This is a genomic window from Glutamicibacter sp. NPDC087583 (assembly GCF_044743685.1).
Taxonomy (GTDB): domain Bacteria; phylum Actinomycetota; class Actinomycetes; order Actinomycetales; family Micrococcaceae; genus Glutamicibacter.
Map to the genome: position 1 here is coordinate 398471 of NZ_JBIUWY010000002.1, position 57671 is coordinate 456141.

52 protein-coding genes and 1 tRNA gene (2 of these 53 running past the window's edge) are annotated in these 57671 nt (G+C 61.3%); 18 read left to right on the forward strand and 35 right to left on the reverse strand.

Annotated features, from left to right (window positions below):
* Positions 1-566 carry the 3' portion of a TIGR03089 family protein gene (locus ACIOU9_RS08010; protein WP_146112920.1) on the forward strand. Its footprint begins 163 nt before the window's first position, so the window shows 566 of its 729 coding nt (coding positions 164-729); its start codon lies beyond the left edge, outside the window; its stop codon occupies positions 564-566.
* Here the strand turns inward: ACIOU9_RS08010 and ACIOU9_RS08015 are convergent.
* Positions 563-1132, reverse strand: coding sequence for a GtrA family protein (locus ACIOU9_RS08015; protein ID WP_105657466.1), 570 nt, complete (start codon positions 1130-1132; stop codon positions 563-565). The two genes, ACIOU9_RS08010 and ACIOU9_RS08015, sit on opposite strands and share 4 nt — an antisense overlap.
* Positions 1133-1308: 176 nt before the next feature.
* Between ACIOU9_RS08015 and ACIOU9_RS08020 the strand changes: the two genes are divergently transcribed.
* From ACIOU9_RS08020 to manA, 4 genes are all read left to right on the forward strand, one after another.
* A complete protein-coding gene (locus ACIOU9_RS08020) occupies positions 1309-2469 on the forward strand; it encodes a 5-(carboxyamino)imidazole ribonucleotide synthase (RefSeq protein WP_105661717.1) in 1161 nt (386 codons plus the stop codon).
* Between the two features lie 74 nt (positions 2470-2543).
* Positions 2544-3074 (forward strand): 5-(carboxyamino)imidazole ribonucleotide mutase, encoded by a 531-nt coding sequence (gene purE / locus ACIOU9_RS08025; protein ID WP_105657464.1) that lies wholly within the window; start codon positions 2544-2546, stop codon positions 3072-3074.
* A gap of 17 nt (positions 3075-3091) precedes the next feature.
* Positions 3092-4717, forward strand: a complete 1626-nt coding sequence (locus ACIOU9_RS08030) for an LCP family protein (protein ID WP_402696483.1) — start codon at positions 3092-3094, stop codon at positions 4715-4717.
* 66 nt (positions 4718-4783) lie between these two features.
* Positions 4784-5992: a mannose-6-phosphate isomerase, class I gene (gene manA / locus ACIOU9_RS08035; RefSeq protein ID WP_402696484.1), complete on the forward strand. Its 1209-nt coding sequence runs from the start codon at positions 4784-4786 to the stop codon at positions 5990-5992.
* Positions 5993-6099: 107 nt separating this feature from the next.
* Here manA and glpX read toward each other — a convergent pair whose 3' ends face one another.
* A complete protein-coding gene (gene glpX, locus ACIOU9_RS08040) occupies positions 6100-7134 on the reverse strand; it encodes a class II fructose-bisphosphatase (protein ID WP_105657461.1) in 1035 nt (344 codons plus the stop codon).
* 156 nt (positions 7135-7290) lie between these two features.
* On the opposite strand from glpX, the gene ACIOU9_RS08045 reads away from it, so the two are divergent.
* The 4 genes from ACIOU9_RS08045 to ACIOU9_RS08060 all read left to right on the forward strand — a co-directional run bounded on the left by ACIOU9_RS08045 (position 7291) and on the right by ACIOU9_RS08060 (position 11515).
* Positions 7291-7965: a DUF4245 domain-containing protein gene (locus ACIOU9_RS08045; RefSeq protein ID WP_402696485.1), complete on the forward strand. Its 675-nt coding sequence runs from the start codon at positions 7291-7293 to the stop codon at positions 7963-7965.
* Positions 7966-8031: 66 nt separating this feature from the next.
* Complete coding sequence (locus tag ACIOU9_RS08050; RefSeq protein WP_105657459.1) at positions 8032-8661, forward strand: carbonic anhydrase; 630 nt, start codon at positions 8032-8034, stop codon at positions 8659-8661.
* A 129-nt stretch (positions 8662-8790) separates the two neighbouring features.
* Positions 8791-10203: a class II fumarate hydratase gene (locus tag ACIOU9_RS08055; protein WP_105657458.1), complete on the forward strand. Its 1413-nt coding sequence runs from the start codon at positions 8791-8793 to the stop codon at positions 10201-10203.
* A gap of 121 nt (positions 10204-10324) precedes the next feature.
* Positions 10325-11515, forward strand: a complete 1191-nt coding sequence (locus ACIOU9_RS08060; RefSeq protein WP_402696486.1) for a dipeptidase — start codon at positions 10325-10327, stop codon at positions 11513-11515.
* On the opposite strand, the gene ACIOU9_RS08065 is transcribed toward ACIOU9_RS08060, so the two are convergent.
* The 3 genes from ACIOU9_RS08065 to ACIOU9_RS08075 form a co-directional block, all read right to left on the reverse strand.
* Positions 11512-12081 carry a GNAT family N-acetyltransferase gene (locus ACIOU9_RS08065; RefSeq protein WP_332594728.1) on the reverse strand — a complete coding sequence of 190 codons (570 nt, stop codon included), beginning with the start codon at positions 12079-12081 and terminating at the stop codon, positions 11512-11514. The two genes, ACIOU9_RS08060 and ACIOU9_RS08065, sit on opposite strands and share 4 nt — an antisense overlap.
* A gap of 66 nt (positions 12082-12147) precedes the next feature.
* Positions 12148-12615 carry an NUDIX domain-containing protein gene (locus ACIOU9_RS08070; RefSeq protein ID WP_105657455.1) on the reverse strand — a complete coding sequence of 156 codons (468 nt, stop codon included), beginning with the start codon at positions 12613-12615 and terminating at the stop codon, positions 12148-12150.
* A gap of 4 nt (positions 12616-12619) precedes the next feature.
* The gene (locus tag ACIOU9_RS08075) at positions 12620-13123 is read right to left on the reverse strand and encodes an A24 family peptidase (protein ID WP_133833082.1); all 504 of its coding nucleotides are present in this window, start codon (positions 13121-13123) and stop codon (positions 12620-12622) included.
* An 83-nt stretch (positions 13124-13206) separates the two neighbouring features.
* On the opposite strand from ACIOU9_RS08075, the gene ACIOU9_RS08080 reads away from it, so the two are divergent.
* Complete coding sequence (locus tag ACIOU9_RS08080) at positions 13207-14025, forward strand: hypothetical protein (protein ID WP_133833083.1); 819 nt, start codon at positions 13207-13209, stop codon at positions 14023-14025.
* Here the strand turns inward: ACIOU9_RS08080 and ACIOU9_RS08085 are convergent.
* From ACIOU9_RS08085 to mca, 5 genes are all read right to left on the reverse strand, one after another.
* On the reverse strand, positions 14022-15338 hold the full coding sequence (locus tag ACIOU9_RS08085) for a PhoH family protein (protein WP_105657452.1): 1317 nt from the start codon (positions 15336-15338) through the stop codon (positions 14022-14024). The two genes, ACIOU9_RS08080 and ACIOU9_RS08085, sit on opposite strands and share 4 nt — an antisense overlap.
* 256 nt (positions 15339-15594) lie before the next feature.
* Positions 15595-16356, reverse strand: coding sequence for an isoprenyl transferase (locus ACIOU9_RS08090; protein ID WP_105661709.1), 762 nt, complete (start codon positions 16354-16356; stop codon positions 15595-15597).
* A gap of 119 nt (positions 16357-16475) precedes the next feature.
* Positions 16476-18590: a thioredoxin domain-containing protein gene (locus ACIOU9_RS08095; RefSeq protein WP_402696487.1), complete on the reverse strand. Its 2115-nt coding sequence runs from the start codon at positions 18588-18590 to the stop codon at positions 16476-16478.
* A 32-nt stretch (positions 18591-18622) separates the two neighbouring features.
* Positions 18623-18904 (reverse strand): hypothetical protein, encoded by a 282-nt coding sequence (locus ACIOU9_RS08100; protein WP_105657449.1) that lies wholly within the window; start codon positions 18902-18904, stop codon positions 18623-18625.
* A 43-nt stretch (positions 18905-18947) separates the two neighbouring features.
* The gene (gene mca / locus ACIOU9_RS08105) at positions 18948-19814 is read right to left on the reverse strand and encodes a mycothiol conjugate amidase Mca (RefSeq protein WP_105657493.1); all 867 of its coding nucleotides are present in this window, start codon (positions 19812-19814) and stop codon (positions 18948-18950) included.
* 239 nt (positions 19815-20053) lie between these two features.
* On the opposite strand from mca, the gene ACIOU9_RS08110 reads away from it, so the two are divergent.
* Both ACIOU9_RS08110 and greA read left to right on the forward strand, forming a co-directional pair.
* Complete coding sequence (locus ACIOU9_RS08110; RefSeq protein WP_105657448.1) at positions 20054-20473, forward strand: DUF4307 domain-containing protein; 420 nt, start codon at positions 20054-20056, stop codon at positions 20471-20473.
* Between the two features lie 289 nt (positions 20474-20762).
* Positions 20763-21257 (forward strand): transcription elongation factor GreA, encoded by a 495-nt coding sequence (gene greA / locus ACIOU9_RS08115; protein ID WP_105657447.1) that lies wholly within the window; start codon positions 20763-20765, stop codon positions 21255-21257.
* Between the two features lie 77 nt (positions 21258-21334).
* On the opposite strand, the gene ilvA is transcribed toward greA, so the two are convergent.
* The 12 genes from ilvA to ACIOU9_RS08175 form a co-directional block, all read right to left on the reverse strand.
* Positions 21335-22606 carry a threonine ammonia-lyase gene (ilvA, locus tag ACIOU9_RS08120; protein ID WP_105657446.1) on the reverse strand — a complete coding sequence of 424 codons (1272 nt, stop codon included), beginning with the start codon at positions 22604-22606 and terminating at the stop codon, positions 21335-21337.
* Positions 22607-22609: 3 nt separating this feature from the next.
* Positions 22610-23800: an AI-2E family transporter gene (locus tag ACIOU9_RS08125; RefSeq protein ID WP_402696488.1), complete on the reverse strand. Its 1191-nt coding sequence runs from the start codon at positions 23798-23800 to the stop codon at positions 22610-22612.
* Positions 23801-24139: 339 nt separating this feature from the next.
* Entirely contained in the window at positions 24140-25579 is a 1440-nt protein-coding gene (locus ACIOU9_RS08130; RefSeq protein ID WP_332594730.1) for an APC family permease, read from the reverse strand.
* Between the two features lie 213 nt (positions 25580-25792).
* Complete coding sequence (locus ACIOU9_RS08135) at positions 25793-26509, reverse strand: Bax inhibitor-1/YccA family protein (protein WP_286134179.1); 717 nt, start codon at positions 26507-26509, stop codon at positions 25793-25795.
* A 389-nt stretch (positions 26510-26898) separates the two neighbouring features.
* Positions 26899-26980 (reverse strand) — tRNA-Leu (locus ACIOU9_RS08140).
* 117 nt (positions 26981-27097) lie between these two features.
* Positions 27098-28465, reverse strand: coding sequence for an NAD(P)/FAD-dependent oxidoreductase (locus ACIOU9_RS08145; RefSeq protein WP_105657442.1), 1368 nt, complete (start codon positions 28463-28465; stop codon positions 27098-27100).
* A gap of 190 nt (positions 28466-28655) precedes the next feature.
* Positions 28656-30131, reverse strand: a complete 1476-nt coding sequence (locus ACIOU9_RS08150; RefSeq protein WP_402696661.1) for a S8 family serine peptidase — start codon at positions 30129-30131, stop codon at positions 28656-28658.
* Positions 30132-30195: 64 nt separating this feature from the next.
* Positions 30196-31122, reverse strand: a complete 927-nt coding sequence (locus tag ACIOU9_RS08155) for an exopolyphosphatase (RefSeq protein ID WP_402696489.1) — start codon at positions 31120-31122, stop codon at positions 30196-30198.
* A complete protein-coding gene (locus ACIOU9_RS08160; protein WP_332489194.1) occupies positions 31122-31823 on the reverse strand; it encodes a DUF501 domain-containing protein in 702 nt (233 codons plus the stop codon). The genes ACIOU9_RS08155 and ACIOU9_RS08160 overlap by 1 nt, the downstream gene beginning before the upstream one ends.
* 29 nt (positions 31824-31852) lie before the next feature.
* The gene (locus ACIOU9_RS08165; protein ID WP_402696490.1) at positions 31853-32692 is read right to left on the reverse strand and encodes a septum formation initiator family protein; all 840 of its coding nucleotides are present in this window, start codon (positions 32690-32692) and stop codon (positions 31853-31855) included.
* Positions 32693-32816: 124 nt separating this feature from the next.
* The gene (eno, locus tag ACIOU9_RS08170) at positions 32817-34097 is read right to left on the reverse strand and encodes a phosphopyruvate hydratase (protein ID WP_105657437.1); all 1281 of its coding nucleotides are present in this window, start codon (positions 34095-34097) and stop codon (positions 32817-32819) included.
* 92 nt (positions 34098-34189) lie between these two features.
* Positions 34190-34888 (reverse strand): MazG nucleotide pyrophosphohydrolase domain-containing protein, encoded by a 699-nt coding sequence (locus ACIOU9_RS08175; RefSeq protein WP_402696491.1) that lies wholly within the window; start codon positions 34886-34888, stop codon positions 34190-34192.
* Positions 34889-35008: 120 nt separating this feature from the next.
* Between ACIOU9_RS08175 and ACIOU9_RS08180 the strand changes: the two genes are divergently transcribed.
* On the forward strand, positions 35009-36499 hold the full coding sequence (locus ACIOU9_RS08180; protein ID WP_402696492.1) for an aldehyde dehydrogenase family protein: 1491 nt from the start codon (positions 35009-35011) through the stop codon (positions 36497-36499).
* A gap of 87 nt (positions 36500-36586) precedes the next feature.
* Here ACIOU9_RS08180 and ACIOU9_RS08185 read toward each other — a convergent pair whose 3' ends face one another.
* From ACIOU9_RS08185 to ACIOU9_RS08230, 10 genes are all read right to left on the reverse strand, one after another.
* Complete coding sequence (locus ACIOU9_RS08185) at positions 36587-37768, reverse strand: adenosine deaminase (protein WP_105661700.1); 1182 nt, start codon at positions 37766-37768, stop codon at positions 36587-36589.
* 103 nt (positions 37769-37871) lie between these two features.
* Entirely contained in the window at positions 37872-38546 is a 675-nt protein-coding gene (locus tag ACIOU9_RS08190) for a DedA family protein (protein WP_402696493.1), read from the reverse strand.
* A gap of 456 nt (positions 38547-39002) precedes the next feature.
* Positions 39003-40316, reverse strand: coding sequence for a thymidine phosphorylase (locus tag ACIOU9_RS08195; protein ID WP_105657433.1), 1314 nt, complete (start codon positions 40314-40316; stop codon positions 39003-39005).
* Between the two features lie 43 nt (positions 40317-40359).
* Positions 40360-40770, reverse strand: coding sequence for a cytidine deaminase (locus ACIOU9_RS08200; RefSeq protein ID WP_105657432.1), 411 nt, complete (start codon positions 40768-40770; stop codon positions 40360-40362).
* A gap of 9 nt (positions 40771-40779) precedes the next feature.
* On the reverse strand, positions 40780-42051 hold the full coding sequence (locus ACIOU9_RS08205; protein WP_105657431.1) for an ABC transporter permease: 1272 nt from the start codon (positions 42049-42051) through the stop codon (positions 40780-40782).
* The gene (locus tag ACIOU9_RS08210; protein WP_332489200.1) at positions 42048-43253 is read right to left on the reverse strand and encodes an ABC transporter permease; all 1206 of its coding nucleotides are present in this window, start codon (positions 43251-43253) and stop codon (positions 42048-42050) included. The genes ACIOU9_RS08205 and ACIOU9_RS08210 overlap by 4 nt, the downstream gene beginning before the upstream one ends.
* Positions 43250-44848: an ABC transporter ATP-binding protein gene (locus ACIOU9_RS08215; protein ID WP_105657429.1), complete on the reverse strand. Its 1599-nt coding sequence runs from the start codon at positions 44846-44848 to the stop codon at positions 43250-43252. Before ACIOU9_RS08215 ends, ACIOU9_RS08210 begins: the two co-directional genes overlap by 4 nt.
* A gap of 141 nt (positions 44849-44989) precedes the next feature.
* Positions 44990-46078 carry a BMP family protein gene (locus tag ACIOU9_RS08220; RefSeq protein WP_105657428.1) on the reverse strand — a complete coding sequence of 363 codons (1089 nt, stop codon included), beginning with the start codon at positions 46076-46078 and terminating at the stop codon, positions 44990-44992.
* Positions 46079-46365: 287 nt separating this feature from the next.
* Positions 46366-47562 (reverse strand): amidohydrolase, encoded by a 1197-nt coding sequence (locus ACIOU9_RS08225; protein WP_400342533.1) that lies wholly within the window; start codon positions 47560-47562, stop codon positions 46366-46368.
* Between the two features lie 146 nt (positions 47563-47708).
* On the reverse strand, positions 47709-48824 hold the full coding sequence (locus ACIOU9_RS08230) for a mannose-1-phosphate guanylyltransferase (RefSeq protein ID WP_105661696.1): 1116 nt from the start codon (positions 48822-48824) through the stop codon (positions 47709-47711).
* Between the two features lie 246 nt (positions 48825-49070).
* On the opposite strand from ACIOU9_RS08230, the gene sdhC reads away from it, so the two are divergent.
* From sdhC to ACIOU9_RS08255, 5 genes are all read left to right on the forward strand, one after another.
* Positions 49071-49484 carry a succinate dehydrogenase, cytochrome b556 subunit gene (sdhC, locus tag ACIOU9_RS08235; RefSeq protein ID WP_388025151.1) on the forward strand — a complete coding sequence of 138 codons (414 nt, stop codon included), beginning with the start codon at positions 49071-49073 and terminating at the stop codon, positions 49482-49484.
* A gap of 3 nt (positions 49485-49487) precedes the next feature.
* On the forward strand, positions 49488-49931 hold the full coding sequence (locus ACIOU9_RS08240; RefSeq protein WP_105661695.1) for a succinate dehydrogenase hydrophobic membrane anchor subunit: 444 nt from the start codon (positions 49488-49490) through the stop codon (positions 49929-49931).
* Positions 49932-49992: 61 nt separating this feature from the next.
* Complete coding sequence (gene sdhA, locus ACIOU9_RS08245) at positions 49993-51780, forward strand: succinate dehydrogenase flavoprotein subunit (RefSeq protein WP_402696494.1); 1788 nt, start codon at positions 49993-49995, stop codon at positions 51778-51780.
* Positions 51780-52562: a succinate dehydrogenase iron-sulfur subunit gene (locus tag ACIOU9_RS08250; RefSeq protein WP_402696496.1), complete on the forward strand. Its 783-nt coding sequence runs from the start codon at positions 51780-51782 to the stop codon at positions 52560-52562. The genes sdhA and ACIOU9_RS08250 overlap by 1 nt, the downstream gene beginning before the upstream one ends.
* 129 nt (positions 52563-52691) lie before the next feature.
* Positions 52692-54146, forward strand: coding sequence for a catalase (locus ACIOU9_RS08255; RefSeq protein ID WP_402696498.1), 1455 nt, complete (start codon positions 52692-52694; stop codon positions 54144-54146).
* 60 nt (positions 54147-54206) lie between these two features.
* Here the strand turns inward: ACIOU9_RS08255 and dctA are convergent, their stop codons facing one another.
* From dctA to ACIOU9_RS08270, 3 genes are all read right to left on the reverse strand, one after another.
* The gene (dctA, locus tag ACIOU9_RS08260; protein ID WP_402696499.1) at positions 54207-55628 is read right to left on the reverse strand and encodes a C4-dicarboxylate transporter DctA; all 1422 of its coding nucleotides are present in this window, start codon (positions 55626-55628) and stop codon (positions 54207-54209) included.
* A 138-nt stretch (positions 55629-55766) separates the two neighbouring features.
* Positions 55767-56864 (reverse strand): tartrate dehydrogenase, encoded by a 1098-nt coding sequence (locus ACIOU9_RS08265; protein ID WP_402696500.1) that lies wholly within the window; start codon positions 56862-56864, stop codon positions 55767-55769.
* 112 nt (positions 56865-56976) lie between these two features.
* Positions 56977-57671 carry the 3' portion of a LysR family transcriptional regulator gene (locus ACIOU9_RS08270; protein ID WP_402696502.1) on the reverse strand. The gene runs 232 nt beyond the window's last position, so only the last 695 of its 927 coding nucleotides appear in the window; its start codon lies off the right edge, out of view — the gene reads right to left on this strand; the stop codon is at positions 56977-56979.

A 57671-nucleotide genomic window follows, 5' to 3' on the forward strand; every position in this document is an offset into this window, starting at 1 on the left:
GCGAGGTTTTCGACCTCGATGAAGACTCGATCGTGGTGCTCGATTTGCCGGCGCATTGGAAGTCCCTGGTCGTAGCCCTGGCCGCGCTGCACCATGGCGCCACGCTGGTCGATGCTGGGCATGATGATGCACAGCAGGCATCGGTGTGGGTGACAGCCCAACCGGATGATGAGCGCATCCCCAGCAGCTCTGAAATCCTTGCCGTGAACCCGGCAGCTCTCGCGCTGTCCTTCGGCTCGGATCTCGGCCCTGTCGCAGAAGACTTCAATGCCTCCGTGCGTACCTACGGGGATCAGTTCTATCCCTCGCCAGTAACTGGTGATGCCTCAGCCATCGCAACCAATGGTGACACCCCGGTCAGCCTTGCTGCGTTATTCGATACCGAAGCTAAGGCGCAAGGAACAATTCTAGTGCGTGCTCAGCAACCCGTGCTCTCCTTGCTGCCCTTCGCCATTGGCCAGTGGGCAGCGGGTGACGGAATTGTGCTAGTAGAAGACGGGATGGAAGTGACCCAGCGCCTGCGCGACGGCGAACGCATTAACTTCGACTACCAACCAGCGGATTAGCGAGCCACCGTCGGTACCGTGCCGGTATCGGCCTGGCCAGCGGAGTGCGCTGCGTCAGCGCCGGTATCGGCCTTGTGATTGCCCAGAACTTCGTGGTCGTGGGCGAATTCTTCCTCCGCATCCATCGCGCTGCCGAAGACCCAGAAACGGTAGGCGAAGAAACGGAAGATGGTGCCGAGCACCAAGCCGACTACCGAACCGGCAATGAACACCGAGGTGGGATCGGTCAAGCCCAGCCAGTATTTGGTGACCCATACGCAGGCCGCGGCAATGCCCAAGCCGATGGCATTCATGATGATGAACATCACGAGCTCGCGCACCACATTGGCCTGGCGGCGGTGGCGGAAAGTCCAGTAGCGGTTGGCCACCCAAGAGAACATCGTCGCGACGACGCCAGCAATGATTTTCGCTTTAACCTGGGAATCGCTCATGGAACCGTGCAGGAGCCAGACGTAGATCCCCGAGTCGATGATGAACGCAACGCCACCGACGACGCCGAACTTCGCCACCTCGCGCCACAGCAACGAGATGAGTCCGGCTATTTTGAGTTTGATGCGCTCGAGCAATTGTCCTCCAGGGAATATTGTTCCCGTCTGGCTAGCAGTAACAAGGCGCGCTAAGCACTACGAGAAGCGCGCGATCTTGCTATTTTATCGGCACTTTCTGGAAATTGACCGAATTGTGAGAGTAATCAGACAACGCGCATGCGATTCTCAACGTCGCTTTCGATACCCTTGTAATCGTGAGCTTTCCAAAAATTGGTGTGATTGGTGGCGGGCAGCTAGCCCGAATGATGGCCCCCGAGGCCCTGAACCTAGGTTTCGAACTGCATGTTCTTGCCGAAGGTCCTGATGTTTCAGCTGCGCGAAGCGTTCCCGACGCTCCTGTAGGCGACTACAAAGACCTCGAAACCCTGCGTGAATTCGCCAAGGGCAAGGACGTTGTCACCTTTGACCACGAGCACGTGCCCAACGAATTCTTGACCACCCTGATCAATGAGGGCGTCAACATCCAGCCCCGTCCGGCTGCGCTGATCCATGCCCAGGACAAGCTGGTCATGCGCGAGGCCATCGAACGCCTCGGACTTCCGAACCCTGCGTGGGCCAAGGTTGACGATGTCGATGCCCTGATCGCTTTCGGTGAGCAGACCGGCTGGCCCATTGTGCTCAAGACCCCGCGCGGCGGCTACGACGGCAAGGGCGTGCGCATGCTGGACAATGCCCAAGACGCCAAGGATTCCGCCGACTGGTTCGCCCATGGCCCGCTGCTGGCCGAGGACAAGGTCGAGTTCTCCCGCGAACTTTCCGCGTTGGTAGCCCGCACCCCTTCAGGCGAGGCCAAGGCTTGGCCCGTGGTCCACACCATCCAGGTTGATGGAGTCTGCGATGAAGTGATCGCGCCTGCCCAGGATATTGACGAAGCCACCGCGGCCACCGCAGCCGATGCGGCCTTGCGCATCGCCGAAGAATTCGGCGTCACCGGAGTCATGGCCGCAGAGCTCTTTGAAACCCCAGGTTCAGGAGCCGGTTTCGTGATCAACGAATTGGCCATGCGCCCGCACAACACCGGCCACTGGACCATGAACGGTTCGGTCACCAGCCAATTCGAGCAGCACCTGCGTGCGGTTCTGGATCTGCCGCTGGGCGAAACCCGCGAGCTGGGCGTGACTGTGATGAAGAACTATCTCGGCGGCGCCAACCAGGACCTCTACTCGGCTTTCCAAGCCGCCTTGGCCGCCGCGCCAGAAGTCAAAGTCCATGCCTACGGCAAGTCCGTGCGCCCGGGCCGCAAGATCGGCCACGTCAACGTTGTGGCTAACGCCGGGCAAAGCGTAGATGAACTTCGTTCGCAGGCCAATAAGGTTGCCGCGCTCATCCGCGACGGCATCGAAGCCGCCGTCTAGACTTTATTTTGATCAAGAGCCGCTGCCGTGTACCGGGCAGCGGCTCTTACTAGAACACCGCAAGGAAATATCTCATGTCTGAAGCACCACTGGTCGGCCTCGTAATGGGTTCTGATTCCGATTGGCCGGTCATGCGCCTGGCCGCACAGGCACTGGCCGAATTCGGAATCCCTTTTGAAGCGGACGTCGTTTCGGCGCACCGCATGCCAGAAGAAATGATCGATTACGGCAAGAAAGCCCACGAACGCGGACTGCGCGCAATCATCGCCGGCGCAGGCGGTGCAGCGCATCTTCCGGGCATGCTTGCAGCTGTTACACCGCTGCCGGTGATCGGAGTTCCAGTTCCACTGGCTAAACTAGATGGAATGGACTCCCTGCTCTCCATCGTCCAGATGCCTGCAGGAGTCCCCGTAGCAACTGTTTCCATTGGCGGAGCACGCAATGCCGGCCTGCTGGCTGTGCGCATGCTCGCAGCGGGAACCGATGAGCTAGCCGAATCGTTACAGGTAAAGTTGCTTCAGTTTGCAGATTCACTGCGCGAGCAAGCCCATGCCAAGGGTTCGGCTTTGCGCGCTGAAGTTGCCAACGAGAATTTCGCTTCCTAGGGAAAGTCCAAAAGTACATGGGTTCTGCCAGTCACCGCGCACCAAGTCCGTTGCGCCAGCCGGAGACCATCAGCTCTCCGCAGCGCAGCAAGCGGGCTCTGATCCTGGTCCTGCTGACCATCTTCTTCCCCGGCGGCGCTCAGCTGGTCGCGGGAAATCGCAAGCTTGGACGGATCGCAGTGTCCATCACCATGGCCTGCTGGCTGGCCATTCTTGCGCTGGTTGCCCTGTACTTCATTGATCGTTCGATCATTCTCGGCTGGGTTGCCCACCCGAACTTCCAGCTGTTCTTGATCATCGTGCTCGGCACGCTGGCCCTGGGCTGGCTGATCATGTTCATCAACACCTTGGTGATTATCCGGCCTAAGCTGCTGGCCCCTGGCATGCGTGCCATCGTTACCATTTTCACCCTGGCAGCCGTGGTGGCCACCAGCGGTGTCTTCATCTACGGCGCCTCGCTGCTGAATACCGGACGCGAAACCATTGTGGCCGTATTCGATGAAGGACCCGCCTTCGAGCCAGTCGACGGGCGCTACAACATCGCAGTGTTCGGTGCCGACTCCGGTGCCAACCGCGAAGGCGTCCGCACCGACGTTGCGGCTCTGCTTTCTGTTGATGCCAAAACCGGCAAGAGCTTGCTGATCTCGGTGCCGCGCAACTTCCAGAGCGCACGCTTCGCCCCGGGCTCGCCCATGGAGAAGATCTGGCCCGAAGGCTACAACTGCGGCGACGAATGCATCTTCAACGCCATCTACCGCAATGCCGAAACCGAGCACGCGGATGCTTTCCCCGAGACCGTGAAGAACGTCGGCGCGCAAGCTGCCATGGACGCGCTGGAAGGCACCACGGGGCTCCCTGTCCAGGGCTACGTCATGATCAACATGGCCGGGTTCGAGCAGTTTGTCGACGCATTGGGCGGGGTCACCATCGACTCCGGCGGATGGGTTCCCTACAACGGGAAATACCACGAAAACAGCACCGTGCGCACGCACTGGTTCGCACCGGGCACCCACGAATTCACCGGCAAGCAGGCATTGTGGTTTGCTCGCTCACGCGACTTCACCGATGACTACCACCGCATCAAGCGCCAGCAGTGCTTGCAGCAGGGAATCATCAAGCAGTTCAAGCCGCAAACGATCCTGAGCAATTTCACTTCGATCATGTCCGCCGGTGAACAGCTGGTTGAAACCGACATTCCAGCAGGTCAGCTCGGTTCCTTCGTATCCCTGGCCGAGAAGGTCTCCAAGGAGCCAATGGCCCGCTTGACCCTCGGTGCGCCGGACTTCGAACGCAGCTTCTCCACCTACCCCGACTTCGACAAGCTGCAAGAGCGTATCCAGACGTTGATCGCAAAGCAGAACGAGCCGGAGAAGAAGAAGGAAAAGAAGAAGGACAATCCTGAAAAGAGCGAGGACTCCTCCAAGTCCTCGGCTCCGGAAGAAACAACCCAGGCTTCCGAAGAAGCGCCGGAAACCACTGACGTGAACAATGCTCCGAAGCTGTCGAAAGAGGACAGCCCGGAATTCACCCAGCCAGATGGCAGCCCGATCACCGAAGAGTACTTGGTGCAATTGGAAATGGCCGGCTACCGCACGTTGATTTCAGAGATCGCGGCCAATAACGACGAATGCTCGGTTCCGTAAACGGTTAAGACCCCCCGACCGCCATGCGACCCAACTACCGCTCCTGAAAGGCTATGGTCAAAAGACGTGTTCGAGTTGAAAAACGCGATTAGGGACTACCACTGGGGATCTGCTTCGCAGATTTCCGATCTGCTCGATCTGCCCGCGGAAACCACCCCGCAGGCCGAGATGTGGCTCGGTGCCCATCCCGGGTGCCCGAGCCGGATCTCCGATAGCGGGACAGCGCTCAATGATTTCATCGCCCAGGATCCAGAGCACATACTGGGTTCAGCAGTCGCCCAGCGCTACGGACGTCTGCCCTACCTGTTCAAGGTGCTCTCGGCGACCCAGCCGCTGTCGATCCAGACGCACCCCACGCTGATGCAGGCGCAAGAGCGTTTCGCCCAGGAAAACGCGGACGGCAAGCCGTTGGATGCTGCTGACCGCAACTACCGCGATGACAACCACAAGCCGGAGATGCTCTTTGCCCTGACCGACTTCGTGGCGCTATCGGGCTTCCGCCAACCAGCGCAGATTGTTGAAGACCTGCAGATCCTGGCCGCGCAGCTGCCGGACTCGGCGCATGCACCGATAGGCCAGCTGCTCGACCTGCTGCAGGGCACCGATCCGCTGGCCCGGACTTTCAAGCATGTGCTGACCGCGGGGGAGGAAATTTCCCAGCTGGTAGCGCAGATCAGCGAAGCAGTGGAAGGCAGCCCCGAATTGCACGGCAATGCCCATTTCGCCGAGCTAGCCTCGATCAACAAGATCTATCCTGGCGATCCGGGGGTCTTGGTCGCACTGCTGCTGAATTTGATCTTCCTGGAGCCTGGCCAGGCCATCAGCCTGGGCGCCGGCAACGTCCACGCCTACCTGCGCGGTTTGGGAATCGAGGTCATGGCCAATTCGGATAATGTGCTGCGTGGAGGCCTGACCAGCAAGCATATCGATGTTCCCGAACTGCTGGACGTCACCATTGCTGCCCCCTCCCCTGCCCCGATCCTGGAGCCGGTGGCCCTTGATACCCATGACCGCTTGTACAAGCCCGACTTCGAAGAGTTCCAGCTGCAGGTACTCGATCCCATAGAGCCGGGCCTTGCCGCTGATCTGCAGCTGCACGGTGCCGCTGTGCTGCTGTGCACCGCCGGTGAGTTCCTGGTCGCCACCCGCGAGGGCGAACGCAGCATCAGCCGCGGGCAGTCGTTGTTCCTCACCGCGGCCGAACTGCCAGCCACCGCCATCTTGCAGGGCACCGTTCCGGGCCAGCTCTTCGCAGCCAGCGCTCAGATCGACTAGCTGCACTGCACTGAGGCCCTTCGTGGCACTATAGGGGCCAAACGCAAAACTGCGAGCCATGGACTTGAATCAAGTCCATGGCTCGCAGTTTTGCAATCAGATGCGGATTAGCGGGTGTAGGCTTCCCACTTATCCTGGTGGTGCTCACCCTCGACGAAGCGGATGGTGCCGGACTTGGCACGCATGACGATCGACTGGGTGTGGATGCGGTTGTCCTTGTAGCGGACACCGCGCAGCAGGTCGCCGTCGGTGATGCCGGTCGCTGCGAAGTAGCAGTTATCCGAGGTCACCAAGTCGTTAGTGGTCAGCACGCGGCCCAATTCGTGGCCGGCGTCGATGGCCTTCTGCTTCTCGTCGTCATCAGTTGGCCACAGGCGGCCCTGGATCACGCCGCCCAGCGCCTTGATAGCGCAGGCGGTCACGATGCCTTCAGGGGTGCCGCCGACACCCATCAGCGCGTCAACGCCAGTGCCTTCGCGGGTTGCGGCGATGGCGCCGGCAACGTCACCGTCCATAATCAGCTTGGTGCGGGCACCAGCCGCGCGGATCTCCTCGATCAGGCCAGCGTGGCGTGGGCGATCCAGGATGGTCACAGTCACCTGGCTGACCTTCTTGCCCTTGGCCTTGGCTATCAGATGCAGGTTCTGCTTCACTGGCAGGCGGAGGTCAACGAGCTCTGCTGCTTCTGGCCCGGTGACCAGCTTCTCCATGTAGAACACGGCGGAGGGGTCGAACATCGAACCGCGGTCGGCAACGGCCAACACGGACAGGGCGTTGTTCAGGCCCAGCGCGGTCAGACGGGTTCCGTCAATCGGGTCGACTGCGACGTCGCATTCGGCGCCGGTGCCGCTGCCAACCTGTTCTCCGTTGAACAGCATTGGAGCTTCGTCTTTTTCACCTTCGCCAATCACGACAACGCCGTTGAAGTTCACGGTGGATAGCAAGCCGCGCATGGCGTCGACTGCGGCACCGTCTGCGGCATTCTTGTCACCGAATCCGACCCACGGCGAGGAAGCGATGGCTGCCGCTTCGGTTGCACGCACCAGCTCCAGTGCTAGGTTGCGGTCCGGCTCCGCGTCGGAAACCGACAGTCGCGGAGAAAGGTGGGCATAATTGTTCTTTTCGGTCACGAAAGATCCCATCACTGAGTCGTAGTCATTGCGCCTATGCAAACAAGGACATTCTATCCTCTAGAGTTTTCGCTTTACAGTTCGTGTCGGGAGTGCCTGCTCATAGTTCGACGTGCGTTTGGGCACTCTGGTTCGAATTCCACAGAATCTTCGGGGAGAATGGAAGGCGTGCAACCTGAGAAGAACACCGAGAACAGCGTCCCGGCTACCGGCAACACGGCCAACGGTACCCAGACGCCTGCTGCGTCCCCTCGAAGCCTCGACGATCCGAATGCCACCTTCGAGGATCTGCCGTACAAGCCGCAGCTCACCGAGAAGCAGGCCAAGCGCGCGAACCAGACCTTCAAGGGCATGGTGCTGTCCATCGGCTTCACGGTTGCCATACTCATTCCGGTGCTCATGCTCAACCCGCCGCCCAAGGACGACGCGTTTGAAAGCGACGTCAACCTGCAGGCCACCGCGGAACAGACGGAACAGATTTCTGGCTTTGAGATCTTCGCCCCGGAACTGGGCGACAAGGAATACGCGAACTTCGCTCGCTGGCAGGCTAACACTGCACAGGGAGTCCCCTATTGGGAATGCGGCTTAGTCTTCGAAGACAAGAACTTCGTGTGGGTTCGCCAGGCTGCTGACGCCAACCCGACATGGATTGCCCTGATCACCGATGCGGCGACGCCCACCGAAACTCGCACCATCGGCGGAGCGCGGTGGGAAGTGCGCATCAAGGACCAGAGCACGTACCTGATCTCCGAGTTCAAGGACTCCACCGTCGTACTTTCCAGTGACACCTCGGCCGAACAGCTGAACAGTGTTGCCGAACAGGTCGCTAGCGAGCTGGATTAAGTCACGTTCACGGGAAAAGCCAGTCATATATTCGATATTCGAACAGCATCCCGTAGAATCTGAGTCATGCTCTCTGAATCAACACAACCGACCCTGACGCCTAAAGAGGCTTGGGAAAAGCTCAGCGCCGGCAATTTCCGTTTCGTCAACGAAGATACCCAGCACCCCAACCAGGACAGTGCTCGGCGGCAGAAGTTGATCTCCGGCCAGGAACCTTTCGCTGTCATCTTCGGCTGCTCTGATTCCCGCCTTGCGGCAGAGATCATTTTCGATGTGGGTTTGGGCGACATGTTCGTGGTGCGTACCGCGGGCCATGTCCTGGATCCAGCAAGCCTCGGTTCATTGGAATTCGCCGTTGACGCCCTGAACGTACCGTTGATCGTCATCCTCGGGCATAACTCCTGCGGTGCGATTACCAGCGCCATCCAAGCCAAGGAAACTGGCAACATGCCCAAGGGCTTCGTTCGCGACCTGGTCGAGCACATCACCCCTTCAGTCCATGCCGCCGAACGCAAGGGCATCACCGACGTGAACGGCACCGTTGTCGAGCACGTCAAGCAGACCACCGACCGTCTCGTCGACCTGTCCAGCATCATCGCGCTGGCCATCGAAGAGGGCCGCACCGCGGTCGCCGGCGTTGCCTACCACCTGCACGATGGCCGTGCCCAGCTGGTCTCCAGCCTGGGCCTCGACTAGAAGCTCCAAGCTTCAGGAAAAGCCTTGTAAAACGGCTTTTATTCCCAAATCGGTGAAGCGTCACTGTTGGTTGTGATGTTTACGTCAGAGACCTGTCATTCGATGACGGTTCGGGCGTACTCTGGGCTCATGACTAACAGTGACGATTTCCGTATCGAACATGACACCATGGGCGAAGTCCGAGTTCCGGCTCAGGCCCTGTACCGCGCGCAAACCCAGCGTGCCGTCGATAATTTCCCGATCTCGGGCAAGACCTTGGAATCCTCGCATATCAAGGCCCTGGCCCAGGTCAAGAAGGCCGCCGCACGAGCCAACCTGGCGCTCGGCGTTCTCGACGAAGAACGCGCTGAGGCCATTGTGGCCGCAGCCGATCAGGTCGCTACCGGGCAGTACGACGAGCACTTCCCCATCGACGTATTCCAGACCGGTTCCGGAACCAGCTCGAATATGAACACCAACGAAGTTCTCGCCGAATTGGCCACCCGTGCCTTGAAGGCCCGGGACAGCGGCACCGAGGTCCACCCGAACGACCACGTGAACGCCTCGCAATCTTCCAACGACGTCTTCCCGACGTCCGTGCATGTTGCCGCCACCGGAGCTCTGCTCAATGACCTGGTCCCGGCCCTCGGAACCTTGGCTTCCTCGCTGGAGGCGAAGTCCGCCGAGTTCAAGGATGTGGTCAAATCCGGCCGCACCCACCTGATGGATGCCACCCCAGTCACCCTTGGCCAGGAATTTGGCGGCTACGCAGCACAGGTACGCTACGGCATTGAACGCATCGAAGCGGCCCTGCCACGCGTTGCCGAAGTTCCCCTGGGCGGCACCGCGGTAGGCACCGGCATCAACACCCCAGACGGCTTCCCGCAGCAGGTCATCGAGTTCCTGCGCGAAGACACCGGCCTGCCCATCACCGAGGCGCGCAACCATTTCGAAGCACAGGCCAACCGCGACGGACTGGTCGAGGCCTCCGCAGCTTTGCGCACCATCGCTATCTCGCTGATCAAGATCGCCAATGACCTGCGGTGGATGGGCTCCGGCCCCAACACCGGCTTGGGAGAAATTGCGATCCCTGATCTGCAGCCAGGATCCTCCATCATGCCCGGCAAGGTCAACCCGGTCATTTCGGAGGCAACCATCCAGGTAGCAGCCCAGGTCATCGGCAACGACACCGCCATCGCTTGGGCCGGAACCAACGGCGCCTTCGAGCTGAACGTGGGCATCCCGGTCATGGCCTCCAACCTGCTCGAATCCATTCGCCTGCTGTCCAGCACCTCAACGGTGATGGCCGAAAAGATGATCGACGGCATCAAGGCCAATGTGGAACGCGCGCGCTTCCTGGCCGAGGCTTCCCCATCGATTGTCACCCCGCTGAATAAGCTGATCGGCTATGAAAACGCAGCCAAGATCGCCAAGAAGGCTGTTGCCGAGGGGCTGACCGTACGCGAAGCAACCATCGCTTTGGGCTTCGTTGAACGCGGTGAAGTCACCGAGGAACAGCTCGATCAGCTTCTGGATGTTTCCACCATGGTGGGCAAGCACTAATTCCCTGCTGCTCCACCCCTGCTGCTACCGCGGTTCGATGCTCGCCATCGGGTCGCGGTAGCGCACTTTAACCCGGAAAAACAGACTCCTACTTACCGGTAACATCTGCTAGCCTCCACCTATGACCCGCACCACATCTCGCTCTTTTAAACGTCTTGGCCTCTGGATTTCCGGCACGCTGGTAGTCCTCTTGGCCGCATTCTTCGCTTTTGCTCCCGGCATCGTGGAAAACACCCGCAATAAGATCGAGGCCGCGGGTCTGCCAGCGGTCGGCGACGACGCCGCGAAACTGCATTCGCGCTTGCAGATTGCCGACATGCATGCCGACACCTTGATGTGGGACCGTTCGCTGCTCAAGCGCTCGGACCGCGGCCATGTCGACCTGCCGCGCATGGAAGAAGGCAATGTCGCCCTGCAGGTCTTCTCCTCGGTTTCCAAGTCGCCCGTCGGCCAGAATTACGACTCCAATAGCGCCGAATCGGATAACATCACGCTGCTGGGCATTGTCCAGCTGCAACCGCCTCAGACCTGGTTCTCGCTCCTGGAGCGTTCGCGCTACCAGGCCAAGAAACTGCGCGACGACGCCGCCGACTCGCAAGGCACCCTGCGCACCATCACCACCACCGCCGAGCTCGACCAGCTGTTCAAGGACCGCAAGAGCGGCCAGCAGGTCACCGGGGGCCTCTTCTCGGTAGAGGGCCTGCATAATCTTGAGGGCGACGTCAGGAACGTGGATGTCCTGTTCAGCGATGGCATGCGCATGGCCGGGTTCACGCACTTCTTCGACAACTCGGTGGCCGGCTCCAAACACGGGGTCGAGAAATCAGGGCTCACCGACCTTGGCCGTGCTGCACTCAAGCGCATGGAAGAGCTGGGGGTCATCGTCGACCTGGCGCATTCCAGCGACGCGGCTTTCAATGAAGTCCTCTCCCTGGCTACTGAACCGGTGGTTTTCAGCCACGGCGGTGTCCAAGCCACCTGCGATGTGAACCGGAACCTCACTGACGATCAGATCCAGGCCATAGCCGAGACCGGCGGCGTTATCGGAATTGGCTACTGGGACGCTGCGGTCTGCACCCTGGATGTGGATTCGGTGGTGGACGCGATGGAGCATGTCATCAAGGTCGCAGGAATCGAACACGTCGGTTTGGGCAGCGACTTCGACGGAGCAACTACCGTCGCATGGGATGCCAGCCAGATTGCTATCATCACCCAGGAACTGATGAATCGCGGCTATTCGGATACGGAAATCGCGGCCATCATGGGCGGAAATACGTTGCGCGTATTCCGCGAGGTGCTTCCAGCGAACTAGCTCAGTTCAATCCAATAGCGTCGCAGGTCCTCAGTGGAGCCGAAGCGGGGCCCGATTTCGGCAACCGGAGTGACGCGTTCGAGGACTCCGCCGCAAGCTTCGATGGTTCGCGCCGAAGCAGTATTGGAGTCGTTGCAGGTAAGCAGGACCCGCGGCAGGCCAAGGCTGCGGGCTTGTTCCAGGGATCCGGCGAGCGCGGTTCTGGCCAGGCGATTGCCACGGGCGCCCGGGCGTATGCCGTAGCCGATGTGCCCGCCGACTTCGCGAAGGAAATCATTGCCCAGCTCGTGACGCAAGCTGACCGCGCCCAAGTACTCATCGTCGTGCGCTAGCCACAGGGTGCTTTGCGCAACGAAGCCTTCCGGTGGCGTGAAGTGCGGCTTTTCCAGATCCTTGAGCAGCTGGACCCACTGCGCGAAGTCTTCTGCGTTGCGCAGATCCCAACCGTATTTGGCAGCGTAGAAGACCGAGGCCCCGTCCTGCTCCGCCCCCGCCCATTCGGTTGTGCTCCGCATGAAGGAAGCATGCAGTGCGGCAGAAGGTTCAATCAGTCCAATCCCGGTCATGGAGCAAGTCTAAGCTCATGCCGGTGGCATTCACGCATGCCACAGCGGATTTGAAGGCAGAAAACGTCAACTGGCGAAATAGCCACCGGGCCGAGGGTCCAGTGCCCATTGCAGCGCCCGTTCGTGCAGCGGCGGGAGTTCTGGCCGGTCAGCCAGTTCGAAGTACCCCACTTCCAAATTCTCGTCATCGTTGACCTTCGCCGTGCCGGAAAGGTGCCGAGCCTTGAAAACTACATCCAGGTACTGCGCGTGATCCCCATTGGGATACACCGTGGGAGCTGTCACCCCGACCCCCAACAGGTCCGTGATTTCGCATTCGACGCCGGTTTCTTCCAGCACTTCGCGGTGTGCTGTATGCGAAGGCTCTTCGCCTGGATCAATAATTCCTGCCGGCAGGGTCCATTTGCCATTGTCAGCACGTCGCACCAACAGCACCCGGCTGTCGTGGAGGACAACTATTTTCACCCCGGAGAGCCATAGCAGTTCATGACCGATGCGTTCTCGAAGATGGGTTACGAATTCTGGAGTTGCCATGATTTCATCGTGCCATAAGCAGCACTGCTAAAGACCCAATGAGCATGAAGGGACCGAAAGGGACCGCTGATTTCAGCGTCAATTTCCGCACCGCCACGCCCCCGATAACCCAGCCGGTGGCCAGCAGGAAGGCAAGCAAGGTCGCGAAGAACAAACTGGGCAAGGAATAGTATCCGAGATTCATCCCCAGCACGCCGGCCAGCTTCACATCGCCCATGCCCATTGCCCCAGCGGAAATCAGCGCGAGGAGCAGATAGCCTCCGCCAAGCAGCAGCAACCCCAAAAGGCTCATCAGCAGCCCATGCCCATCAGAACGGAAGATCCCCAGCGGCGCGATCACCACGATGCTGGCCGCCAACCAGTAAGCCAGTAGCCGGTTGGGCAAACGATGCGTTGCCATGTCTTCCTTGGACAGGAGGAACCCGAAACCAAGAAAGCAGGCTAGCTGGAGGAGAACCAGTGCTGCGGTGGTCGGGCTTTCCTGTGCCACGTTCCAAATTTCTGACATGCATAGAGCATAGGCACCTCATTGGATCTTCGGCAGAGGGGTCTTCCTCTTGTGAATAATTCAGCCGCTTCTACAATTGGAGTATGGACGTTCCAGCAGTTCCAGTTCTTTTCCCCGGGCAATCCGCCCCTGAGTCGGCGGCCCGTCGTCGTTTCCGTGCCTTGGCCCGGTCCGCCCCATGGCTGAGCACCTCCTTGCAGTTCCAGGTCCAGGTCCCGGAGCATTACGCCAAACCGGACGAAGGCCTGGAAGGCCAGCTGACCGCCATCCTCCGCCAGCGAGAAGCCATAGCCGTGCGCTCGGCCGAGGGGCAACTGGTGTACCAAAAGGAGAAGTTCACCGCAGACCGGAGCCGAGGCTACGTCGCAGCCACCAATTCCTCATGGAAGCTGCCGGCCTCGCTGACCTCCCCGGTTTATACCTCAGACCACCTGATCTTGCGCCGTCCACAAATTTCTGGCTTCAATGGGTTGCTGCCCTTGGAGCATTGGGAACCAATGCTCGATCCGGTGGAACTTGCCGGCACCGAGCCTGCCGCCCATGATCTCGCTTTCGACCACCCCACCTACATTCACGAGCTCGCAGAGATCACCCATGGCAACCGGCCTGCTCTAGCCGCCGTTCTCACTGCGGGACACAACTACCAGCCCGCACTGGCCAACTGTCCTCTCGTTCCCGCCGGGACACGAACCCTCGTGGTACTGGATCTGGCAACAGGCGTCTGCCTGAGCCGCCGGGTGCTCTCCGCCCAGGCCGGGATGCCTGTGGCCCCGGAGCTGTCGCTTCAGGTCCTGGCCCAGAACGAGTACTACATCGATTCCTTGTTCACCGCCCCAGCTCCCACGCTTACCGACGTGCGGGCGCCGATTCCGTGGGAGCTGCGCAGCGAGCGCCAATCCTAGGACAAGGTGGGCGAATCGAGCAGGTTGGTGACTAGCGCGGCGATAGCAGAGCGCTCGGAACGGGTCAGGGTCACATGCCCGAAGAGGGCATGTCCCTTGAGCTGTTCCACGACCGCGGCGACGCCGTCGTAGCGGCCTACATGCAAGTTATCGCGCTGAGCCACGTCATGGGTGAGCACCACCTTGGAATTCTGCCCGATGCGCGATAGCACCGTGAGCAGAACATTGCGTTCCAGCGACTGGGCTTCATCAACAATGACGAAGGAATCATGCAGCGAACGCCCGCGGATGTGGGTCAGCGGCAGGACTTCAAGCATCCCGCGTTCGACGACTTCATCAATGGCATTCTTCGACACGATCGAGCCGAGGGTATCGAAGACCGCTTGGGCCCAAGGTCCCATCTTTTCGCCCTCGGAGCCCGGCAGGTAGCCTAGTTCCTGGCCGCCCACGGCATAGAGCGGACGGAACACGGTGATCTTGCGGTGTTCCCTGCGTTCAAGCACTGCTTCCATTCCGGCGCACAGGGCCAACGCCGATTTACCGGTTCCGGCGTTGCCGCCCAGGGAGACGATGCCCACGGATGGATCCATCAGCAGGTCCAAGGCGATGCGCTGCTCTGCACTGCGTCCATGCAATCCGAAGGCCTGCTGGTCGCCGCGCACCAGCTTCAAGGTGTTCGCATCAACCTTGCGGCCCAGGGCGCTTCCGCGCGGGGATGTGATGACGAACCCGGTGTTGATCGGTTCATCGGCGACCGCAGGGTGGTTCAGAAGCTGTTCATGTTCGTAGAGCTTGGCCATGGTCTCTTCGCCCAGTTCCAGCTGCTGTATGCCGGTCCACCCGGTCGAGGCGATCAGCTCATTGCGGTACACCTCGGCATGGATGCCCATGGCAGAGGCCTTGATGCGCATCGGCAGGTCCTTGGTGACCAGCGCAACGTCGAGGCCAGCATCCAGCAGGTGCTTGGCGACAGCCAGGATGCGTGAATCGTTATCGCCTGAGCGCATGCCTACCGGCAGGACTTCCGGGGCGATGTTGTTCAGTTCAATGCGCAGTGTTCCACCAGTTTTGGACACGGGCACCGCTTGGGCTAATCCCCCATGGCTGGCAATCAGCTCGTCAAGCACACGCAAGGCATGGCGTGCAAAGAAGCCCAGATCAGGATCCTTGCGCTTATGTTCCAGCTCGGTGACGACAGTCAGCGGGATCACGACATGGTGCTCATCGAAGTGGAACATGGCTTTCGGGTCAGAAAGCAAGACCGAAGTATCAATGACGTAGGTTCGTACACCCTGTTCGGCTGTTCGTGTCATGGCAGCGCACCCATTCTCGAATCCGGCGTGGGGACTCTCCCCACGCGTAAGTGGGGAATCCCGACACCGGATGTCCAAGGCGATTCCGGCAATTGCTCCGGCTGGCGCTGCATTTGGTCATCTAGTGAGGAACCCTTCGATCAGCTGGGTCTTGTTGCCCCGGCCTTATGATCACCATAGACCTTGAAGCGCTACCTGGGGACTACGTTCAGGTAACGATTAGCTGAACAGCTGAGCCGGGTGCACCATTCGGGGCTCAGGTGCCGAAGCGGCGCTGGCGATCAGCGAAGTCGCGCAACGCACGCAGGAAATCCACGCGGCGGAAATCCGGCCACAATGCCTCGCAGAAGTAGAACTCCGAGTAGGCGCTTTGCCAGGTCAAGAAGCCGGAGAGACGCTGTTCCCCGCTGGTGCGGATCACCAAATCCGGGTCTGGCTGGCCCTTGGTGTACAGTGCCGATTCGATGTCTTCAGTGGACAGTCCAGCGGCAAGTTCCTCGACCGTGCGTCCATCCTCGGCGGCCTTGCAAAGCAGCGACTTGAAAGCATCAAGGATTTCACGGCGTCCGCCGTAGCCGATGGCCACATTCACATGAACGCCTGTGCGGTTGGCGGTAACGGTTTCCAGCGCGGCAAGCTTCTGCGCCAGGTCTTCAGGCAGCAGGTCCTTGGCTCCCACCTGCTGGACCTTGACCCGGTTGGTCTCTCCCAGACGGTCCAGGGTTGTGCCGATAACTTCCAAGAGGTCGCGCAACTCGCTGGCTTCTCGATTGAGGTTGTCGGTGGAGAGCATGTACAAGGTAACCATCTGGATGTTCAGGTCCTCGCACCAATCGAGGAATTCCAGGATCTTGTCCGCACCGGCCTGGTGGCCTGCCATGGTGGGGGTGCCGGCCAGCTTGGCCCACCGGCGGTTGCCATCGACCATCACGCCAATATGGTGCGGAAGCTTGTCGGCAGGGAGGGACTTCGCCAAGCGCCGTTCGTAGTAACGGTACGCAAGGTTCGGAAGCTGCACCTTGTCCCTGCCTTTCGATAGATTCCAAAAACTCTAGGTTCTAAATCTACCGCTATTTATCGCCCAGCATGGGTATCTGCCCGCTTCACCGCGTCCACGATGGACACATTCTCCCGGGCTCAGGCACCCTTTCCGGAAGCGAACAGCGAGAACAATCCGTCCATCCCGGCTACAGGCATCTGGCAAAGCTCTTCGCGGCAAGGCTGGATCTGGACGGTCTGGGCCGCACCAGGTAGCGACGGATCGTGGCGCACATTCAATCCGAGGCTCAACGCCACCGAACGCACGCGCTTGGCTTCTGCCGAATCCCACTGCGACAGCGCAAGATACTGGACCGGGCTGGAAACTATGCACTGCACTTCCAAGGCGGTCGCTACCTGTGTTGGCGCGTCGCTGGCCAAAGCCAGGGCGTGGGCAGAAAGTACGCGGGCGCTTTCCAAGTCCGCCGCATCTGCCTCGGTGTAGTCTCCCGCCGCCATGGACTGCAGGGCATGCATCGCCAGCGCCTTGGCGTAGAGCGCACCCGAGGCCGGCAACGCATCATCAAGCACCGTGACGGCAGCAATGTTGCTGCGCTGGGCTGCGATGCGCGCATCGGCTTGGACCGCGTCACGCGGCACCCCGGTTTCCGGGTCTACGAAGTCGGCAGCGCGTCCCAGTAAGCGACTGGCACGCTCAGCCCACTGCTTGTGCCCGCTGGCTTGGCCCAACGCCAAGAATCCCAGGGCCAGGGCGGCATAGTCCTGCAAGGTGCCTTCATTGCCGTGCTCAGCACGATTGGCGAAGCTCACGCGAGCCAGCCGTCCGGCATTCTCATCCCACTGCATCGTCCACACCGAGGTTGCTGCCTTCTCGGCGAGCGCCAAGGCTTCTGGCTGGTCCAAGAGCAGCGCGGCTTCAGACAAGGCTTCGATGGCCAGCCCGTTCCAACCGGCGATCACCTTCTCATCGCGGACCGGCATAATTCGCGAGCGGCGCAGCGTGCGCATTGCATCCCGCAGTTCATGGAGAACACCGATTTCGTTCGTTTCAGGAACCCTCAACAGCGAGAAGCAGAAGTTCTGCGGGTCCTCGGCCACCGGCGCGAAACGCAACAGCCCCTTGGGCAGCCGCTGAATCAAAGGGCCGGTGACCAGTGCGATTTCCTCGCGGCTAAAGGTGTAGTACGCGCCCTCGATCTGCTGGCCATCACGGGATGAATCGGCATCAAGGGAAGCCGCGAAAGCTGGAGCGGCCGAAGATGCGGTGAGCAGTTCCTCGCTGAGGAAGTCGATAATGCCTTGGGCGCTGCGCTGGGCGAGCCAGGCGAGATTCTGCGCGCGCTGGGCTATCTCCCCTTCGGACTTGCGGGCGAATTCTGCCGCCAGGACACTGGTGCGAGCCGCCAGTGAAAGCAGGCCGGCATTGTCGTAGAGCATCTTCTCGAAGTGCGGGACCGACCAGTTCTCATCAACGCAGTAACGGGCGAAACCGCCATCAACATGATCCTGCAGGCCGCCAAGGAACATCGCTTCGAGATGGGTGGCCGCTGCGGCGAAGGCCTCGGCAGCGCGGTCCGGGGTGGTGACCACTGCACGCCACAGTGTCTTCAGAGCCCAGGTCGGCGGGAATTTAGGCGCCGGGGTGAAGCCGCCTTCTGGTTTGGTGGCGGCAACCCATCGATCAAGTGCTGCGCCGAAGGCCTGCTCTGCTGGTTGCTGCGACTGCAGCGACAACAGCGAGCTCTGGCGGCTTCCGAGTTCGGCCAAATGCGTGGCGAGCATCTGGGCCTGCTCTTCCAGCGAATCGCGCTTGGTATCCCAGGCCTCGTGGACGGCGTTGAGCACTTGGCGGAAGCTCGGAGTCTTGCCACGGGGCGTCTTCGGATAGTACGTGCCGGCATGCGCGGTACGCCCGTCAGGAAGGGCGAAAATCGTCATCGGCCAACCACCGGCACCGGTGAGCGCCTGGGTAGCCAGCATGTAGGTGTCGTCCACGAGCGGATGCTCTTCGCGGTCCACCTTGATAGCTACGAAGTTTTCGTTCAGCAGCGCCGCGATTTCAGGATCGTCGAAAGACTCGTGGCTCATCACGTGGCACCAATGGCAGGCAGCGTAGCCGATGGAAAGCATGACCGGTACGTCGCGTAACCGGGCCTGTTCGAAGGCTTCGTCCCCATAGGGGAACCAGTCGACAAGTTGGTGCGAATGCTGTCTGAGGTATTGGCTGGATGAGCCAGCGAGTCGTTGAGCCACGCAATCATGCTATCGCGCAGCTCACAAAGCGCCTACTGCTGTTCGTCGGTCTTCGGGTCGTGCGGCTCTTCGGATTCCTGAAGCTTGCGCTCTTCTCCCTTGGCCACCATTTCCTGCTGCTTTGCCTCGGCTTCCGAGGTGTAGCGCACGCGGCGCACTCGACGGACCATGTCGCGAATCAGGAAGATCACGGCAACCACCAAGGCTGCGGTGAAAATGAACCCAAGGAATCCTGGACCGTATTCGCTGCTGGTCTCCGTACCGACACCGAGGGTCGAGGAAGTCAGAGCCAGGGATTCGAAGATCGTATTCACGATGTAAAGACAACTCTTTTCTAGTACTGGAAAGCGCTTAGTACTATCTTAGTCCGGCAAACAGGTCGGTCTCGGGCAACTCGGTAGCTACCTTGGAGGAAATCAGCGTGTAGTCTTCCCACGGCCAGTGCTCCGCGTAGACGTGTTCCGGTACGGCGAAGAAGAAACCTTCCGGGTCGATCTGGGTTCTGTGGGCCAGCAACGCCTGATCGCGCTGCGAGAAGAAATCCGCGCAGTTGATCTGGGTGGTCGTGGTGTGTGGGGAAACCCACTTGAACATCTGGTTTTCCTCGTCCGCTTCCCACAGCGCAACGCGCTCGGTGTAGGGGGACTCGTAACCTGCTTCCAGCATCGCGTAGTGCAAGGTGCGGAAACGATCCGGTGCGAAAGCACGGTCGTAGTACAACTTGCTCACCGACCACGGCGCACCCAGTTCCGGGTACATCTGCGGATTAGCCGCGTGCTCAAAGGCAAAGGTTGAAACCTTATGGCAGTGGATGTGGTCCGGGTGGGGGTACCCGCCGTTTTCGTCATAGGTCGTGATGACGTGGGGACGGAATTCACGGATCAGCTTGATGATGCCGGCAGCAGCGATTTCTACTGGCTGCAAGGCGAAGGCGCCAAAGGGCAGCTCCGGCAGCGGATCCCCTTCCGGCAAGCCGGAGTCCACATAGCCCAGCCAGCGGTGCTTGACGCCCAGCACTGCAGCGGCCTCGGCCATCTCGGTGCGCCGGACGCCCGCCAGGTCGCGGTGCGCATGGGCGAGTTCGCCGGCGGCGGCGTTGAGGATATCCCCGCGCTCACCGCCGGTGCAGGAAACGACCATCACTTCGGCGCCAGCATCAACATAGGCAGCCATCGTTGCAGCACCCTTTGAAGATTCGTCGTCCGGGTGCGCGTGAATAGCCATGAGCCGCAGACCCTGCGAAGGAGCAATTTTCTTCACGTCGTGAATCTCCACTTATCTTCTTTCCTTATGCCACGTTTTTGGACGGCCCGAAGCTTCGAATCTGTCCGTCATCCATAACAACTCACAGCCGACCACCGGTTATTCCCCCATGCTGAAAGACGGTAAACTTGAGTAAGGAACCAACGTACGGCATTCCCAGTTCAAATGCCGCCAGGCAAGAGAGTGGTGCAAGGCAAATAATGTCTGATCCAAGCTTAACGGCTCGCTACAACAACCCCAAGAAACGCAGTCTTCCCAGGAAAACGCGTAACTGGCTAATTGCTGCCGCGCTCTCCGTCGGCGTTGCGGGGGCCGCCTATGTCGGCTTCAACAACTACAGCGCCATCAGCGCGCAGGACATCGAGTTCGAGGTCATTTCCGCAACGAAGGCCAAGGCCATTGTCGCAGTCGAATACAACACCAAGCACCGCGTGCAGTGCGATATTCGTGCGATGAACGAATCCAAGGCCATCGTCGGATACGACACCATTTTGCTTGATCCTGGAGAAGCTACCGGGCACATCACCCAACGCCTGGAGATTGACCTGCACACCGACAACCTGGCGACCACCGCTGGCGTGGAGTCCTGCTACGAGGTTCCGCAGGAATACAAGGGTTAATATTTCAGCTTCTTCATCCCCTAATAGCTGAATCTATTGGGCTTAAATCGTTTTGGCGACTACTATCGTTGAAAAGATACGTTTCGCCCCGCATCGGCGCATGGTTCTAGCTGAGTACTAGGACATGAGCCTGGCGGGGTCTTTGCTTGCATCGCCCATAACGTGTGAGCCCTCAGATCCGTACCGAATCCGACTTCGTCGACGCCACCGTTTCGGTGGCTTTCGGCTTTAGGACCACTTATCGGTCCCAAGGCCAAGCGAAGTCCTAACTGACCAAAGGAAGTACAACGTGAGCACCAACAGCAACGAACCTGTCGTTTGGCTGACTCAGGAAGCCTACGATCGGCTCCAGGACGAACTGACTTTCCTCTCAGGCCCGGGACGTGCCGAGATCGTTGCCCGTATCGAGCAGGCACGTTCGGAAGGTGACCTGAAGGAGAACGGCGGTTACCACGCCGCCCGTGAAGAGCAGGGCAAGGCCGAAGCGCGCATCCTCTACCTGAAGGATCTGCTGCGCCGCGCCGATGTAGGCGATGCTCCTGCCGATGACGGTGTTGTTGAGCCAGGCATGCTGGTTGTCGCCAATATCGCTGGCGACGAGACCACCTTCCTGTTCGGCTCCCGCGAAGTTGCCGGCGACACCGACCTCGAGGTCTACTCCGAGCAGTCCCCTATTGGCGTTGCCGTGCACGGCGCAAAGGTCGGCGACAAGCTGTCGTACTTGGCTCCAAACGGCCGCGACATCAAGGTTGAGATCATCTCTGCAAAGCCTTACCAGTCCTAGCAACTAGGCTGCAATGCAAAGTCCGAAGGCCGCCAACCCATCTGGGTTGGCGGCCTTCGGACTTTGCTGCTTATGCGCTAGGCGACTGAACCGCCGGCAGTATTGGTGATCTGCGGGTCGAAGCCTTCGGCGCGCAGGTTATTGAGCACCGTCTTGGAATGCTCATGGCCCTTGGTTTCCAGGTCGATGGTGATCGCGACATCGCCCATGGACAGCGAACCACCGATACGGGTGTGGTCCAGACGGGTGACATTCGCATCCGATTCGGCGATGATGTTGGAGATCTGCGCGAGCGAGCCGGGGCGGTCTGGAAGCATCATGCGTATGGTCAAGAAGCGGCCGGCCGCTGACAGGCCACGCTGGATCACCTTGAGCATCAGCAGCGGATCGATGTTGCCGCCAGAAAGGATTACCGCGGTGGTTGCCGGATTGATCCCGTGCGCTTCCAGCTTGTTCTCCAGCAGTGCCGCGACGCCCACCGCACCGGCTGGTTCCACCACGAGCTTGTTGCGCTCCAGGAGCACCACCAGAGCTCGTGCGAGCGTATCTTCCGATACCGTCACCACGTCATCAACTAATTCCTTGATGATCGCGAAAGGCAGCTGCCCTGGCTTGCCTACAGCGATGCCGTCGGCAATGGTGTGCACGTTATCCAGCGGGACCAACGCGTCAGCGGCCAGGGATGGCGGGTAGGCCGCGGCGTTCTCCGCCTGGACACCCACCACCTTGATCTCGCGGCCCAGTTCGCGGGCCTTGGCCTTCAGCGCGATGGCGACGCCGGCCAGCAGTCCACCGCCGCCAACACCCATCAGCACGGTGTCCACCTCAGGAAGCTGTTCGAGCAGTTCCAAGCCGATGGTGCCTTGGCCGGCAATGATGTCCGGGTGGTCGAAAGGATGCACGAAGACTGCCCCGGACTCGTCGGCAAAACGCTGCGCCTCGGCCAGCGCTTCATCCACGGTGTCACCGAAAAGCACGACTTCTGCACCATGATCACGCGTCGCGGTCAGTTTCGGCAAGGCGACGCCCCGGGGCATGTAGATGCGCGCCTTGATTCCGAGGTGGCTGGCGGCCTGGGCAACGCCCTGCGCGTGGTTGCCTGCCGACGCGGCGACCACGCCTCGGGCCTTCTCGTCGTCGCTGAGCTTGGACATGCGTACATAGGCACCGCGGACCTTGAAGGATCCGGCGCGCTGCATGTTCTCGCATTTGAGGAAAACTTCGGCGCCAACATGCTGGGACAAAACACGGGAATGCTCCACCGGGGTGCGGGCAATAACCGGTTTGAGTACTTCAGCTGCGGCTTCGATATCAGCCAGCGTAACCGGCAATGTAGGTTCGGTGCTCATGGATTATTCCTCATCTGCTGTGGACTCAGGATGCCGGGTTTCCGGCGAAGCTGTTGGTGCGGCGGCAGGTCCTGCAGCTGCAGCCGGCGGGTCGGCCTTCGCTGGGTCGCTCGCCTTGGGGCTCTGCGCCACTACTTGGTTTCCGTAGTGCTCAATCACGAATTGGTCGGTTTCCCAGGTTCGGCCCGACAGGTATTTCACGACCGCGTTGACCACCGCCAGCAGCGGTACGGCGAATAGCGCACCCGGAATGCCTGCAAGCATGGTGCCGCCGGTTACTGACAAGACCACTGCCAGCGGGTGCAGGCTCACTGCCTTGCCCATAATCAGTGGCTGCAGGATGTTGGACTCCGCCTGCTGGACCAGCAGCACTACGGCCAGCATGATCAATGCGTTGACCCAGCCATTGGCTACCAACGCGAGCAAAACTGCCAGGGCACCGGTAAACAGTGCACCGACGATCGGGATGAAGGAGCCGATGAAGACCAGGACGCCCAGTGGCATGGCAAGTGGCACGCCCAGGAAGAATGCACCGAATCCGATGCCGATGGCGTCGATCAGCGCAACGATCATCTGGACTCGCACATAGGTGACCAGCGAGGCCCAGCCCCGGGTCAAGGCGCCGTCCATCGCCGGGCGGGCGCGGCGCGGCAAGAGATTCACCAGGAACAAACCGATCTTGCGCCCGTCAAGCAGCAGGAAAATCAAGGCGAAGACGGCCAGCAATGTGCCTGTCAGGATCTGCCCGATCGCGGAAGTCCAGCTGATTGCTTCACTTAGGATGTTGGTGGCATTGCCGCGAAGCTGGACGAGGGTATCGTCCAGCACCTTCTGCAGGTCGTCGTTGGTCAGCTTGAGCGGGCCATTGAACAGCCAGTCCTGGACCTGCTCGATGCCCGAAAGCGCTTGGGTCCACAGGGCGGTAAAACCGGCCGAAAGTTTTTGCCCTGCTACCGATAGCCCTGCGGTGACCAGCGCAAGGAAGCCGATGAGAGTAATGCCGACGGCCAACCCGCGAGGTACAGCAAGCTTGGAGTTCATCGTATTCACAACCGGTGAGAGCAGCCCTGCTAGCAGCGCTGCGATGAAAACCGGGATGACCAGCAAGGAGACTTTTGACAGCGCCCACACCAGCACGCCCAAGGCTGCGACGATGATCAGGAAACGCCAAGCCCACGCTGCTGCCATGCGCATGGCATACGGCATATCCTCGGCGCTTTTGAAATCCGTCAGATCTGGCCCTGGTGTGGCAGGAGTTTCCGCCGGCTGACTCGGAAGTGAAACACGAAAACGGCGTAGACGTTCCAACCGGCTCTTCTTCATGGAACCACGCTATCGCGTTTGCCAGACAGCTTCTTGATCCATGTCTCAATTGTGACAAAAACCAAGGACCAGTGCCCGATATGGGCACTGGTCCTAGAAATCTAATTCAATATGTTTATTTGCCCTTGCCGAGGGTAACCAGATTGCACAGGCTGCCTCTTATTGCTCACGCCAACTTGAAAACACGGCTCATCAGGCGATTCGCACATGCTATCTCCGGCGGCGCATGACCGCTTCAAGGACCCTCTCCTCAGCGTCTTCACCGGGCTTGATGCCCGCGGGTACCTTGAAGAAGAAAATTGCCCCCAGTGCCCACCAAATGGCGAAGATGGCCCACGGTTCCCAGCTCAGCGAGGCCGGCATGCCGGGCATGTAGAGGCTGAAGAGCGCAGCGGTGAGCAGGACTGAAGTCCAGCCGATGATAGTCCCAGCAATTCCGTTGCCGCCAACGCGCAGCGGACGATCCATCATGGGTTCGCGCTTGCGCAGCACAAGGAAGGTTACCGAGACCAGGAAGTAGGCCACGATGATGCTTGGCGCCCCCGAATCCACGAGCCACCCCAGCATTTCAGCGCCGAAGAATGGGGCTAGCATGGAGATTCCGCCGATGAAGACCAGGGCGTTGGCTGGCGTGCGGTATTCGGGATGCAATGTGCCAAACCAGGAAGGAAGCATGCCGCTTCGGGCCAGCGAGTAGACCAGTCTGGAGGCTCCCAGCAGTAGAGAGTTCCATGAGGTCAAGATGCCGGCGATGCCACCGGCAATCAGCACCTTGGCCATCAGCTCCGAACCGAACATGGCCCCGAAGGCATCCGCCGTTGCAATGTCAGCTCCGGCCAGTTGCGCAGCTGGCATCGCTGACGCTGTGGTCAGGACAACCATGACGTACCAGATGGTGGCCAAGACTACGGAGACGACTACGAGCTTGCCAATTTGCTTGGCCGGAATCTTCACTTCTTCAGCGGACTGCGGAATCACGTCGAAACCGATGAACAGGAATGGCACCGCCACCAGCACGGCAAAGAACCCGCTGGTTCCAGGGGTGAAGAAAGGTTCCATGTTCTTGGCTTCGCCGCCGGCAAAGGCGCCGGCAATCATCAGGGCACCGATTGCCACCAGGAAGAGCACCACGAAGGTCTGCAATACGCCAGCTTGCTTCACGCCGCGAATATTGATCAAGGTGATCACCACCGCTGAAAGCACGCCTACCAACGCCCACGTCAGGTTTACTTCAAAACCGGCAACCGTCCACAAGGGGATCTGGCTCATGCCCGGGAAGATGTATTCCACGGTTCGTGGCAAAGCAACCGCCTCGAAAGCCACAATCGTGACATAGCCGCCGGTAATTGCCCACGATCCGATAAACGAAGGCCGGGCGCCCAAGGCGCGCAGGATGAAGTTATGCTCGCCACCGGCTTTCGGCATGGCCGCGGTCAGTTCGGCATAGGTCAGGCCAACGACCGCCATGATGCCACCGCCAACGAGCATGGCCAGTACCGCGCCCATGGTGCCGGCGTTATCCAGCCACCCACCGGTCAGCACTACCCAGCCGAAGCCGATCATTGCACCGAACCCTAGGGCCAGGGCATCCAAGTTGCCCAAGGATTTCACCAGCCCCGGCGTTTTTCCCGCTGATTGCTCGACTGCCATTGCGTTCCTCCTGCCAAATCTGCTGTGAGTTGAGTATCTGAATAGCTACAGGAGAATCTAACCAAGGTTTCGCATGAGCGCCCAATCAGCTGTCATTTTCCATGGCATAGGCGGTTGCAGCCGATCATAAAAATTCATATTTGAACAGGCGATTAACGCACAAGGACCAGTGCCCGAAATGGGCACTGGTCCTTGCGAGCTATGCTATTGCGGCTAGTCGTCGCCACGCAGGATCGCGAGAATACGCAGGATCTCGGTGTACAGCCAGATCAGGGTCATGGTCAGGCCGAAGGCACCGCGCCATGCCATGATGGCTGGAGCACCCTGGTTGGACAGTTCCTCGATCATGGTGAAGTCGGCAACCAGTGCGTAAGTTGCCAGCAGTACAGCAACTACACCGATAACCAGGCCGAGGACGCCGTGGCGCATGCCGAACATGCCATCGATGACGCCAGTGAGCATCAGAACCATGTTGAGAAGCGAGAAGACGATCAGACCGACCATGCCGATCATGAACATCTTGTTCAGCTTGGGAGTCATGCGGTACTTGCCCGAGCGGTACAGCGCCAAGGTTACGCCGGCAACACACAGGGTAGCCAGTACAGCCTGGATAGCGATTCCCTGCATACCTTGACGGCTTTCAAGGAATCCGGAGAGACCGCCAAGGAACAGGCCCTGGGCTGCGGCATACAGCAAGATGAGCACAGGCGATGGGCGCTTCTTGAAAGCGTTAACCAGACCGAGGACAAAGCCAACCAAGGCACCTGGCAACATGAGGGCCGGCATGCCCCAGCCAATCGCGGCGCCAACAACAACCAAGGCCAGGCAGAGCACGGTCTTGTTGATCGTGGTTCCGATGGTCATGCGGCCGGTGTCGGCGCTGGTTGCAGCAGGCTGCTGGTACATCTGCTGCAGCTGGTCTGCGCTCATATTTGCGGTGTCACGGAATCCAACAGCACTTCCAGGCTTGGTTCCCCAAGCATCAGAGCGGCTGCTGGAACCAAAAATTGGATTGCCCAATGTCATTCCCCCATAGATTGCGATTGCGCCGGCACGTGGCTAGCTGAAGATCTTTTGCTTAATCCTATTGAGCATTGCTGTGAAATCACTCAGTCGGAAGGATGATATAGGGCATTTTTCCGAAGAAAAACTACTCTGTCAGCGATATTCTTGAAAGTTCTACCATCAAGGTTGCCTTGGCAGCCGATTTTGGTGGAATGCACGATGCCTGGGGTTGAACGATGGATGCGCTCCCACTTTTGGCAAAAGAAAAGACCGCTGCTGACCGGAAAATCCGGAACAGCAACGGCCTTATTCTGTACCCCCAGTGGGACTCGAACCCACAAGCCTTTCGGCAGCTGATTTTAAGTCAGCCGTGTATGCCAATTCCACCATAGGGGCAAGACTCTCAAATTTTACGTGATCGGCAAAGCAAATAGAAAATCCTTCTTTGCTGACGTACGCGAGGGGCCAATTGCTTGGCCCCTCGCATCATCGTCGATCAACTACGGCTCAAGCCTACTTCTTCGGCTTGGCCGACTCTTCGAAAGCAGTGCGTGGTGCTTCGAGGTTGTTCAGCTGCAGGGCATCGCGCTTGAAGACCAGTGCAACCAGCCAGTCGCCAACGACGCGGAACTTGCGCTCGAAGGTCGGCATGGCCATGCCGTGGTAGCCGCGGTGTGCCATCCATGCTGGCCAGCCCTTGAGCTTGATGCCAACAACCTTGGCAACGCCCTTGTTGCGGCCGAAGCCGGCAACTGCGCCCAGGTTGGAGTGCTTGTATTCCTTGATGGTGCCAACACCGTAGCGCGCAGCGTACAGGTTCTTGGCCAACAGCTTGGCCTGGCGCACTGCGTGCTGTGCGTTGGGAACGCAGGTGCCGTCCGGCAGGCCGCCGGTGACGTCCTTGACTGCCGAGATATCGCCGGCTGCCCAGGCGCCTTCCAGAGGTTCGCCGTTGGCATCCTTGATACGAAGGTCCGTGCGGGTCTCGATGCGGCCGCGCTGCTCGATTGGGAAATCGGTGGAGCGAACCATCGGGTTGGCCATGACGCCAGCAGTCCAGATCAAGGTGTCGGAACCGAACTCGCCCGCTGGGGACTTGTCGGCCATGTTGATCAGTTCCAGGTTGCCTTCTTCGGCATTGTTCAGCGAAGTGTTCAGCAAGACCTCGATGCCGCGGCTGCGCAGGTGATCGACAACCCACTCCGCCTGCTCGGCGGTGACTTCTGGCATGATGCGGCCCATGGCCTCGATCAGGACGAAGCGTGCTTCCTTCGCATCGATGCGGTCGTTGAGGCCGATCAAGTGACGGGCCATGTCTTCCAGCTCGGCGATGGTCTCGATGCCGGCGAAGCCGCCGCCGACGACCACGAAGGTCAGGGCGCGCTTGCGTGCAACTGGATCAGTCATGTTCGAAGCGGACTCGATGCGCTCGGCAACCTTGTTGCGCAGGGCGACGGCCTCTTCGATGGTCTTCAAGCCAATGCCGGTTTCAGCCAGGCCAGCGATGGGGAAGGTACGGGTGACCGCACCAGCGGACATCACGACATCGGTGTATTCCAGCTCGAACTGCTCGCCGTTGACCGGAGCAATGACAGCCTTCTTGTTGGCATGGTCGATGCTCAGCACGCGGCCGTTGACCAGCTCGGAGTGCTTCAGGTGCTGACGGTGCGAGACCACAACGTGGCGTGGTTCAATCTGGCCACCGGCAACTTCTGGCAGGAATGGCTGGTAAGTCATGTACGGGTTCGGGTCGACAACGGTGACGATGCCGCCGTGTGCCTTGACCTTCTTCTGCAACTTCATCGCGACGTACAGGCCTACGTAGCCACCGCCGACGATAAGAATGCGCGGACGCTTCTGGGAGGTTTCGATGATCGACATACTGTTGATTCTACGCGGATTTTTCGAGTTAGTGAAAACATTCACTAACTATTTCCGTTCGGTGTGTCACGTCGTCGCCAGGCATGGGCGTTTCCGGCTGCCGAGGTTCGCACCAACCTGTCGAATTAAGCATCGGAAGGCGCGAAAAAGCGGGGTGGATCTTCAGTTTCCACCCCGCTTTGTCCGCTATTTACTTCTCTTCTTCGGGAATCTCGTCGAACAGATCCCGGCCGCCAGCTTGATCCGGGACTTTCAATGAACTCAAGGAAGCCGAACCAAGCCGCGCCGCAGCCTTCTCGCGTCGACGACGCACCAGGGTCTGGGCGATGCCTGCAATGATCACCAGCAGCAAGAGCACTCCCCCGCCGACGATCAGCAACGGCTGAAGCGCCGGTGCCGAGTCATCGGGAAGAACCGGATCTGGCGCCGCGACCTGCTTGAGGTCCGATTTCTCCATCGAGACGCCCGGAGCTGGGGTATCAGCAGTCTTCTGGGTGTCGCGGCGGTGCACGCGAATCCACTCGCTGATCGTGCCCAGCGGGTTCTCGGATACCGAGGGGACGCTCGCCGTCACTGCCGCCTGCGCATCGATGATTCCGTAGCCGTAGAGGTTGTCCACGCCGGCTGTGCCGGTGTCCTTGGCGGTCTTCAGGATGCGGTTGATGACCTCAGGAGCTTTCATGTTCGGGTATTCCGAACGAATCAATGCGGCCACGCCCGCCACCAAAGGAGCCGCGCCTGAGGTACCGGACCAGCGCGCGTAGCCGTCATCTGGCAAGCCGCCGACCAACTGCTCGGCAGGGGCTGCAACGCCGATGGAAATGCCTTCGGTCGAGGAATCCTGCGAAGCCTTGCCGCTGGCATCAACGCCGGCCACGGTCAGCACTCCCGGAATGGTGGCCGGGGCGCCCACCTGGCTCATGCCGCCCGAACGGTTGCCTGCAGCGGCAACAATAACCACGTCATGGTCTTCTGCGTACTTGAAGGCGTCATCCCAGCTTTCCGGCCATGCCGGGCTGGTTGAACCGAGAGACATGTTGATGACCTTGGCCCCGGAATCCACGGCCCATTTCACGGCACGGGGGATCTGGGTTTCCACTGGAATCTTCGCCGGGTTGCCTTCGCCCATCCACAGCGACACAGACAGCAGGTCTGCTGCCGGAGCGACGCCGAGCACGCCGTCCTTGCCGCTCTTCAGCTTTGGCACCTTTTCGTACTCAGGTTCCTGGGGAATGTCCTCGTCTTCGTCTTCGGCGGTCTTCTTGGCCTTTTCCCACGCGGCCTTCAAGCGCTCGTTCTCGGATTTAACCCGCTTGATTTCGCCCTTGTTGTTGCCGCGCCCGCCGAGCAAGGTAGCCACCAAGGTGCCGTGCTCGCTCATGACGCCTATGGGCTTGTTGCCCTTGTCTCCGCCTGAGCCGGACATATCAGCACCGCCAACCACGGCACCCTTCAAGTCTGGATGCGCGGTATCAATGCCGGTATCAATGATCGCGACTTTGACGCCTTCGCCCTTTGACGTCTTGTGCGCTTCGGCCACGCCCAACGACTTGAGCCAGTATTCGGACTCACGCATGTTGTCAGCGCGGGCAGGTACGCCCACGCTGAGCAGGGTGAAGGCCAACAGCGCTGCGACAAGCAGAGAGCCGAGCTTGAGGAAGCCCATTCTTTTCCTGGCACGCAAAGCTGAGCTCAAGACATCTCCTTGGGTCGGTGACTGGGTGACAGGTTCAGGCGGCGGCAGCTGAAGCCGCGATTCCGTCGAGAATATCGTGTTCGGAAGCAATCAGAACCATTTCGCGGTTCCCGCTGGCCTTTTCAAGGTAATGAAGGATGCGTTGCACAATGGCTGCGCCAGCTTGGATCACATCAACTCGTCCCGGATGCATGAAGCCCAGTGCCGCGCGCTCTTCCCGGCTGTAGGAAAGCATGCTGGCGGTGGCTTGGCGCATCTGGGCGAAGCTCAGCTGCGCCCCATGGATCTTTTCCGACTCGTACTGCTTCAATCCCAGGGCCTGGGCGGTGAGCGTCGTGAAAGTGCCTGCAACTATGATCACCGCGTCGACCTGCGCAACGTCAACCGATCCGGCCAAGGATTCCAAGGTGCTGTCCATGAATTCCAAGGCCTGGTCCGAACGCATTCCCGCTTGGTGGAACCGTTCGGTAACGCGCACACACCCCATGTCCAGGCTCTTGGCTGCCAACGGGCCGGTGGCATCACCGAGAACGAATTCAGTGGATCCACCACCGAGGTCGATCACCAGGCTCTTGCCGCTTTGCCCGTCCCGAACCGAAGCCGCACCGGCAAAGGACAGGGAGGCTTCTTCTTCACCGCTGATCACTTCCGGGGCGACGCCCAGGATCTTGGTGATCCGCTCGGTGAAGACCTCGCGATTCGATGCATCGCGGGCCGCCGAGGTCGCTGCGAAACGGATGGCTTCCACCCCATGCTCATCGCACAGCTTCTTGTACTCGCGAGCAGCTTCAAAGGTGCGCTCCAAGGCCTCGGGAGCGAAAGCGCCGGTAGCGTCAACGCCCTGGCCCAAGCGCACGATGCGCATGGTGCGCAGCACGTCGACCAGCTGGCCATCGGCCCCGATGTCCGCGATCAGCAGACGGATGGAGTTGGTTCCGCAGTCAATACCGGCCACGCGCATTAGGCATCATCCTGGTCAGCGCCCTGTGCGGATTCACGCACGGCACGCTTCCGGGCGCGTTCTGCGCGCTTGGCCGCTGGGTCCTGCTGTTCCTGGGTCTTCACGTGGCGCGAGCGGTCACGGCTCGGGGCCTCGGATTCGGTATCCCAAGCACCCACGCAGTAGCACTTGTCCTTGGTCCACCACTGGGCAATCCCAGCCAGCGCTTCATCACCCAGCGGGTTCACGCCCTCGCCGGCAGCCAGCGAGTGCCCTACCAGCACGTGCAAGCACTTGACGCGGGTCGGCATGCCGCCAGCGGAGACCCCAGCGATTTCCGGAACGGCCCCGGTCCCCGAGCGCTGGCCAATCGCATCGCGGTTGGCCAGGTACGACTCGTGGGCATCGATATATGCCTGCGCCAGCTGCGCGTCCTCGCCCAGGCGGTCATTCATCTCGTTCATCAACCCGGCAGCTTCCAACCGCGACACTGCCGCAGTGATCACCGGGTGCGCCAGGTAGTAGGTGGTGGGGAAGGGAATACCCGAGGAAAGGCGCGGTGCCGTGGTGGCTACCAGAGGGTTTCCGCAAACGCAGCGCGCACCGATCTCCACCACATCGCGCACCGGGCGGTTCAGCTGGCGGGACAGGGTGTCGAGGTCAGCTTCGCTGGGTACTCGTCCGGCGGCGTCAAGGGCTTCGCGGATTGGCTGTTCAGTCACGGTTATAAGTCTCTTCGTGTTTAAAGTGGTTAGTCAGTGGCAGAACGTCGAACGGAGTCGAGCAGAGCATCAACCCATGGAAGTTCCTGGCGCACCTCGAAGGTGCTTCCGTTGCCGTCGGCGGGCGTCTCTTCATCCTTAGGGCGTTCACCCACCACCATGTAGAGCTTTTCACCAGGCATTACCAAGTTTATCCGCTCGCGTGCTTGCTGCTTGATGTACAGCGGGTCATCCCAGCGCGCGATCTCTGCCTTGAGGTCATCGCGCTGCGTCTCCAGCGCTTCGATCGAGGCATTCAGCTCATTCAGCTCCGCCATCTGCGTGCGGTAGAAATTCACCGTGGGCACGAGCATCACTGCGAAGAAGGCCAGGACCACGATCAAGGCGGCGATACGGCCGGAAAACCGGTGCGCAGCAACGGGTTCGCCCTCTGGGACGTGGTTCTGGCCAGACGGCTTCTGCCCCGGCTTGCGGCGTACGGCAGCAGAGAACTTCACCCGGTCATCGCGTCGGCGTTCGTTCTGCTTTTCCTTGGCACGTTCGCGCAGCGGCACCTTCGGCTTCGGCGCGTAATTTCCTGCAAATTTTTTCGGCTCACGTGACGCATCTGACGCTGGGCGTGCCGTCGATTTCGGCTGTGCTGCAACGCTTCTGGGCTTCTGCGCAGCGGGAGCGGCCTTCGGTGGGCGCGGCGTTGCAGGAATTTGCCTGGCCTGCGCTTGTGGCCTGACGATGCGCAGAGCGTCGGTAGGCGGTTCAGCTTCGGAACCTGCGCCGTCATGTTTCGTCTGGTCAACCGGGGTTATTACGGCTTCTTCGGCCGGATCCGGAGTATTACGGCGAGGCATTCGCGGTGGTCGCTGAGCCATACTCCCCCAATTCCCGTGGTGCTTTTCTTGCGGTGTTGCCGTGGACTTGGCAAGATAATTCCATTAAATAACGAAAAGCCCGCCGGTATCCACTACCGACGAGCTTATTCGCTATTACTGAAAATTAGCTGTTGAAACGCGGGAACGCGCTACGGCCAGCGTAGACCGCCGAGGCGCCCAGGTCTTCTTCGATACGCAGCAGTTGGTTGTACTTGGCTACGCGCTCGGAGCGAGCTGGTGCACCGGTCTTGATCTGCCCGGCGTTGGTTGCCACGCAGATGTCAGCGATGGTGACATCTTCGGTTTCACCCGAACGGTGCGAGGTGATGGTGGTGTACCCGGCACGCTGCGCCATGGTCACTGCATCGATGGTTTCGGTCAGGGTGCCGATCTGGTTGACCTTCACCAGCAGCGAGTTGGCGGTGCCCTTGGCGATGCCGTCGGCCAGGCGCTGCGGGTTGGTGACGAACAGGTCGTCGCCTACCAGCTGCACCTTGTCGCCAATGGCGTCGGTCAGGGTCTTCCAGCCATCCCAGTCGTCTTCATCCAGTGGATCCTCGATCGAAACCAATGGGAAGTCGGCCACCAGGCCAGCGTAGTAGTCGCTCATTTCCTGGGCGGAGAGCGCCTGGCCCTCGAACTGGTAAGCGCCGTTCTCGTAGAACTCGGAGGAAGCGACATCCAGCGCCAGGGCGATGTCTTCGCCCGGGGTGTAGCCAGCGCGCTTGATCGCTTCGGTGATCAGTTCCAGAGCCGCGCGGTTGCTTGGCAGGTTCGGAGCGAAACCGCCCTCGTCGCCCAGGCCGGTGGAGAGGTTCTTCTCCTTCAGCACGGACTTGAGGTTGTGGTAGACCTCGACGCCCCAGCGCAGGCCCTCGGAGAAGGTCGGCGCGCCGAGCGGGGCGATCATGAATTCCTGGATGTCCACGTCGGAGTCGGCGTGGGAGCCGCCGTTGAGGATGTTCATCAGTGGCACTGGCAGTACGTGCGCGTTAGGGCCGCCCAGGTACTTGAACAGTGGCAGGTTGGCGCTCACTGCAGCGGCGTTGGCCACTGCCAGGGAGACGCCGAGGATGGCGTTTGCACCCAGCTTGGACTTGTTGGCAGTGCCGTCCAGTTCGATCATGGTGGCATCGATGGCGCGCTGGTCGGTGGCGTCAAGGCCCTCCAGCTCGTCGGCGATTTCGTCGATGACGGACTCTACAGCACCCAGTACGCCCTTGCCGAGGTACCGGTCTTTGTCGCCGTCGCGACGCTCAGCTGCTTCGAAAGCGCCGGTGGATGCACCGGAAGGAACAGCAGCACGGCCATGCGAGCCGTCGGATAGCAGGACCTCGACCTCGACGGTCGGATTGCCGCGGGAATCAAGGATTTCGCGCGCGTGAATGGCGTCAATCAATGCCATGAGTATGGACTCCTTGTAGAAAAGGGGTGGTCTTGGGGCAGGTCAACCAGCGGTCGCTGATAAGACCGTCGGCGCCATTGCCTGTCTCTAGCCTAGCGCTTCGAAGGTGATTTGGGCGATGTTGTTGCGCCAGTTTCCGCGCCGTATTGCTGGCCCAGGGCCGCGCGCAGCACCGATTCGGCATCCAGGCCCAGCTCCTCGGCCCTCGCTGACAGGGCCATTAATTCCTTGGCCAGGGAGAACTCGTCGACGATTCGCTCACGAACCTGCTCGGTGACTAGCCCGGCCGCGGGCTGTGCCGATCCTGCTCTGGCATGGCGATCAAGCAATTTCTGCGCGAGCGCCAGGGACGGCAGCCCAGCGGGCAGTCCCGCGTTCTTCCGCTTCTTCGGCTGGCCGGCGCGTTCGGCCTGCTTCGCCGCATCCCACACGCGGATAATCTCATCCACATCCGTGATGACGTCCTGGCGGACCTGGCCCTGCTCGTCGAAAATATGCCGGTTGCGGCGCAATAGCTTCGCATTCAGCGTTTCGGCGACATCTTCCAGGCCGAAATGGTCTTGCTCCTCGGCGATCAGCGAATGCAGCAGGATCTGGAAGAACAAGTCCCCCAGCTCCTCCTTCAACAGATCCGGGTTCCGTTCAGCGATGGCGTCCAGCACTTCATAGCTTTCCTCAATGAGGTAGGTGCGCAGCGACTCGTGAGTCAGCGCGCCAGTCCAGGCGCATCTGCTGCGAAGGGTCCGTACGGTGGCGTTGAGCTGCTCTAGCTGCGTTCTGTTCTCCGGCATAGGAACATGCTATCGAAGCGGGCTTTCAGCCTGCGGCCAAGGAGCTGCCCATTGCTGCCCATTGCTGCCCATTCGGGCTAGCATGGCCGTAGTTCATCCCGACGACGCGAAGGATTGCCAATGACCGTCCAAGACACCGCCCAGCTGGAATTCCTGGATCAGCTTCCAGCCAAACTCTTCATCGGCGGCCAGTGGGTTGAGGGGCGCTCCGAGCGCATCCTGCGCACTGCCAACCCTTTCGATGACTCGCTCCTGGCCGAGATCCGCCAGGCCTCGACCCAAGACGTCGACGACGCCTATGGCGCTGCCGCCGCTGCGCAGCCAGGCTGGGCGGCGATCTCCCCCGGCAAGCGCTCGAAGGTCCTGAACCAGGCCGCCGACTACCTGCAGTCGAACTTCGAGGGCATCCTGGCGCTGTTGACCGCCGAGTCCGGTTCCACGCAGTTGAAGGCGAACATCGAACTGGGCGGCACCATCGCTGCCATCCGCGAAGCAGCCACCTTCCCCACCCGGGTGCACGGCAAGATCCTGCCCTCCAATGCCGAGGGCAAGGAGAACCGGGTCTACCGCGAACCAGTCGGCGTGGTGGGCGTCATCAGCCCGTGGAACTTCCCGCTGCTGCTGTCGGCCCGGTCCGTAGCGCCCGCCCTGGCCCTGGGCAATGCGGTGGTGCTCAAACCCGCCTCGGATACCCCGCTGGTGGGAGCCTTGGTCCTGGCCAAGGCTTTCGCCGAGGCTGGCCTGCCAGATGGCGTGCTGAACGCAGTGGTTGGGTCCGGTTCGGAAATCGGCGATTACTTCGTGGCGCATCGGACCCCGTCGCTGGTTTCGTTCACCGGTTCGACTCCGGTGGGCAAGAACGTCGGGAAAATCGCGGTCAGCGGCGAGCACATGAAACGCGTGTCGCTGGAGCTTGGCGGCAACGCGCCATTCGTCGTGCTCGAAGACGCTGATCTTGACGAAGCAGCCAAGGCCGCGACCCTGGGCAAGTTCTTGCACCAGGGGCAGATCTGCATGGCCATCAACCGCATCATCGTCCAGGCTCCGGTCTACGAGGCCTTCATCGAGAAGTTCATCGAGCAGGTCGGCAAGCTCGGCTATGGCGATGCCGCCGATCCAGCCAACCTCGTGGGACCGATCATCAATGATGCGCAGTTGGCGTCGGTGAGCGGCAAGATCAAGACCGCACGTGGCCAGGGCGCCCGCGAAGTCCTGGCAGGTTCGATCACAGGCCGTGTGGTCTCTCCCCACGTCTTCGCAGATGTCACCAGCGGCATGGAACTGTTCCGCGAGGAGATCTTCGGCCCGGTCGTGGGCATCGCCAAGGCCGACTCCGAAGAGCATGCGCTGGAACTGGCCAACGACACCGAATTCGGCTTGTCCTCGGCCGTTTTCACGCAAAACCTGGAGAAGGGCGTCGCCTTTGCCCGCGGCATCAAGGCCGGGATGACTCATGTCAATGACATCACCGTCAATGATGAACCGCATGTGATGTTCGGTGGCGAGAAGAATTCGGGTCTGGGCCGTTTCAACGGCGAGTGGGCTATCGAGGAATTCACCACCGATCACTGGGTCGGCGTGCAGTCCACCAAGAAGCAGTACCCGTTCTAGGAACCACGTGCCCTTGGAACCAGCGAAGCCGCCCCTTGCTTGGGCAAGGGGCGGCTTCGGTGGTTGCCTGGCGGCTGGGTCCTGGAACTAGTCGGCGACGTTTTCGTATTCGTCTTCGTCGTAGTCCTCGTCGTCCAGCAGGTTGTCGTAGTAGTCGTTGATGTACTCAACGAGCAGCTCGCGCATTTCCAGCGGGACGAAGGCAGCTTCGGCGGCGTTCAGCGTCAGATCCAGCAGATCTTCCAAGTCGTAGTCGAAGGCTTCTACCAGCAATTCGAACTCATCGGACAAGGTGGTGCCGGACATCAGGCGGTTATCCGGCGAGATGGTGACATTGAAACCGGTCTGGACCAGCAGGTCGATCGGGTGGTTCCCGATGCCTTCGCCGAATTTGGAGGTAGCACCGGTCTGCAGGTTCGAGGACGGGCAGACTTCCAGCGGGATGCCGCGTTCGCGGACCCAGTTCGCTACCGGGCCCAGCGATACCAGGCCGGTATCGTCGCTGAGTTCTTCGCCGTTCTCGTCGATAGCTCCGAACTCGATCTCGATGTCCTCGGCTACGCGGACTCCGTGGCCCAGGCGCTGGGCGCGGCCGATCAGGATGGCTTCCTTGATGGAATCCAGGCCGGCTGCTTCGCCAGCGTGCACGGTGGTTGGGAAGAGATTCTCGGCCAGCAGGTCGAAAGCTTCCTTCATCACTGAGGGCGGGAAGCCATCTTCAGCACCGGCGATATCGAAACCGACGACGCCACGACCACGGTGGCGCAGGGCCAGCTTGGCGATTTCCACGCCTTGGTCGCTGTGGCGCATGGCGGTAACGATCTGGCCGATCTGCATCGGGTGGCCCTCGGCGTTGAGCTGCTCGCAGGCCTGGTCCAGGCCTTCCTGGATGGCGTCGACGACGTCGTCCAGGCTCAAGCCTTCGCGGCGGTGCTGCTCTGGTGCATAGCGGACTTCGCCGTAGATGACACCGTCTTCAGCGAGGTCCTCTACGAATTCGCGGGCAACGCGGATCAGCGCATCTCGGGTCTGCATGACCGCGACGGTGTGCTCGAAGGTTTCCAGGTAGCGTGGCAGCGAGCCGGAGTCGGCTGATTCACGGAACCATTCGCCCAAAGCTTCTGCTTCGGTCTCTGGCAGCTCGTGTCCAATCTCGGCGGCCAGCTCGATGATCGTCTGAGGGCGCAAACCACCGTCGAGGTGGTCATGGAGCGAAACTTTAGGCAGATCCCGGAAATCGAATTCGGGATCGTAGTCAGTATGAATCATTTCTTCAGTCACACCACTGAGCCTAGTCGCATTTTCGTGGAACTGACAGCTCCAACGGGTAAAGATCTGCGAGCCACTATGTGACCCTGATCAATACGGGAGGTTAACCCTCGTCAGGGGTTGGCGGGACGGTCTGCCTGGCTGGTTGCACCGGGTGCCCTTCGCGCTTCGCCGCGCGCCGATGCAGGCGATCCAGCACCCAGCTGACGATCCGGTCGATGACGAATCCGAGCACTACGGCGATGACAATGGAAACTGCAATGCCCAGCAGCTTGTTGTCGTGCATCCAGTTGCCGGCCAGCGCACCGATGCTGACGGAGTAGGCGGCCCAGGTCAGCACGCCGATGGTGTCGAAGAGGGTGAAGCGCTTGCGGCTGAATCCGGTGGCGCCCGCGGTCAGGTTCACGGCCACTCGGCCAATCGGGATGTATCGGGCCGTGAAAATCAGCAGAGCGCCCGAGGTTTCAAGTTTCTTCTCGGCATAGTTCAGCACCCGCTGCGCGCGTTGCCCGCGCATCCACTTGAAGCCCCTGGATCCGATCTTGCGTCCGATGGCGTACGTGATCTGGTCGCCGAGCAAGGCACCGCCGGCACCGAGCAAGCCGATCAGGACAAGGTTGGGAACACCGGTGTGGACGCCGACCGCGGCCAGTGAAACCAAAAATGATTCACTCGGGACGAGGGGGAAAATCGCATCGATCATGCAGAACAGAAACAATAACGGCAGGATCCACCATGCGCTGGCGGCCTGCGTGATTGCCTCATTGACTAATTCCATGCGTGCCTACATCTACTTTCCCAAGGCGCTCCATGCGCTGAATGTCTCTCCATTTTCGCTCGAGAACTCACCTGCGCGCATCCTGCTTACGTTGCGTTGTGGACAATTCCCATCTGCTGCCCAGGTAGGAGTTAACTGACTAACGTTTGACTACGCCGTTATTGTTCCCGGGAACTTTCTGGGAACTTCTACTGCGGCAGCTGGCCTGGGAACCACCAGGATGCCAGGCCATTGCTACCGCAACTTCGAAGACGAACGGACCTGCACGGCCCTCCGGAAAGAAAAGCCCAGCTGCTGCAGGCAGCGAGGCCGGGGAAGAGCACTCGCAGGGCGACCAGGCTCCCGATATTTCTGGAGCGGGGCGCAGATTCCCAGCGGATCGGTCGCCGGCAAGCGAAAGAGCCGGGAAACACGGCAACGTGTTTCCCGGCTCCTTGAGCGCCCATCCGGATTCGGCTACTTGGCGGCGATGCGGTCCAGGATCAGGCGGGTGTCCGGACGGTCATCGGCCGAACCGATCATGATGGCGCGCTGGACCAGCTCGATGGCACGCTCCATCTTGGCCGGGGTGTCGGTCAGCAAGGTGGCAATCGGCTCGCCACGGCGAACCAAGGCACCTGGCTTCACGTGCATGCGCACGCCGGCGCCGGCCTGGACGCTGTCTTCCTTGCGGGCACGTCCTGCGCCCAGGGTCCACGCGGCCAGGCCGATGTCCATGGCGTCGAGCTTGATCAGCACGCCCTCGGCGGGCGCCACCACGGTGTGCGATTCCTTGGCTACCGGCAGCTTGGCATCCGGATCGCCGCCCTGGGCCGCGATCATCTTGCGCCAGATGTCCATGGCCTTGCCGTTCTTCAGCGCACCGGGGACATCCGCATCCTTGATGCCTGCCCCGGCAAGCATCTCGGTGGCCAGGGCCACGGTCAGCTCCACGACGTCCTCTGGTCCGCCGCCGGCCAGGACCTCAACGGATTCCTCGACCTCGATGGCGTTGCCGGCGGTCAGGCCCAGCGGGGTTTCCATGTTGGTCAGCAGCGCCACGGTGTTCACCGACGCATCGGTGCCCAGGTTCACCATCGTCTCGGCCAGTTCGCGGGCCATGGCCTCGTCCTTCATGAACGCGCCGGAGCCGACCTTCACATCCAGCACCAGGGTGCCGGTGCCTTCGGCGATCTTCTTGCTCATGATCGAGGACGCGATCAGCGGGATGGCTTCCACGGTGGCGGTGACATCGCGCAGGGCGTAGAGCTTCTTGTCCGCCGGAGCCAGTCCGGTGCCGGCGGCGCAGATGACCGCGCCGACGTTGGACAGCTGGGAGAACAGCGCTTCGTTGGACAGGTCCGCCTTCCAGCCGGGAATGGCTTCGAGCTTGTCCAGGGTGCCGCCGGTGTGGCCCAGCCCGCGGCCCGAGAGCTGCGGGACGGCCACGCCGAAGCTGGCGACCAGCGGAGCCAGCGGCAAGGTGATCTTGTCCCCCACGCCGCCGGTGGAGTGCTTGTCGGTGGTGGCCAGCTTCTTGCCCGACGGGTCGGTGAGGGCAGAGAAGTCCATGCGTTCCCCGGAGTTGATCATCGCGGTGGTCCAGCGCGAGATCTCGTTGCGGTTCATGCCCTGGAAGTAGATGGCCATATTCAGCGCGGACATCTGCTCTTCGGCGATGGCCCCGCGGGTGTAGGCATCGATGGTCCAGTCGATCATCTCGTTGCTCAGTTCGCCGCCATCGCGCTTGGCGCGGATGACTTCGACGGCACTGAATTGCTCGGTAGCCATATCAGGCACCTTCCATTCTGCTGTTGGCCGGTGTGCTCCGGCGCTAGAAGTTGAGATTCTGCGGCCCGAACGCGTCAGGCAAGAGGTCGTCGATTCCCACGATGCCGCGGGCTGTCTTGATCAGCAGCTGCGCCCCGCGGTGCTCGAAGAGCAGCTGGCGGCACCGGCCGCACGGGGTGATCAGTTCGAGCTCGCCCTCGCGCAGCTGGCCGAAGCACAGGAAGTATTCCATGGTGCCCCCGCCGGTGGCGAAGAGCTGACCCACCATGGCGCATTCAGCGCACAGGGTGACCCCGTAGGCGGCGTTCTCGATGTTGCACCCGGAAATCAGGCGGCCGTCGCTGGTCAGTGCCGCGGCACCCACCCGGAACTCGGAGTAGGGCGCGTAGGCCTGGGACAGCGCGGCCGCAGCCGCAGCTTCGAGCTGCGGCCACGGCGCGTTGTTGCTATTCATGGGAAATCGCTATTCCTTCACGTAGGGTTCGCCCGCAGCTGCCGGTCCGCGCGAACGCCCCACCAATCCGGCCACCGCGAAGATGGTCACCAGGTAAGGCATCATGGCCATGAACTGGCTTGGTACCGGGGTGCCGATGATCGTCAGGATCACCTGCAAGTTATCGGCGAAGCCGAAGAGCAGGGCGGCCAGGAAAGCGCCGATCGGGTTCCACCGGCCGAAGATGACTGCGGCCAGCGCGATGAAGCCGCGGCCGCCGGAGATTTCCTTGGTGAAGGAGTCGATGGCCACCAGGGTGAAGAAGGAACCGCCGATGCCGGCCACGATGCCGCCGAGGGTGACATTCCAGAAGCGGATCGCGTTGACCTTGATGCCCAGGGTATCGGCTGCCTTCGGATGCTCGCCCACGGCGCGCACGCGCAGGCCCCACTTGGTCTTGAACAGGCCGAACCAGACCAGGAAGACGGCCAGGTACATCAGGTAGCCGATCACCGACTGCTTGAACAGGATCGGGCCGATGACCGGGATCGAGGAGAGCAGCGGGATTTCAATGACCGGCAGGTGCGCTGGCGAGTTGAAGCGCTCCGGGTCCTCCTGCATCACGGTGGTGAACAGGAAGCCGGTGATGCCCGAAACCAGCACGTTCAGGACCACGCCGACGATGATCTGGTTGACCACGTACTTGATGGAGAAGACCGCCAGGACCAGCGAGACCATGGCGCCGGCCAGGCCGGCGGCAACCAGGCCCGCGAAGGCGCTCTGGGTCAGCGAGGCGACCAGTGCCGCGGTGAAAGCACCGCCCAGCAGCTGGCCCTCGATGGCGATGTTGACCACGCCGGCACGCTCGCACAGCACGCCCGAAAGCGAACCGAAGACCAGCGGCACGGCCAGCACCACGCCACCGGCCAGCAGGCTGGCCAGCGAAATGCTGTTGATGTTGGCGCCGGAAACCACCCAGATCAGGAAGCCCAGCACGAACAGGACCGCCGCGATGGCGACCATCCAGGTGGCCAGGATCCTGCCCTGCTTGCGCTGCATCCACGCGTAGGCGGCAATGGCCAGCAGCAGCACGCCGAACACGATGTTGGTGATGCGGCCCGGGAAGACCAGTTCGGGCAGCTCGAAGGCGTCGCCGGCGCTGTTCAGCGTGAAGTGGGCGGCTTGGTCGTTGCCCAGCAGGCCGAAGCTGAAGAAGACGATCACTGCGATCACCGAGAGGATGATCGGGGTCTTCTTGCTCGGCAGGACGTTGATTGCCGGCTGCAAGGTGGAAGAGGTCACTTGGCACCTGCCTTAGTAGGTTCGAGCTTGGAGCTGCGCTTCTTCTTGCGGTTCATGCCGAAGATGGCCTTGACCAGCGGCGGGGCGGCGATGAACAGCACGATCAGCGACTGCACCACCGAAACGATGTCGATCGGGGTGCCGGTGGTGATCTGCATGTTCACCGCACCGGCCTGGAACGCGCCGAAGAGCAGGCCGGCGAAGAAGGTGCCCCACGGGGTGGAGCGGCCCAGCAACGCCACGGTGATCGCGTCGAAGCCCAGCGAGCCGGCGATGCCGCCGGTGAGCACCTTTTCGGTGCCTGCCACCTGTGCCACGCCTGCGGCACCGGCCAAGGCGCCAGCCAGCGCCATCGCAATGATGGTGGTGCGGGCCACGTTGATGCCGGCGGTCTGCGCGGCTTCCGGGTTGTGGCCCACGGCGCGGAATTCGAAGCCCACGGTGGAGCGCTTGAACATCCAGGACACGGCCAGCACCAGCAGCACCGCCATCACGAAGCCCAGGTGCAAACGCGAACCGGGGATCGCCGGGAAGATGGCCGAGCTGTCCAGGATCGGCGAGATCGGGTTGGTCTCGCCGGGACGGCGGAAGGCCTGGGTGTTCATCAGGAAGTCGATCAGGTACACGGCCACGTAGTTGAACATGATCGTGAGGATCACTTCGTGGGCGCCGGTCTTGGCCTTGAGCAGGCCGACCAGGCCGCCCCAGATCGCGCCGCCGAGCAGGCCGAAGACGATCACCAGCAGCAGGTGCAGGCCGATGGGCAGGTGCCAGGCGAAGCCGATGTAGGCGGCCAGCACCGAGCCGATGATGATCTGGCCCTGGGCACCGATGTTGAACAGGCCGGCGCGGAATGCCACGGCCACGCCCAAGCCGGCGCAGATCAGCGGGGTGGAGACGGTCAGGGTCTCCAGGAACGGCTTGAACCCCTGCGAGGAGTTGTAGATCGAGCCGTTGAACAGCGCCACATAGCTTTCAGTGGCCGCACGCCAGAATTCGCCGAAGAAGGCCGAAGGCTGGGCGAAGAGGTAGCCGGCCGTTTCGCCCACCTTCTCATCGGTGACCGCAATCAGCAGGCCGCCAATGACCAGTGCGACGATGACGCCGAGGACCGAGACCAGGCCTGGTCCCTGGGTGATTTGGCGCAAGAGGTCATTGCCCGGCTTGCCGGAGCCGGGAACCACAGGTGCTTTCTCGCTCACTGCGCTTCTCCTTCCTGGTTGTCATGCTCGCTAGCTGGCTGTGCTTCAACCGGCTCGTTCTCCGCCTTCGCGAATTCGGCCTGGGCCAGGGCTTCTTCCTGCGAAACACCGGCCATCATCAGGCCCAGCACCTCGCGGGAGGTGTCGCCCGGCACGATGCCGTTGATCCTGCCCTTGTAGAGCACGGCGATGCGGTCGGCCAATTCCATGACCTCGTCGAGCTCGGTGGAAACGATCATCACCGGGGTGCCCTTGTCGCGTTCGGCCACGATGCGGCGGTGCAGGAACTCGATGGAGCCCACATCCACGCCGCGGGTCGGCTGCGAAGCGATGAACAGCTTCAAATCGCGGCTCAGCTCGCGGGCCATGACGACCTTCTGCTGGTTGCCGCCCGAGAGGCTGGAGGCAGGGTTCAGCGGATTATCGGTACGCACGTCGAAGCCCTGGATCTGCTGCGCGGCGTTCTTCTTGATCGCCTCCAGGTTCATCGAGATGCCCTTGCCGAAGGGCGGGCGGTCGTAGAGGTCCAGCACCAGGTTCTCCTCGATGGAGAACTGGGTGACCAGGCCGTGCACCGACCGGTCTTCGGGAACGAAGCCGAGGCCCGAGCGCAGGATCTGCTTGACCGACTTGCCAACCAGCTCTTGGCCGGCGAGCTTGACCGAGCCGCCCGTCACCGGCTGGGTGCCCAGGATCGCTTCGGTCAGTTCGGTCTGGCCGTTGCCCTGCACGCCGGCGATCGCCAGGATCTCGCCTGCATGGATATCCAAGGTGACCGAGTCCAGCGTGGTGGTGCCCGCCGGGTCGACGACCGTCAGGTCCTTGACCTGCAGTACCGCCTGCCCGGGAGTGGCTGCGGCCTTGTTCAGGTTCAGTTCCACGGCGCGGCCGACCATGAGGTTGGCCAGCTCGGTGGTGGAGGATTCCGGGGAGACCGAATCGATGACCTGGCCGCGGCGGATCACGGTGATCACATCGGAAACGGCACGCACTTCGCGCAGCTTGTGCGAGATGAAGACGATGGAGGTGCCGTTGGCCTTGAGCTGGCGCATGATGTCCAGCAGCTCGTCGGTTTCCTGCGGGGTCAGCACCGCGGTCGGCTCATCGAGGATCAGGATCTTGGCCTCGCGCACCAGGGCCTTGATGATCTCGACACGCTGCTGCACGCCAACGGGCAGGTCTTCGACGACCGCGTCCGGGTCCACGTCGAAGCCGTAGCGGTCGGAGATCTCGCGGATCTTCTTGCGGGTGACCTGCAGGTCAAGCACGCCGCCAGCCTTGGTGGTTTCTGCGCCGAGGGCAATATTCTCTGCCACGGTGAAGACCGGGACCAGCATGAAGTGCTGGTGCACCATGCCGATGCCCGAGGCCATGGCGTCGCCCGGTCCGGAGAACTCGACGGGCTTCCCGTCCAGCAAAATTTGGCCCTCGGTCGGCTGGTACAGCCCGTAGAGCACGTTCATAAGCGTGGACTTTCCAGCACCGTTTTCGCCGAGCAGACAGTGAATCTGGGCGTCATCGACCGTCAGGTCGATATCTTTGTTGGCGTAGAAAGAACCGAAGGCTTTCGAGATTCCTCGTAGTTCGAGTTTCACGATTCCACCATCTTCATTGTTCGTTTAGCGAGGTTCTTGCTTGCAGGTTGTTTTGGCCCTTAGGCAGGCATAAAGCGCGTCACCTGCCCACCGCTGTATTGCGGCGAGCGGTGACGCGCTCCATGGCTGGTTTGCCTAGACCTACTTGGGGCTGGAAGCCGATTCGATCTCCAGCTCACCGGAGATGATCTGCTGCTTCAGGGCATCGATCTCCTTCTTGGTGTCTTCGCCGATTTCCTCATCGAAGTTGTGGAACGGTGCCAGTGCAACGCCCTCGTTCTCCAAGGTGCCCACGTACGGGGTCGAGTCGAACTTGCCCTCGGCGTCGGTGCGGATGACATCTTCGACTGCGGTGTCCATGGTCTTCACGACCGAGGTCAGCATGACGTCCTTGTAGTCGGGAGCGGTCAGGAAGCCGTCGGAGTCGACCCACACGAGCTTGGCTTCCTTGCCGCCGTCGTTGGCCTCGACCACTGCAGCGCCAGCGCCCTTGCCCACTGGGCCGGCGACAGGCATGACAACGTCAGCGCCGGAAGCGATGAAGTTCTTGGTGATCTGCTTGCCCTTATCCTGCTTCTCGAAGTCGCCGGAGAAGGTGCCGTCCTGCTTCTTCTTGTCCCAGCCCAGCAGCTTGACGTCCTTGCCCTTGTCTTCGTTGAACTTGGCCACGCCGTCAGCGAAGCCGTCCATGAAGATGGTGACGGTAGGGATCTTGATGCCGCCGAAGGTGGCAACGGTGCCGGTCTTCGAAGCGGCAGCTGCTGCGTAGCCTGCCAGGTAGGCAGCCTGGGCCGTGTCGTAGATGATCGGCTTGACGTTTTCGATCGGCTTCTCGTACTGGAAGTCGACGATGGCGAAGTTCTTGTCCGGGTTGGCCGCGGCAGCCTCAGCGGTTGCGTCGCCCAGCAGGAAGCCGATGGTGACGGTCAGGTCGCAGCCTGCGTTGACCATGCCGTTGAGGTTGGTCGCGAAGTCGGCGTTCGACTTGGATTCTGCATCCTTGGTCTGGATGCCCAGGTCCTTCTCGGCGTTCTTCAAGCCGCGGAAGGAAGATTCGTTGAAGGACTGGTCGTCGAATCCACCGGAGTCGGACACAATGCAGCCAACGTAGTCCGGGAACTGGCCAGCCGAGCTGGTCTCTTCCGGTGCAGCGCCGCAGGCGCTCAAAGCTAATGCCGAGATGCCGAGCATGGCTGCAGCCATACCGGTCTTGCGCGATACGAAGCGCATCTGTTCCTCCAAAGAATCTTGCGAGATAATGCGGGAGGCAAGACACCTGACCCTCGTGCAAGGCTTCATTGCCTAGGCCTTACTCGAGCACACCAAAAGTCATAGCATTCCCATCGTTTCCATAGCCTATCGGAGATATGTCACAGGTAAAGACGATAAAGATTACAAACAGATAACTTACGGGCCGCAAAACGGCAAGCGCTTAACGCCAACGCCCAAGTCACTGACCGAATTGTTAAAGCGTCAAAGAAATGTTAAAAACTTTCGGGTTTGATGTGGCCAACGCCCTATTTGGCGTTAGCCTCGCGCACAGCCTGCATGGCGGCGGCCGCCATGATGCGAACCCCCACGCCAATGCACGATTCGTCCGGGATATAGTCCCCGCGGTGCAGGTCATAGGTTTTGCCGCCCGGGGTGCGGGTTCCCAGCCGCAGCATCGCACCGGAAACCTTCTGCGTCATCCACGCGAAGTCCTCCCCGCCCATGGACTGCGGAGTCAGCTCGATGGCCTCGGCTCCGAACTCGCGGCGCGCGGCGTCCTCGATCAATGCGGTCTCCGCCGGAGCGTTGACCACCGGTGGCACTCCACGGGTGTGCTGCAGCTTGATCTCCACTCCGTAGGGAGCGGCGATCTGGCGCACGGCCTGGTCCAGCAGCTCACCGGCCTCGTACCAGACATCGCCGTCCAGGCAGCGCATGGTGCCGGCCAGGTATCCGGTGGCGGGGATCGCGTTCGGCACGCTGCCGGCATGGATCTGGCCCCAGACCACCGAGACGGCCGAGCGCACATCGACCTTGCGTCCGAGCACGGCCGGGACCTGGGTGGCGATCTGGCTCATCGCGAAAACGATGTCTTCGGTCAGGTGCGGGCGCGAGGTGTGCCCGCCCCGGCCGTTGACCTCGATGCGGATGGTGTCGCTGGCCGAGGTGATCGCACCGATGCGGGTGCCGATATGCCCGGCGTCGATCCGCGGGTCGCAATGCAGCGCGAGCACCCGCGGCACGCCATCGAGCAAGCCCTGTTCGATCACCGACAGCGCCCCGCCGGGAAGCTTCTCCTCGGCGGGCTGGAAGATCACCCGCACGCAGCCATCGAGCTTGCCGGCGGCATGGATCCTGCCCAGGGCCAAGGCCACGCCGATCATCACGGTGGTGTGGATGTCGTGGCCGCAGGCGTGCGCCACGCCCTGGGTCATCGAGGCGAACTCCAGGTTGGTTTCCTCCACCACCGGCAGCGCGTCGATGTCGGCACGGAAAGCGATGCGGATGGGCCCTTCGCCAATGTCCACGAAGGCGCCGGTGTCGGCCATTTTCTGCGGCGCCAGCCCGGCAGCGCGCAGGGTCTCGAGAATCCGCTCGGTGGTTTGGTGCTCAGCAAAGGACAGCTCCGGGTTGCGATGCAGTTCCCTGCGGAAGCCGATCAGCTGGTCGATCAGCGGCTCGGTGAAGTCGCTGACGGAAGCCGGATTGCCATTTTCATTCACGGTGGACACCTTTTGAAGATACTCGGCACGGTGCAGAAAATGACAGTTTTCCGTAATGTTCGGGCGCATTGCGCAACATCAGGCAAGGGAAACAGGGCGCGCCGACCTATTGCCGGCCAGCTCGCCCCGTTCGCAATCCTGCTGTGCTAGAGCACCTCGGTAGCACCGTCGGCCTTCAAGGCCTCCACCGTCTGCTTGACCTTCTGCGCATGCTCCTTGGTGGTCACCAGCAACGCGTCGGCGGTATCCACCACGACCACATCCTCGATCCCGACCAGGGCCACCACGCGCGGGCGGTCCGAATAGACCACGCCGGTAGCGCTGTCGGCATACACGCGCACCGACTCGCCGCCCAGGTTGATGATGCCCTCCTCGGCACTGGCCTTGTTCAAGCGGCCGATCGCGGCGAAGTCGCCCACGTCGTCCCAGTTGAAAACGCCCGGGATCACCGCGACGTCGCCGGCCGCGGCGGCCGGCTCGGCCACCGCATAGTCAATGGCGATCTTCGGCAGATCGGCCCAGACTTCGCGCATCACGGTTTCGCGCTGATCGGTTTCCCAGGCATCGGCGATCTTCATCAGGCCCGCGTACAGCGCCGGCTCATTGGCTTCCAGATGCTTGAGCATCAGGCTCACCGGCGCGACGAACATGCCGGCATTCCACAGGAACCCGCCCGAGGCCAGGTACTTGCGGGCGGTGTCCTCATCGGGCTTCTCCACGAACTGCACCACGCCGCGCGCCGACGGCGCATTGGGCACCTGGAGCGGTTCGCCGGTCTGGATGTAGCCGAAACCGGTGGAAGGGTGCGTCGGGTGGATGCCGATGGTCACGATCTTGCCGGTCGCAGCGGTGTGGATCGCTTCGCTCAGCGCGGCCTGGAACACCTCAACCGGCTCGATGACCTGGTCCGCGGCGAAGGAGCCCATGATGATGCTCGGGTCGCGGCGGTACAGGATCGCGGCGGCCAGGCCGATGGCGGCGGCCGAGTCGCGCGGCTCCGGCTCGAGCACCAGGTCCTCGTCGCACAGCTCGGGCAGCTGGGACACTACGGCTCCGCGGTGCGCACGCCCGGTGACCACCATGATCCGTTCGCCGGCCAGCGGGACCAGGCGGTCATAGGTGGCGCGGATCAGCGTGGATCCGGATCCGGTCAGATCGTGCAAAAACTTCGGAGCGGAAGCCCTGGAGAGGGGCCACAATCGGGTGCCGACGCCGCCGGCGGGGATCACGCCGTGGAATCGGGCTAATAGGTCTGCATTCACGCCTTCCAGACTAATTCATTCGGTGGATAATCCTGTCCATTGAAACCTGTGCAACAGATTAAATACGAAAACATCGCATGAGGTATTACGGGCGGGATTTCGGCCTTTTAGCGCATAATTACCCCTTTTCGGTGAACATGCTCACAGGAACGAGACACGAAATAGATTGGAGCTAGCCAAGTGGTTTAGACTCGCACAAGGAACGCTCGCACAAGTGCGTCAAATCTCATTGTGTGCAATATACACATGCGCCGTTGCGAGCCTTGGAGGTTTAGTTCAGTGTCGAAGACTTCGTCAGGCACCCTATACCGCGGCCATGAAGGCATGTGGTCCTGGGTGGGACACCGAGTCACCGGTGTCGTTATTTTTCTTTATCTGCTGGTGCACGTGCTCGATACGGCCATGGTCCGTGTCGATGCCGGCGCCTACGACGCAATCATTAGCACCTACCAGACCCCGTGGATGGCACTTGGTGAAACCGGTCTGGTTGCAGCAATCCTCTTCCACGCATTCAACGGTCTGCGCTTGATCCTGGTCGACTTCTGGAAGCAGGGTACCAAGTACCAGCGCCAGTTGCTCTGGGGCGTATTGATCCTCTGGGTCATCGTCTTTGCGGGCTTCGCCATCCGTCACCTGTCGATCGCATTTGGGAGCCACTAAGCCATGAGCGTTTCTATTCCTGCTCCTCGCAGCCAGCGCATTGATCCAAAGTACAAGCGCGGACCAAAGTCCCGCGGAAGCTTCGAAATGCTGGCATGGCTGTTCATGCGCCTCTCCGGCGTCGTGCTGATCGTCCTGATCTTCGGCCACCTGATCTCCAACCTGATGGTCGGCGAAGGCATCTCCGGCATCAGCTTCGGCTTCGTGGCCGGCAAGTGGGCCTCGCCGCTGTGGCAGTTCTGGGATCTGGCCATGCTGTGGCTGGCCATGCTGCACGGCACCAACGGCGTGCGCACCATCATCAACGACTACGCAGAGAAGCACGCTACCCGTGCATGGCTCAAGGGCATCCTGTACGTCGCCACGATCTTCATCATCGTGCTTGGTTCCCTGGTGATCTTCACCTTCGATCCATGCGTCGCCGGCAGCCAGCTGCCGCAGTGCTAATTGGAACTCCCCTAGTTCCAGCCAATAGCCACACAGATTTTTAGAAAAGAGAGCATCAAGAATGCAGGTACATAAGTACGACGTTGTTATCGTCGGTGCCGGTGGTGCAGGCATGCGTGCAGCGATCGAATCCGGTCAGCGCGCACGCACCGCAGTGCTAACCAAGCTTTACCCAACCCGCTCGCACACCGGTGCGGCCCAGGGCGGCATGTGCGCAGCACTTGCCAACGTCGAGGAAGACAACTGGGAGTGGCACACGTTCGACACCATCAAGGGTGGCGACTACCTGGTTGACCAGGACGCAGCCGAGGTCATGGCCAAGGAAGCCATCGACGCCGTGCTGGACCTGGAGAAGATGGGCCTCCCATTCAACCGAACCCCAGAGGGCAAGATCGACCAGCGCCGCTTCGGCGGCCACACCCGCGACCACGGCAAAGCCGCCGTGCGACGCGCATGCTACGCAGCTGACCGCACGGGCCACATGATCCTGCAGACCCTGTACCAAAACTGCGTCAAGCACAACGTCGAGTTCTACAACGAGTACTACGTGCTCGACCTGCTGATGGTCGAAGAGGACGCCTACCGCGAGGACGGCACCGCCTACAAGCAGAAGCGCGTTGCCGGCGTCGTCTCCTACGACCTGGCTACCGGCGAACTGCACGTCTTCCAGGCCAAGTCGGTCATCTTCGCTTCGGGCGGCGCCGGCAAGGTCTTCAAGACCACCTCCAACGCGCACACCCTGACCGGTGACGGCATGGGCATCGCCTTCCGCTCGGGCCTGCCGCTGGAGGACATGGAGTTCTTCCAGTTCCACCCAACGGGCCTTGCCGGACTGGGCATCCTGCTCACCGAGGGTGCACGTGGCGAAGGCGCGATCCTGCGCAACTCGGATGGCGAGCGCTTCATGGAACGCTATGCGCCGACCATCAAGGACCTCGCACCACGTGACATCGTGGCCCGCGCGATGGCCAACGAAGTCCGCGAAGGCCGCGGTTGCGGCCCGAACAAGGACTACGTGCTGCTGGATCTGACCCACTTGGAACCAGAGCACATCGAATCCAAGCTGCCGGACATCACCGAGTTCGCCCGCACCTACCTGGGTGTCGAGCCATTCACCGATCCGGTGCCTGTCTACCCCACTGCGCACTACGCAATGGGTGGCGTTCCAACCAACATCAACACCGAAGTGCTGCAGGACAATGACACCGTCATTCCTGGCCTGTTCGCTGCCGGCGAGGTTGCTTGCGTATCGGTCCACGGCTCGAACCGCCTGGGCACCAACTCGCTGCTGGACATCAACGTGTTCGGCAAGCGCGCCGGCGTTGCCGCTGCCGAGTACTCCAAGACCGCCGACTTCGTCGAGTTGCCGGAGAACCCGGAAGCATTCGTCACCGCGCAGATCGACGGCGTGCTGACCGGCAACGGCACCGAGCGCGTCTCGGACCTGCGCTCGATCCTGCAGGAGACCATGGACGCCAACGTCCAGGTATTCCGCGACGAGCGTTCGCTGAAGGAAGCGCGCGACGTGATCGAGGATCTGCGCCTGCGCTACAAGAACATCAGCATCCAGGACAAGGGCAAGCGCTTCAACTTGGATCTGCTCGAAGCCATCGAGCTGGGCTTCCTGCTCGACTTGGCCGAGGTCATCACCGTTGCTGCATTGCACCGCAAGGAATCCCGCGGCGGCCACTACCGCGAGGACTTCCCAGACCGCGACGATGAGAACTTCATGAAGCACTCGATGTCCTACCGTGACGCAGACGCTGTCACCGAGGACATCAAGGGCATCCGCATGGAGACCAAGCCTGTGGTCTTTACCCGTTACCAGCCAATGGAGCGTAAGTACTAATGAGCACCGAACTGCCAGAACCACCGTCAAAGATCGAGCTGAAGCCAGGCGTTGGCGGCGGCGGAGAAATCCCTAGCTTCGACATCACCCTGCGCGTTCGTCGTTACCTCCCAGAGGCCACCGCGGATGCTTACTGGGAAGACTTCAAGCTGACCATGTACGGCACCGACCGTGTGCTGGACGCCCTGCACAAGGTCAAGTGGGAGCAGGACGGCTCGCTGTCGTTCCGCCGCTCCTGCGCCCACGGCGTGTGCGGTTCCGATGCCATGCGCATCAACGGCCGCAACCGCCTGGCTTGCAAGACCCTGCTCAAGGACCTGGACACCTCCAAGCCGATCACCGTTGAAGCCATCAAGGGCCTGCCTCTTGAAAAGGACCTCATCGTCGACATGGAACCGTTCTTCCAGTCCTACCGCGAGATCATGCCATTCCTGATCTCCAAGGGCCACGAGCCAACCAAGGAACGCTACCAGTCCGCTGAGGATCGCGAGATCTTCGACGACACCACCAAGTGCATCCTGTGTGCTGCTTGCACCAGCTCCTGCCCGGTGTTCTGGACCGATGGCCAGTACTTCGGCCCGGCCGCGATCGTCAACGCCCACCGCTTCATCTTCGACTCGCGCGATGATGCAGGCGACATGCGCTTGGAGATCCTGAACGACAAGGAAGGCGTGTGGCGCTGCCGCACCACCTTCAACTGCACCGAAGCATGCCCACGCGGCATCCAGGTGACCAAGGCTATCGCCGAGGTCAAGCAGGCAATTCTGGCGCGCACCGTCTAAGGACGCGCCAAGAGGCCCGAACCATTGATGGTTCGGGCCTTTTTGCATCCCTTCAACTCCTCCGCCTCGCGTGGCATGATGGGCAGTACTCGCCCTTTTCCCAATGCACCACAGAGCTGAGGAGCAAACATGGCCAGTGAAGAACCCACCTCGACAACCCAAGCAGGAATCCCGGCAGCCAGCGACCGCAACTCGCTGACGGTGGGCGCCAACGGCCCCATCGTGCTGCACGATCATCATCTGGTCGAGACCCTGCAGCATTTCAACCGGATGAATGTTCCCGAGCGCCGCCCGCATGCCAAGGGCTCCGGAGCCTTCGGCGAATTCGAAACCACCGAGGACGTATCCCGGTACACCAAGGCGGCCCTGTTCCAGCCTGGCGTGAAAACCGAAACGCTGATGCGTTTCTCCACCGTTGCCGGCGAGCTCGGCTCTCCCGACACCTGGCGCGATGTGCGCGGCTTCTCGATGAAGTTCTACACTTCCGAAGGCAATTTCGATCTGGTCGGGAACAACACGCCGGTGTTCTTCGTGCGCGACCCGATGAAGTTCCCGCACTTCATCCGCTCCCAGAAGCGGCTGCCCGATTCGGGGCTGCGCGATGGAACCATGCAGTGGGACTTCTGGACGCAGAATCCGGAATCCGCCCACCAGGTCACCTACATCATGGGCCAGCGCGGCCTGCCCAAGACCTGGCGCGAAATGAACGGCTACGGCTCGCACACCTACATGTGGGTCAATGCTGCCGGAGAGAAATTTTGGGTCAAGTACCATTTCCTGAACAAGCAGTCCGAGAAGTTCGAGACCATGCGCGGGGCGCAGGCCGAGGCACTGGCCGGATCCGACGCCGACTTGCACCGTCGCGACCTGTTCGATGCCATCAAGGCCGGAAATTTTCCCCAGTGGGACCTGTACGTGCAGATCATGGGCTACGAGGAAGCCAAGACCTACCGGTTCAACCCCTTCGACCTGACCAAGGTCTGGTCCAAGAAGGACTATCCGCGCATCAAGGTCGGCACCATGACGCTAAACCGGAACCCGGAGAACTTCTTCGCGCAAATCGAGCAGGCCGCATTCTCCCCCGGGAACATGGTCCCGGGCATGGGGATGAGTCCTGACAAGATGCTGCTGGGACGCAATTTCGCGTACGCGGATGCGCAGCGCTACCGCATCGGCACCAACTTCCAGCAGCTGCCGGTGAACAAGCCCAAGTGCCCGGTCCACTCGTACAACTTCGAGGGGAGCATGACCTACGATCACACCAGGGATCGCAGCGTCTACGCGCCGAACTCCTTCGGGGATTCATGGAGCGATGAAACCGGACCGGCGGAGAATTCCTTCGAGTCCGACGGCGAACTGGTCCGCGAGGCCTACACGCTGCGCAAGGACGACGGAGACTTCGTACAACCCGGCATCCTGGTCCGCGAGGTGATGGATGATGCCCAGCGCGCCGAACTGGTGGACACCGTCACCGGGGCGCTGGACGGGGTCATCGAACCGGTGCTGTCCAACGCGATCGAGTACTGGAAGAACATCGACGCGGACACCGGAGCGAAGATCGAAGCGAACGTGCGCGCGAAGTAGCCCGCCAACGCAGCAGGTCCCCGCCAGAACTTTCGCGGGGACCTGCTGTGCCCTTGGGTGCTAGCGCGCTACGCCGCTGAGCTCAGCCGCCGAGGCATCGACCGGGTTGTCCTGCGTGCCGTCGTCTTCCGCAGCCACGTTCGCTTGCTTGTCCTCCGGGGAATCTTGCGACCCCTGCTGCGCGGGGACTTCTTCGCCGTTGAACACCTTGCGTACTCGTTCGATGTCAAGGGACTTGTCCCACCAGGCGATGAACAAGGTGGCGACGGCATTGCCGCAGAAGTTCACCAGGGCGCGGCATTCGGACATGAACTTGTCAATGCCGAAGATCAGCATGATGCCGGCCGCCGGGATGGTTCCCAAGGTGCTCAAGGTTGCGGTCAGTGCGATGAATCCGCCTCCGGCAACACCCGCCGCACCCTTCGAGGTCAGCAGCATGACGGCAAGCATGCCGATCTGCTGGCCCACAGTCAGGTCGGTATTCGTGGCCTGGGCGATGTACACGGCCGCCAGCGAGAGGTAGATGGCAGCGCCATCGAGGTTGAAGCTGTATCCGGTCGGCACCACCAGCCCCACGGTCTCCTTCTTCACCCCAGCATGCTCGAGCTTCTTCATCAGCCCGGGGAGCGCCGGCTCCGCCGTGGACGTGCCCAGGATCAGCAGCAGCTCCTCGCGAAAGTGCTTGAGCATCTTGAAGATGTTCAGCCCCAGGAACGCCATGATTCCACCGAGGAAGAAGACCACGAAGATGATCGAGGTGCCGTAGAACAGCAGGATCAACCAGCCCAGGCTGGAAAGCGTTTCCACCCCGTATTTGCCCACGGCGAAGGCCATGGCGCCGAAAGCGCCCAGCGGTGCCGCCTTCATGATGAAATTCAGCACCTTGAAGATCACCGTAGTCAGCCGCTGCACCAGATCCAGCACCGGGCCGCCGATCTTGCCCACGGCATTGATCGCGATGCCGAACACCACCGCCATGAAGATGATCTGCAGGATGTCGCCTTCGACGAATGGCGATGCCACTGAGCCGGGAATGATGTGGGTCAGGAACTCCCACCATTGCTGGTTCTCGCCCTTGTCGATGAGTTCCGCGGCCTGGCCGGTGGTTTCGAGCTTGCTGGCGTCCGCGTTCACGCCATCGCCCAGGCGGAAGATGTTGATCGCTACCAGTCCCAGCAGCATGGCGCAGATCGTGCCGATCTGGAAGTAGCCCAGCGCCTTGAGCCCGGTGGCTCCGACCTTTTTCAGGTCGGCGACGCTGGCGATGCCCCCGACGATGGTCAGGAAGACGATCGGTCCGATCAGCATCTTCATCGCTTCCACGAATGTGGTGCCGATCGGTTGCATGGACTGGCCGGTTTCCGGTGCCAGCCAGCCAAGGATAATGCCGGCGACAATGGCGATCAGGACCCAGAAGTACAGCTGCCGGTACAGTGGCCGGCGAGCAGGCTGGATGCTTTCGCTCTGCATGGTCTTGCCCATGATTCCTACCTCAGTGTTGGAATAAGCCTTGCTCCGTGGATCTCAGCGTGCGCGGGAGCGGGGCTTGGAAAAATTCAGGGAGCCGCGATGCAATATTCGCGGCCTGGTGGCGCGCCCCGGATGGGGCGCGCGTTGGACCTAGACAGCGGCCAGGGTGCTGCTAAGTGCTGCCACGATGGCGTCGGTGACGGTCTCGGTATCCGCAGTTCCGCCGATGTCGCGGGTCAGCTGTCCGGCCGCGGTGGCTGCTTCGATAGCCCCCTCGACCTGGCGGGCTTCGGCTTCCAGCCCGAAGTGCTCCAGCATCAGCGCGGCGCTGGCGATCGCGCCGATCGGATTGCAGATCCCCTGCCCGGCGATGTCCGGGGCCGTACCGTGCACCGGCTCGAACATGGACGGGAAGCGGCGTTCGGGGTTCAGGTTGGCGCTGGCGGCCAGCCCCAGGCTGCCGGCCAGGGCGGAGCCCAGATCCGAGAGGATGTCGGCGTTCAGGTTCGAGGCGACAACCACGGACAGGTCCTCGGGATTGAGGATGAACTTGGCGCTCATCGCGTCAACCAGCACGCTTTCGGTGCGCACATCCGGGAATTCCTGCGCTACGCGCTCGAAGGTCTCGTCCCACAGCACCATGCCGTACTGCTGCGCATTGGACTTGGTGACCGAGGAGACCTTCTTCACCGTGCGGGTGCGGGCCAGCTCGAAAGCGAAGCGGATGATCCGCTCGCAGCCCTTCTCGCTGAACAGCGCCGTCTGCAGCGCGATCTCATTGCCCGGCCCGCGCCCCGAAAGGTTGCGTCCGCCCAGCCCGGCATATTCGCCTTCGCTGTTCTCGCGCACGACGATCCAGTCCAGCTCGGTGTCATCGGCCTTGCGCAGCGGCGAAGTGACCCCGGGAAGGAATTTGACCGGGCGGATATTGGCCCACTGGTCGAAGTTCTGCGTAATGTTCAGGCGCAAGCCCCAGAGGCTGACATGGTCTGGAACGTTCTCCCAGCCGACCGCGCCGAAGTAGATCGAGTCGAAGTCTTTCAGCGTTTCCAAGCCGTCTGGTGCCATCATGACCCCGTGCTTGGCGTAATACTCGCAGCCCCAGTCGAACTCGGTCCAGTCGAAGGCGAACTTGCCGTTGGATTGCGAGGCAACGGCTTCCAGCACCGTGCGGCCGGCGGCGACCACTTCCTTTCCGACACCGTCTGCGGGAATGGAAGCGATCTTGAATACTCGGGTCTGGCCCATGGTTTCCTCCTTGGTCTAAGTGGTCCGCATCACGTGCGAACTTGGTATCAATTAGACCGGGACCTAGGCATCGCGTCTAAGACCGAATATGCATACGCCGAATAGGGTTACCCTATAGTTGCTGGCCAGATTGGGTTTCTGAATACTCCTGGGCGAGCCGGAGGAAGGACTGGGCCGCGGGAGTCAGGTTCTCCTGCCGGCTGATGATCGCCACATGCAGCTGCGTGACCGGCTCCAGCAGGGCCACCCGCAGCCCGGAACGGCGCGCCAGCGGTGCCCAGGAAATCGGCAGGATGGCATGCCCGACTCCGGCGAGCACCAGCGGGAGAATCGAGGTGCGGTGGGCAACTTCGGCGACGATGCGCAGGTCCACGCCGCGGGCTACCAGGTCGTCCACCACTGAGCGCATGAGCGAGCCGCGCTGCGAGATGATGATGCTCTCGCCGCCGAGGTCGCAGCCCTGAAGCGTTTCGCCCGGCCCGAAGTGATCTGCCAGCGGATTGATGATCAGCACCAGCGGCTGGCGCTCCAGTTGCACTACGTCCACCCCGAGGGCGGCAATCGGCTGCTCCGCGCCGAGCAGGCCGATCTCGCTGCTCCCGGAGCGCACCGAGCTGACCACCTCGTCAACGGTGAAGGCGGCGGCAGTACTGACGGAAATTTGCGGATGCTGCTGGGTGTACCGGGAGATCAGGGTGGTCAGCGGCTCGATGGCCGGTGACGGCATGGCCGCCATCTCCAGCCGGCCGCGGTGGACCCCCTTGAGCTCCGCCATCGCCGAGCGCGCAGCGTCCAGGTCCCGGACTA

Excerpts from the sequence above, each read along its gene's own strand:
- ACIOU9_RS08030 (WP_402696483.1), top strand. The coding sequence starts at position 3,092 with ATGGGTTCTGCCAGTCACCGCGCACCAAGTCCGTTGCGCCAGCCGGAG.
- ACIOU9_RS08175 (WP_402696491.1), bottom strand. The coding sequence starts at position 34,888 with ATGCCGGAGAACAGAACGCAGCTAGAGCAGCTCAACGCCACCGTACGG.
- sdhC (WP_388025151.1), top strand. The coding sequence starts at position 49,071 with ATGCGCCGTTGCGAGCCTTGGAGGTTTAGTTCAGTGTCGAAGACTTCG.
- ACIOU9_RS08185 (WP_105661700.1), bottom strand. The coding sequence starts at position 37,768 with ATGATTCATACTGACTACGATCCCGAATTCGATTTCCGGGATCTGCCT.
- ACIOU9_RS08195 (WP_105657433.1), bottom strand. The coding sequence starts at position 40,316 with ATGGCTACCGAGCAATTCAGTGCCGTCGAAGTCATCCGCGCCAAGCGC.
- ACIOU9_RS08050 (WP_105657459.1), top strand. The coding sequence starts at position 8,032 with ATGCTCTCTGAATCAACACAACCGACCCTGACGCCTAAAGAGGCTTGG.
- ACIOU9_RS08085 (WP_105657452.1), bottom strand. The coding sequence starts at position 15,338 with ATGACACGAACAGCCGAACAGGGTGTACGAACCTACGTCATTGATACT.
- ACIOU9_RS08075 (WP_133833082.1), bottom strand. The coding sequence starts at position 13,123 with ATGTCAGAAATTTGGAACGTGGCACAGGAAAGCCCGACCACCGCAGCA.
- ACIOU9_RS08180 (WP_402696492.1), top strand. The coding sequence starts at position 35,009 with ATGACCGTCCAAGACACCGCCCAGCTGGAATTCCTGGATCAGCTTCCA.
- ACIOU9_RS08150 (WP_402696661.1), bottom strand. The coding sequence starts at position 30,131 with ATGGGCTTCCTCAAGCTCGGCTCTCTGCTTGTCGCAGCGCTGTTGGCC.
- ilvA (WP_105657446.1), bottom strand. The coding sequence starts at position 22,606 with ATGAGCACCGAACCTACATTGCCGGTTACGCTGGCTGATATCGAAGCC.
- ACIOU9_RS08165 (WP_402696490.1), bottom strand. The coding sequence starts at position 32,692 with ATGGCTCAGCGACCACCGCGAATGCCTCGCCGTAATACTCCGGATCCG.
- ACIOU9_RS08145 (WP_105657442.1), bottom strand. The coding sequence starts at position 28,465 with ATGTCGATCATCGAAACCTCCCAGAAGCGTCCGCGCATTCTTATCGTC.
- eno (WP_105657437.1), bottom strand. The coding sequence starts at position 34,097 with ATGGCATTGATTGACGCCATTCACGCGCGCGAAATCCTTGATTCCCGC.
- ACIOU9_RS08265 (WP_402696500.1), bottom strand. The coding sequence starts at position 56,864 with ATGGGCCAGACCCGAGTATTCAAGATCGCTTCCATTCCCGCAGACGGT.
- purE (WP_105657464.1), top strand. The coding sequence starts at position 2,544 with ATGTCTGAAGCACCACTGGTCGGCCTCGTAATGGGTTCTGATTCCGAT.
- glpX (WP_105657461.1), bottom strand. The coding sequence starts at position 7,134 with ATGGGATCTTTCGTGACCGAAAAGAACAATTATGCCCACCTTTCTCCG.
- ACIOU9_RS08200 (WP_105657432.1), bottom strand. The coding sequence starts at position 40,770 with ATGAATAGCAACAACGCGCCGTGGCCGCAGCTCGAAGCTGCGGCTGCG.
- ACIOU9_RS08080 (WP_133833083.1), top strand. The coding sequence starts at position 13,207 with ATGGACGTTCCAGCAGTTCCAGTTCTTTTCCCCGGGCAATCCGCCCCT.
- sdhA (WP_402696494.1), top strand. The coding sequence starts at position 49,993 with ATGCAGGTACATAAGTACGACGTTGTTATCGTCGGTGCCGGTGGTGCA.
- ACIOU9_RS08250 (WP_402696496.1), top strand. The coding sequence starts at position 51,780 with ATGAGCACCGAACTGCCAGAACCACCGTCAAAGATCGAGCTGAAGCCA.
- ACIOU9_RS08070 (WP_105657455.1), bottom strand. The coding sequence starts at position 12,615 with ATGGCAACTCCAGAATTCGTAACCCATCTTCGAGAACGCATCGGTCAT.
- dctA (WP_402696499.1), bottom strand. The coding sequence starts at position 55,628 with ATGGGCAAGACCATGCAGAGCGAAAGCATCCAGCCTGCTCGCCGGCCA.
- ACIOU9_RS08055 (WP_105657458.1), top strand. The coding sequence starts at position 8,791 with ATGACTAACAGTGACGATTTCCGTATCGAACATGACACCATGGGCGAA.
- mca (WP_105657493.1), bottom strand. The coding sequence starts at position 19,814 with ATGGCTATTCACGCGCACCCGGACGACGAATCTTCAAAGGGTGCTGCA.
- ACIOU9_RS08240 (WP_105661695.1), top strand. The coding sequence starts at position 49,488 with ATGAGCGTTTCTATTCCTGCTCCTCGCAGCCAGCGCATTGATCCAAAG.
- ACIOU9_RS08255 (WP_402696498.1), top strand. The coding sequence starts at position 52,692 with ATGGCCAGTGAAGAACCCACCTCGACAACCCAAGCAGGAATCCCGGCA.
- ACIOU9_RS08110 (WP_105657448.1), top strand. The coding sequence starts at position 20,054 with ATGTCTGATCCAAGCTTAACGGCTCGCTACAACAACCCCAAGAAACGC.
- ACIOU9_RS08130 (WP_332594730.1), bottom strand. The coding sequence starts at position 25,579 with ATGGCAGTCGAGCAATCAGCGGGAAAAACGCCGGGGCTGGTGAAATCC.
- ACIOU9_RS08135 (WP_286134179.1), bottom strand. The coding sequence starts at position 26,509 with ATGAGCGCAGACCAGCTGCAGCAGATGTACCAGCAGCCTGCTGCAACC.
- ACIOU9_RS08220 (WP_105657428.1), bottom strand. The coding sequence starts at position 46,078 with ATGCGCTTCGTATCGCGCAAGACCGGTATGGCTGCAGCCATGCTCGGC.
- ACIOU9_RS08125 (WP_402696488.1), bottom strand. The coding sequence starts at position 23,800 with ATGCGCATGGCAGCAGCGTGGGCTTGGCGTTTCCTGATCATCGTCGCA.
- ACIOU9_RS08060 (WP_402696486.1), top strand. The coding sequence starts at position 10,325 with ATGACCCGCACCACATCTCGCTCTTTTAAACGTCTTGGCCTCTGGATT.
- ACIOU9_RS08190 (WP_402696493.1), bottom strand. The coding sequence starts at position 38,546 with ATGGAATTAGTCAATGAGGCAATCACGCAGGCCGCCAGCGCATGGTGG.
- ACIOU9_RS08065 (WP_332594728.1), bottom strand. The coding sequence starts at position 12,081 with ATGACCGGGATTGGACTGATTGAACCTTCTGCCGCACTGCATGCTTCC.
- ACIOU9_RS08155 (WP_402696489.1), bottom strand. The coding sequence starts at position 31,122 with ATGCGCGTGGCCGGTATTGACTGCGGAACCAACTCCATCCGTCTGCTG.